Below are 56,135 nucleotides of genomic sequence, written 5' to 3' on the forward strand. Positions count from 1 at the left end.
TCATGAAGATGAAGAAATTATGCTTATTTTAGAGTATCTTGATGAAAACGGGGATCCAAAATACCAATGGATGAATGATGAAAATGCACCAGGAATTGAGCTTTTCTGTGTAAAACATGCTACTATAAAAACTTTTGGAATACTGACAACTGCAGAAGTTGAAGACGATGAAGAGGATGATGAAACAGAATACGCCGAATATGACAGCAGTTTTTCTTTAGAAGATTTTGAAGTTCAATTTGGTGATTATGCTTTACCGGAAGATCTGATAAAATTGTATAAATTTCAACAAGAATATGGCTCAGAAACGTATTCTGAATGTTTTGGATTGCTCATAATAGACAATAAAACCGGAATCAAAACCTGGTCTGAAGAAGAAGAATTTTACAATAGTTTCATCGAATTTGCGGGCGCAAACGGTTCAGGAAGTTCTTATGCTTTCTGGCTTATTGACAATGATTTGAATAATTGCCCAATAGTTGTTTTTGGCGATGAAGGCGGGATTCATGTTGTAGCAGAAAATATTCGAAAATTAATTCATTTACTAACTTTAGATACCGAAATTTCTGTAGATTTTGATTCTTGTTATTTTTACAAAGACGAGGAATATTACGAAGAGAATGAAAATAAAGAAGAGTTTCAAAAATGGGTTAAAACACAATTTAATCTGGATGCTTTAAAATCAAATGAAGAAACAGAAGAAATTTTAAATGAAGCGAAAGTAAAGTACAAAAGAAAACTAAATGAGTTTCTAACCAAGTTTGACATCGAAATAGGAGAGGAAGAGGAATAATCCTAAAAGGATTTTTTATCTTTGACTAAAATTTTAAAAGAATGACAACACATTTAGCTCTTTTACGAGGCATCAACGTTTCTGGTCATAATATGATGAAAATGGATGCTTTGAAAGTAATGCTTGAGAATCTCGGTTTTCAAAATATTCGAACTTATCTACAATCCGGAAATGTATTTGTGGACAGCGAAGAAGATGCAGCTAAAGTTGGATTTATGATCAAACAGGAAATTTTTAAAGTTTTTGGACATGAAGTTCCTGTGGTAATGATTACGAAGGAAAATTTAGAATCTTGTTTTGCTAATAACCCGTTTTTGAAAGAAAAAGATATTGATACTAAGAAATTTTATGTAGCTTTTGTCTCAGCTTCTCTAAAAAAAGATAGTATAAACGATCTTAAAATTAGTCAGTTTAAACCTGATGAAGCCAGTATTGATGAAAACAGGATTTTTATAAAGTATGCTGTAGGCGCCGGAAAAACCCGATTTGATCAAAAATATATCGAGAAAAAATTAAATGTAATTGCAACCATAAGAAATTGGAACACAGTGACTAATTTGCTTAATATGTATTCAGAATAATGAAAAAGTACCTTTTAATATTTTTTGTTTTTACAATGAGTTTGTCTTCTTCGATTTACGCCCAAAAAAACAAAATAGCTTCAGAAGATTTTAATGATTTTTTTAAGAAATTCAATTCAGATTCTAAATTTCAGGTTAGCAGAGTGCTCTTTCCTTTGAAGTATCAGATGAATAACGATGATTTTGAGTTAGCTGATTATACTATATCAAAAGATAAATACAAAGTTCTTAAATTGAATAATAAGGCTGATGAAAAGTATTTAAAGCGTATAATATCTATTAATAAACAGAAAGCCACACTTCAGCAACGCGGTTTAGATAACGGAATTTACATAGATTACATTTTTGAACTGAAAGACAACAAATGGTTTTTAAAAACCTGGATTGATCAATCTACTTAAATTAATCCCGAATCCATTTTTGCATAGCAGGGAAAGGCATTCTATGTTCTTTTTCTGCTCTGTCGTTGCCAAGGCACAATCCCATCCATTCCAATAAAGGTAATCCAATATAATTTCCTGATGTAAAATTTGTAATAAACCATTCAGAACTGCCTTTATATCCATTTGAATGGAATACAAATTCTACAGGAAGCTGTAAATGATGTAATGCAGCATAAGACCATAAAATAGCAGCAATTTCGTCGCCTTGAGTTGGCCAGTCTTTAGAGATTTTAGAAGTACCTACTAGTTTTCTCTCCTCAGGAACTGTAACGGCAAGATGACCGGCTTCATGTAAAAGATCACCAGGATATAATAATTTAGTATAATCAACATAGATGCAGTTTGCGCCTAAATCTAATCCTGGTAAAAAAGTATCTTCAAGTTCTCTTTCAATAACATCAATACCGATTTCTTTTAAAAAGAATATTATTTTTTTTACTTCGTCTTTTTCTTTTAAAGCCATATTAATTTGTTTTTATTTTTTTGATGAAAATAGTGTCCGAATTATGTAAAGCCCCTTTTTTTAGTCCTCCTCCAAAAGGTTGCATAAATTGAATTTGCTGTGATTCATAGCCTTCTTTGTTAATTGGCTCATTAACTATCAAATTTGGGGCTTCAAAGCCTAAAAAAGTCAATTGATGATATCGTTTTTCTTTTAATGAGAAATAACCATTAGACTGACTTACGGTTTCACCAACTTTACAGTTATCAACTGGTTTTTTAGTTTCTGAATCGTAAATATAACCTATAATTTGTGGTCTTTTACATCTACTAACCAAACAACTTTGAAAACTGAAGCCGACAAGGATAAGGAAAATGATTTTATAAAATGTCTTCATTATTTTTTAATTAAATCACAATACCAAAAACCAAAATCAAAAGGACTTTTATCATCAGTATCACAAGCTGTATTTGATAAATCTTGATTTTTGGGTTTTTCATATTTTCGGTAAACAATCTCGGCCATTTCAAAATCTATTGGTTTTGAAAAAATAGGACCATCAAAAGTAAAAGTGTGAAATTCTCCATTTTTGCCGCAGACATCTACGTTTTTGGGTAAATCGTTTATAAAATCCTGATCGATAATTCTTCCAACGAAACTTTTGTCTAAGTATTTCTCGTTTACGCAAACCACAATGGTTTTAAATCCTAACGAAATAAATTCTTGGATCAAATCTCTGGTTTGGGTTTTCCAAATGGGAAAAATTCCTTTAAACCCAATCTTTTCTAATTGTTTTTCTCGGTATAATCGTAAATCTTCTAAAAAAATATCTCCAAAAACAGAATAGTTTATGCCTGCGTTTTTTAATTCTGTTAATGTTTCAAACATTACATTTTCATAAACTTCCATTGTTGGCATTTCTGGAATTTCCATGATTTTTAATGGAATTCCAATGCTTTCTGCCTGAGCTTGTAATAATTCTACACGAACTCCATGCATAGAAATTCGTTGATACTGCTGGTTTACGCTAGTCAGCAAATATTCAACCTTGTAATCGGCATTTTGTAGTATTTTATAAAGAGCCAATGCAGAATCTTTTCCGCTGCTCCAATTAAATAAGGCTTTTTGGGGTGTAGGCACGATTTTGTATTTTATAACGTAAACTTACAAATTTCATTCTATTTGTTTGTGAAAGGTTTGTAACTTTGGGATTTTGGCCTTCAAATTAATCTCCATGAAATACATTTTCCTATTATTTACCGGATTTATTTTTGCACAGCAAGCACAAAACGTTGATTTTAAATCGGTTTCAGGGCAATTGTCTTTGAATTCGAAAGAAAAAACAATTTCTGGTGCTGTAGATTTTCAATTTGAGGTTTTAAAGGATTGTGATACCATTTCGCTTGATGCTAAAAACATGGAATTTTCTAATGTAAAAATCAACGACAAAGAAGTTATCATTCAAAATAATAATAAACAATTAAAATTGATTTCTCATTTTGAGAAAGGACAAAATCGGTTAACTTTCAATTATAAAACAAAACCTAAACAAGCCTTATATTTTGTTGACATTGAAAATGATGAAGTTCAGATCTGGACACAAGGACAAGGAAGATATACCAGCAATTGGTTTCCGAGTTTTGATGATGTGAATGAGAAACTTATTTTCAATTTAGGAATTTCCTTCGATAAAGAATACCAGGTTGTATCTAATGGACTTTTAAAAGAAAAAAAAGAAGAAGGCAACTTAATTCATTGGCAATATAAAATGGAGAGACCAATGAGTTCTTATTTGTTAATGCTTGCAATTGGGAAATTTGATAAAAAAGAATTCAAATCTAAAAGTAAAATACCGTTAGAATACTATTACGAACCGAAAGACTCCAATCGTTTTGAACCGACTTACCGTTATTCAAAGCGTATTTTTGATTTTATGGAGAAAGAAATCGGAGTTAAATATCCATGGCAGATTAACAGACAAATTCCTGTTCGCGACTTTTTATATGCCGGAATGGAAAATACAACGACGACACTTTTTGCAACGCGTTATGTTGTAGATTCAATTGGTTTCTGTGATCGTAATTACACTAATGTTGATGCCCACGAATTGGCACATCATTGGTTTGGCGATTTGATTACAGCTGAAAGTAGTACGCATCACTGGCTTCAGGAAGGATTTGCAACTTATTTTGCTTTATTGGCGGAAAAAGATATTTATGGAGAAGATTATTTTTATTCCAAATTATATGATACAGCACAGCAAATCAAATTTGCTTCCAGAACTGATACAATTCCAGTTTTGAATGCAAAAGCAAGTTCGTTAACATTTTATGAAAAAGGAGCTTGGGCTTTATTTGTTCTGCATGAATCTATTGGAGATAAAGCTTTCAAGAAAGCAATAAAAACTTATCTGAATAAGTATGCCTATAAAACGGTAAATACACAGAATTTCTTCGATGAAATTAGAAAAATATCTGATTTTGATTTAGAGAAGTTTCAAAAGACTTGGCTTGAATCAACAGCTTTTGATACACCAACAGCAAATGCATTACTGAGCAGGAATAAAACAATCGAGAAAAGACTTGAGATAGATAAATTGAAGAAAATGCCTTTAAATGAAAAAGCAGATATTCTAAAAACCGCTTTAGAATCTAATGTTTATCGTTCAGTAAAAGAAGCGGTTGTAGATCAATTAGAAAATGAAAAATACGAAGCAAAGAAAGAACTTCTACTTTTAGCATTAGAAACCAACGGTATTCAGGTTCGACAAAATGTAGCAGAAACTTTAACTAAAATTCCGGAAGACTTCAGAATAAATTATGAAACTTTATTGGATGATAAATCCTATCAAACACAAGAAATAGCGTTGTATTGGCTTTGGAGAAATTTCCCCAATCATAGAAAAGAATATCTGGATAAATCAAAAAAATGGGTTGGTTTTAACGATTATAATCTTCGTACATTGTGGCTTTCACTCGCATTATCAACAACAAATTACACTTCTGATCCTGAGTCTTTAATCAATGAATTAATAGCTTTTTCATCTACTAAATATGAAGCCACAACTAGACAAAATGCTTTAGAAAAGTTGATTGCTTTTAAAATAATTAACGATCAGGTTTTGAGTAATTTAGTCGGAGCAACAACGCATCATATGTGGCAGTTTTCGAAGTTCGGAAGAGACACGATCCGACTTTTATTAAAAAATCCTGAAATGCGTGCTTCATTTAATAGAATTTTGCCTAATTTAAACCCCGATGAACAATTTCAATTAGAGCGTTTGTTGAAAGAGTAGAGCATAGAAAATAGAGTAAAGAAAATAGATATTTGAGAAGTCTATTTTCTATGTTCTAGTATCTATTTTCTTGAATAAAATCCAAAATAAAACCTACAATATATTTTTATGAGAGCATTGGTTATTTCAGGTGGTGGCAGTAAAGGCGCTTTTGCCGGAGGTGTTGCCCAGTATTTAATAGAAGAAAAAAAGCATGAATACGATTTGTTTTTAGGAACTTCAACAGGAAGTTTATTAATTCCGCATTTAGCTCTTGGTCATATTAAAAAAATACATTCTGTTTATACCAATGTTACGATGGCAAGTATCTTTAATATTTGTCCGTTTGTAGTAAAAAATAAAGATGGAGTAGATATTGTTACAATTAATCACTTTAATGTTCTGCGCCAGTTTTTTAAAGGAAAACGAACTTTTGGCGAAAGCAAAGGATTAAGAAAATATATTCAAAATAACTTTTCACTTTCTGATTTCAACAAACTGAAAAAGTTGAAGACAGATGTAATTGTGACAGTAACCAATTTTACCAAAAATGAATCAGAGTATAAATCAGTTAAAGATTGTACTTATGAAGAGTTTTGCGAATGGTCGTGGATTTCGAGCAATTATGTTCCATTCATGAGTTTAGTTGAAAAGAACAATTGCGAGTATGGCGATGGTGGATTTTCCAGTTTGGTTCCTATACGCGAAGCAATCAACAGAGGCGCTACAGAAATTGATGTAATTGTTTTGGAAACAGAAGTAAATACAACAAAAACAGTTATTGGTAAAAATCCATTTTCTTTGATGATTGACTTGTTTCGAATTGCATTGGATCAGGTTGAAAAACACGACATTGCTATAGGAAAACTTATGGCAAGTAATAAAAATGTGAAGCTTAACTTATATTATACTCCAATAAAATTAACCGATAATGCTTTGATTTTTAACAAAGATGTTATGAAAGAATGGTGGGAGCAAGGTTATGAATACGCTCAGAATAAATCGGAAGTTATGAGTGATAATAAGATATTGATTTGAGAAAAGCTACGCTAATTATTTGTTTCTTTTTAAACTTCAGTATATGGAGCCAAAATTTGTGTAGGACTCAAATTCTGGCAAAAGAAGAACTGTATCCTAGGAATGAAATCAATAAGTACTTGAAATACGATTTTTCAAACGTATGGAATAAAACAGATAATAATTTAGTTTACGGAATTATTGGAGACAATTATGAAAGAATACTAATTAAGTTTACTTCAATAAAAAAAAGTAAAGAGAAAACAAATGAATATTTTGTTTCCGGAAAATCGAAAGTTAAATCTAATATTTGCCATTTTAAAGGAAAGATAACAATTGTAGGAATTAACGAATTTAAACAATTAAGTTTCGGTGTTGATGATGAATATAAAGACGCCGGAATAAAAAAGCAGGGATTGTTAACAGCTGTTTACGAGTTTGTTGAAGATGAAAAACAAAAAGGTTCAGGTAAGTTTTCAGGAAAGTTAGAATCGATTTGGTACTTAGATAAGAACAATCTGATACAGTATAATGATATCGAAATTAATTCAGATAAATATTTTAATAACGCGTTTATTGGTGTTTGGAAATCAAATAATTCGGGAAAACAAAAAGTATGCAATTGGGGAGATTACAGAGTTCCAAATGTGAATTGCGATTTTGATATTGGAAGTGGGGAGTTAAGCGTTTCTCAGAAATATCAAAAGAATGGTTGGTGGATAAAACCAAAGTCAGAATGGTGGTTGTGAAAATTAGGCAGGATCTATTAAAAGTTGATTTCAATACATCCTGCCTTGTAATTTAGTACCAAAGCTCTGCAACTTCATTTTTGATAAAGCTTAAAGCAGCATTACTTGGAGATTGCTTTTCTAATAAATCATTCAAAATTACTTCGCGTAATTTATCTGCATTTTCTACTTTATCACTCATGGCCGCTTTACGGATCATTTGGATTGTTGCATTTTTAGCTGTTGTAATGATAGTCCAGCAATCATCTGACATATAAATCTGTTGTGTAAGATTATGTTCAAATTCATGTTCTATTTGTTCAATTACATAATTTTCGTAATCGTGTTTATTTTGCGAAATAGGTGAAACTCTTATTAATAATTTAGTCAAATTAATACGTTCCAAAAATAAAGTCATACGCTCGTAAGCCTGAAGGCGTACCGGAAGTGATTCTTTGTGAGCTTGTTTGTTTAAAAGAAAAGCTCGTTTTCTGTCATTGTTTTTAATATGCAGTTCGAAAAAACGATATGCTACCACTCCTGTAACTAATGCAGGTAAAGTATAACTGGCAAGTTCTATAATTTTATTAAAATCCATTGGTATAATTTTTAAGCAAAAATATACTTTTTGGTTAGAAATCCACTTTAAATTTATGCTAATAAACAAAACGGAAGCTGTACTTTTGCAACTTGTTTTTTACGCACTTGAAATTTTTTTTGATGGATTCATATATAATACTTTTCCTTTGTTTGGCTGCTTTTGCAGCAGGATTTATTGATGCCATTGTTGGTGGGGGTGGATTGATTCAAACACCGATGGGATTAATTCTGTTACCTAATCTTCCAGTTTCGACAGTTATAGGAACTTTAAAAATTCCAGCTTTCAGTGGAACAGCTTTCGCTGCTTTTCAATATTTGAAGAAGGTAGTAATTCAATGGAAATTATTAATCATAATGATGTGTTTGGCGGTTCCGTCTGCTTTTTTAGGATCGACAGTTTTGACGCTTGTCAGTAATGATTTCATGAAACCGCTTTTGCTTGTGGTTTTGTCATTATTGTTTATTTATACATATGCAAAGAAAAATTTCGGACAACATGTGGCCAAAGATCATTCTGAAGTTACACAAATAGTTTATGCCGTTGTGATTAGTATGATTGTTGGTTTTTATGATGGATTCATCGGTCCGGGAACTGGGAGTTTTTTTGTGGTTGCTTTTATAGCGCTATTAGGTTTTGATTTTCTACACGCTTCTGCAAATGCCAAAATGGTCAATTTGGCTACTAATTTTGGTTCCATCTGTCTTTTTATGATTAAAGGGAAAATCATTTGGGCTATTGCAATTCCAATGGCAATAAGCAATGGAATTGGTGGATGGCTTGGCGCTAAACTGGCTATTAATAAAGGAAATGGTTTTATTCGAATTTTCTTCTTAGTTGTTGTAATCGGGACTTTAATTCGATTTGCTTACGATGTGTTTTTAAAATAAAATAAAAAAAAAACGGCAAAGTTTTTTTATAAATCTTTGCAGTTTTGAGTTTTTTAATTAAAAAAGATCAATACTTCACTATCTTAACAATCGCACTTTTTTCGGCGACATAAATTTTTGCAAAATACAAACCTGATTGTAACGTTGTAAAATCAATTTCAACATTATTTTTATCGTATGTATTTCTATATTGAATTTGTCCCAAAATATTGTAAATCTCTATTTTAGTAATATTTTCATTATTAGAAATAGTGTAGAAATCTCTAACAGGATTTGGGTAGCTCACTAAGTTAGGAAGTTCATTTTCTTTTACTCCCAACGAAGCAGAATATACAGTTACAGGGAGTCTGTAGCTACTTTCTATATTGTTGATAGTCTGCGATGCGTAATAAGTAGTACCGTTAACAAGAAATGTTGATAACGGAAGAACTTCTTCACTATTTGCTTTATTAGTTAGCTTACCGTTAATCCCGCAATTACTCTGGGCTGTATACCATTTTATGTTGTCACCGCCTATTTTAAGATCTTGCAGCGTTTGTCCATTATTAAATTCCTGATAAATTTCACCTGAAGGATTTGCGACGCTCTCTGAATTTGAATATTTATAGCGGGTTATGCTATGAATATTTTCATCTTTAATCTTTGTAAAGTAACCATACAGGATGACATCTTCGCAGTTTTGAATCTCATAACTACCTGCTGTATTGTAAGTTATTGTGTTTAAAAGTGTTCCCTCAGAACTTAATATTATTCTTTTTGTGGTATTTGTTTCATAAGAAGAAACTAAAAGATTAATGGTTCCATTTTCATAAAAATCATAATTATCTACTTTACTCGTTCGGAATTTATAAGGTGTAAAAGTAGGGTCAGTGGAGCCATCAGCATTTATTCGGCTTAATGCATCTCCATCAGAGATCAATATTTTACCATTATTTAATGGTTTTACTTTGTTGTAGCCCAAATAATTAACTTTAAAGGATTTATCGGTAATACCATCTTTGTTTATTTTCAAAGCAATATCATATGGATAGTAACTGTTGTCCCTTAAGAAAGTAATAATGAAATTATCATCTGCTAAACTGTGAAACATGTAAGGTTGATGATTAAAAACAACTTTAAAGTTATTGTCTATAGAACCATCAGTATTTAAACGAATTAAGTTGTATGTTTTATAGTTCCCGCTGTTTACAAACATATCTCTAGTACCCATAAGTAAAAATCTGCCATCACTCATAAGTTTAATACCTTTAATGTAGCCTTCATTAACAGTACAATTAAAACTATTATCAATACTTCCGTTTGTGTTTAATCTGATTATACTTTTATTTACACCATTTACTGATATGCTTTTTTCGTGAAGTATAACAATTTTCCCATCTTTCTGCTGTAATATGGTGAAACCATTGTCACTTGTTCCTGATATATTAACGGCCGGATCCAATTTAAAGTTTGTATCAAGGAGACCATTTTGTTCGAGACGGCATAAATTTCTGACAGGAGTATCATTATAAGTACTAAAATCTCCTGCAACAAGTATTTTTTGATCTAATAAAACTTTTGAAACTAAAGCATATTGTCTGTAATATTCCCATTGATCAAATAGTAAATTGAAACCAGCATGTGGATTAAAGGTTAAATCGATGCTTCCGTCGTTATTTATTCTATGAATACCTTTCCTTGTGATACCTTTAGCATCTTTATAATGAGAACTAATAATCATTTTATCGCCCTGTAAAAATAGCTCTCCAGAATTGACTAGACCAACCTTGTTCAAATATTTAAAAGAAATATCTTCTGTTCCATCCGGGTTAAGACGAATAAAACTGTTTCGGTTGATTTCAATGATAATCTTACTGTCTTTTTGTAAATAAACTTGTTCGATAGTTGGAGTTGCACTATCAAATAATTTAAATGCTGTATCTCTGCTTCCATTACTATTTAATCTTGCAATGTTATATGAAATTGCTCGGCCACCTTCTTTAAAATTACATCCCACAGCAATTATTTTGCCGTCAGGTTGTACCACAAGGTTAGAAATTATGCTGTTGTTTTCTGTTTCGAATCCATTTGTTACAAAATTCATTTTAGGATCACGTGTGACATACACTTTAAAAGTTGTGTCAAGTTTTCCATTTGCTAGTAATCTGGCAACTCCGGAAGCAGATCTTATGGCAACAACATATTTTCCGTCACTTTGTAACTTTACATCATTTACAGACGTATATTCGGGTTTAAAAGTAGTGTCGATACTTCCATCTGCATTTAAACGCACAAAACTTCCTGTATAACTGCTATTAAGACCATTAAAAAAACCAGAAATAATGATTTTTCCATCGTCCTGATAAATTATATCTTTAATAACGATAGCATCCTGTGAAGTAGTAGTTAATTGTACAGTTTTAAAATCCGAATTTAAAGTTCCATCTGCATTAAAAGCTTTAAGTTTTTTATAAGAATCCAGAGTTAAAAATTTTCCGTCGGATTTTGCATAGAGATCAAAACTATTTACTGAATACGAATCTATTGTATTAAAATTCTTGTCAACATTTCCGTCTTCATTTAATAATAAAACATTATAATTAGATGAATTTTTATATACGGTTAACAATTTTTTATTTGGAAGTGCTGCTCCGCTAATTCCAATATCCTGTTGAAAAACTCTGGTTTCTTTATTGTTAAATGTGATATCTGGTTCATGCTCTTGGGCCAGTAATTTTAAACTTATTAAAAAGATTACAAAAAAGTAGTTTTTTCTCATAGACAGATTTTGTTTTTGGTAATTCAAATGTAACTTTTTATTCCAATAAATCTTATGAATTTTCTGTATTTTATTGTTTTAAATAATTGTGCTTTAATAGTTATAATTTTAAAAAGAAAAATGTTTTTTGTAGCTATAATAAAAAACGGTTTTCTAATATTCTGATTACTATTTGGAGAAACCCTAATAGACCTGAAAACCGTTTTTCAATAAAATGCCTGTTTTTTGTCTTCAAAAAAAGAAAAAAATTAGCGTCTTAGAACCTTAGAACCTTAGAATCTTAGTAGTTATTTAGAGTATTAATTCTTAATTTTGCATAAAAGGAGATAATTACATGCAGAAATATATTGACCAGCTGAACGAAGCACAGAGAGCGCCTGTTTTAAAAAAAGACGGGCCAATGATTATTATTGCTGGTGCAGGTTCAGGTAAAACCCGAGTTTTAACAATTAGGATCGCGTATTTGATGGCTCAGGGAATTGATGCTTTCAATATTTTGTCGCTGACTTTTACCAATAAAGCAGCCCGCGAGATGAAACACAGGATTTCGGATATTGTTGGAGCGAGTGAGGCGAAAAATCTTTGGATGGGGACTTTTCACTCGATTTTTGCACGTATTCTTCGTGCAGAATCTGATCATTTAGGATATCCTTCCAATTTTACTATTTATGATTCTCAGGATTCAGCGAGATTAATTTCTTCGATTATCAAAGAAATGCAGCTGGATCGTGATATTTATAAACCAAAACAAATTCTGGGTCGTATATCTAATTATAAAAATAGTCTGATTACAGTTAAAGCCTACTTTAATAATCCGGAATTGGTTGAAGCTGATGCAATGGCTAAAAGACCAAGATTGGGAGAAATTTACCAGCAGTATGTAGAGCGATGCTTCAAAGCCGGAGCAATGGATTTTGATGATTTGTTGTTAAAAACGAATGAATTATTAAATCGCTTTCCGGAAGTTTTAGCGAAATATCAGGATCGTTTTCGTTATATCCTGGTTGATGAGTACCAGGATACGAATCACTCTCAGTATTTGATTGTTAGAGCCTTATCAGACAGGTTTCAGAATATTTGTGTGGTTGGAGATGATGCGCAGAGTATTTATGCTTTCCGTGGAGCGAATATCAATAATATTTTGAATTTCCAGAAAGATTATGAAGGTGTAATAATGTTCCGTTTGGAGCAAAATTATCGTTCAACGCGAAATATTGTGGAAGCGGCCAATACTGTTATGGAGCATAATAAAACCAAACTGGATAAAGTAGTTTGGACAGCAAACGAATTTGGACCAAAAATTAAAGTCCACAGAAGTTTGACAGATGCCGAAGAAGGTCGTTTTGTTGCGAGTACAATTTTTGAGCAAAAAATGCAGAATCAGCTTCATAATGGATCTTTTGCAATTTTGTATCGTACCAATGCGCAGTCACGTGCAATGGAGGATGCTTTAAGAAAACGTGATATTCCGTACAGAATTTATGGAGGATTATCATTCTATCAGCGTAAGGAGATTAAAGACGTTTTGTGTTATTTGCGTTTGGTGCTTAATCCGAAAGATGAAGAAGCTTTAATTCGTGTGATTAATTATCCGGCACGTGGAATTGGAGATACAACTGTAGAAAAATTAACTATTGCAGCCAATCATTACAAACGTTCGATTTGGGAAGTAATGGTTAATATTGATAAAATCGACCTAAAATTAAACGCTGGAACAAAAAACAAATTGAAAGATTTTGTGACGATGATTCAGAGTTTTCAAGTCATCGATCAAAATCAAGATGCTTTTTATATTACAGATCACGTTGCCAAGAAAACAGGTTTGGTTCAGGAATTAAAAAAAGATGCGACTCCTGAAGGAATGGCAAAGATTCAGAATATCGAAGAGCTTTTGAACGGTATTAAAGATTTTACGGAAGGGCAAAGAGAAATTGACGGAGCAAGAGGAGCGCTTTCTGAATTTATGGAAGATGTGGCTCTTGCAACAGATTTAGATAAAGATACGAATGATGATGATCGAGTGGCTTTAATGACGATTCACCTGGCAAAAGGGTTAGAGTTTCCTCATGTTTTTGTAGTTGGGATGGAAGAAGATTTATTTCCAAGTGCCATGAGTATGAGTACAAGAAGTGAATTGGAAGAAGAGCGTCGTTTGTTTTATGTAGCTTTAACAAGAGCAGAACATCAGGCTTATTTAACTTATGCGCAATCTCGTTACCGTTGGGGAAAACTTACGGATAGTGAACCTTCAAGATTTATTGAGGAGATTGAAGATCAATATTTGGAATATCTGACTCCTGCAGAAACCAATTACCGTTACAAGTCGCCAATTGATGGTGATATTTTTGGAGATGTAGATAAATCTAAATTGAGATTAAGTAAACCGGTTGCAGGAACTCCTCCCAAAAATATTGCAGATAATAGCCCAAAAACGGATCTTAATATCAGAAAACTAAAACCTGTTGGAGGAACTGATTCAAATGTAAGTGCACCAAACTTGTTTGACAGCAAATTGACCATTGGAAATATTGTAATGCATGAACGTTTTGGAAAAGGTGAAGTTGTTAATATGGAAGGTGTTGGTGCAGATAGAAAAGCAGAAATAAAATTTGAAGTTGGAGGAATTAAGAAATTGCTTTTAAGATTTGCTAAATTAGATGTTGTAGGATAAAGAAAAATTGTTTCAAGTTCCAAGTTTCAGGTTTCTCTAGGTAACTTGAAACCTGAAACAAAATAAACTAAAAAAGATATGGCCGAATTTATAAAAATATACCCAGACAAACCAAGTGAAGCTGCGATTGCAAAAGTGGTAAAAGTGCTTCAGAATGGTGGATTGGTTATTTATCCAACCGACACTGTTTATGGTTTGGGGTGTGATATTACCAATTCAAGAGCTTTAGAAAAAATTGCAAGAATTAAAGGAGTAAAATTGGAAAAAGCTAATTTCTCTTTTATTTGTCATGATTTGAGTAATTTATCAGATTATGTTCGTCAGATCGATACTTCTACTTTTAAAATTTTGAAGAGAGCTTTACCAGGTCCTTATACTTTTATTTTACCGGGAAATAATAATCTTCCTAAAGAATTTAAAAAGAAAACTACCGTTGGTATTCGTGTTCCTGATAATAATATCATTTTAGAAATTGTTCGTCAGTTAGGAAATCCAGTGGTTTCAACTTCTATTCGTGATGAAGATGATGTGATTGAATATACAACAGATCCTGAATTAATTTTTGAAAAATGGCAAAATCTTGTTGATTTGGTTATTGATGGTGGTTATGGGGATAATGTCGGTTCAACAATTATAGATCTTTCTGAACACGAACCGGTTATTGTAAGAGAAGGAAAAGGAGATATTGATATTTTGTAAATAAATACTTTAATTGTGTAAACTTATAAAAATAATGACTAACTTTATTATAGTTAAAATTTAGTTAGTTAATTTAAAATACTTTATTCTTTTTAGAATACAAAAAAGCAGGTCAATTGACCTGCTTTTTCTGTTTTTATAAAATCTAAAACAAGATTATTTAGCTTGTTTTTTCATTTCTTTTTCAATCATATCATAGAATTGATCGATTTTTGGCATAACTACGATACGAGTTCTTCTGTTACGAGCTTTGTTTTCAGCAGAATCGTTCGCAACTAAAGGCACATAAGAACTTCTACCTGCAGCAATTAATTTAGCTGGGTTTACACCAAGGTCGTTTGTTAATACACGAACAATAGAAGTAGAACGTTTAACACTTAAATCCCAGTTGTCTAAGATAATTCCGTTGCTTTTGTAAGGAACGTCATCAGTATGTCCTTCAACCATACACTCAAAATCAGGTTTGTCATTTACAACTTTAGCAACTTTCGCTAAAACAGTTTTAGCTTTGTCACTTACGTCATAGCTTCCACTTTTGAATAATAATTTATCAGCGATAGAAATAAACACAACTCCTTTTTCAACATTGATTTCGATGTCTGGGTCGTTGATTCCAACTGCTCCTTTTAAGCTTGTAACTAATGCTAAAGTAACACTGTCTTTTTTAGTAAGAGCATCCTGAAGTCTAGAGATTTTTAAATCTTTTTCTTTTAAGCTTTCAAGAGATTTTTCTAGATTTTCAGCACCTTTAGTTGTTAAGATAGTTAAATCTTTAGAGCTGTTGATTAAATCTTGATTATGTTGTTTATAGCTGTCAGCTGTTGCAGCTAATCCAGCTTTTTCTTCTAAGCACGTATTTAATTTTACAGTACAAGAGTTTAACAAATCTTGAGTCTCTTTGTTTTTAGCTTCTAATTCCGCATATTTCTTTTTAGAAACACATGATGTTAGAGCCATTAATACTGATAGTGCGATAACTATTTTTCTCATAAATTTAATTTTAATTAGACTTGATTACAAATTTAGTTTTTAATATTTTGAATACTGTTAAAGATTTCTTTAAATAAGGTCATTTTCCTGATATAGTAAAGGAAAACGATGCTTTTTACCATATAGTATTGCTGAATCTGAAATTCTTTTCGTTTTTTGAGATATTTTAAAGATAAGCAATAAAATGAAAAATGGGCCTTTAAAATGGCAAAAGTATGCCCGAATTTCCCCTGTGTAAGAAAACGGGTACCGGCTATACCGTCTAAAACCATACGGAAGAAAATTACCCAGAACAATCCTCTTTTTGGTAGATTTTTGACAAGCATTAATAAGGAATTTCTAAAATTCAAATACGTCTTTTTAGGATTTCCTTGTTGTAAGGTCGCTCCTCCAACATGGTAAACCAAAGACTGATTATTGTACTTAATAATATGACCTTCGTTAGCGGCGCGCCAGCATAAATCTATTTCTTCCTGATGTGCAAAAAAACTTTCATCAAAACCTCCTAATTCGTGATAAACTTTTTTTCTGATAAAGAAACAAGCGCCGGATGCCCAGAATAATTCACTGTTATCATCGTATTGGCCGTTATCTTTTTCTAACGTTTCGAAAATTCTTCCTCTGCAGAATGGAAATCCGTATTTATCAATAAAACCACCTGCGGCTCCAGCATATTCGAAATATTCTTTGTTTTTAAAATCAAGGATTTTAGGCTGGATAATAGCGGTTTGTTTTTCATTATCAAAAGTTTCAAGAATTGGTTTAAGCCAGTTTTCTGTCACTTCGATATCTGAATTTACCAAAGCGTAAATTTCAGCATCAATATATTTTAAGGCATCATTATAACCTTTTGCAAAGCCATGATTGCCAGTGTTTTTTACAATTTTAATTGTAGGGAAATTTTGTTGAACAAATTCAACTGAATTATCAGTAGAATCATTGTCTGCAACGTAAATCGTCGCGCCTTTTGAAAACTGAATAACAGATGGTAAAAACTGCTCCAGCAATTTTACTCCGTTCCAATTTAAAATGACAACTGCTATCTTATCCAAAAGTACTTTAATTATTTATTTTTAATGGTTTTCTTTATAGTCGGGCAGGCTTCTTAAAAACTCATATCTTTCGTTTTCAAAATCCATTTGACAATAAAAATGGTTTAGTCCGTTCGTTACATTCAAAAACCGTGCCTGCATTGTCATATTATAACGGGCAATTTGATCAAAAGTTGCCTGAGAGATTTTAACTTCTGGCGCTTTGCACTCTACTAAGATGTGTATAGTGCCGTCCGGATTGAATACAACAACATCATAGCGTTTCCGTAATCCGTTGACAGTTAAAACTTTCTCTACATTTATTAAAGATTTTGGGTATTTTTTTTCATGCATCAGAAAATGAACAACATGCTGACGGACCCATTCTTCCGGAGTAAGAATTATAAATTTTTTCCTGATTTCATCAAAAATAGACACTTTATTTTCGCTATTTTTGAATCGGAAAGTGTAAGTAGGGAAATTAAGTTTAATAAGCATAGAGCAAAAATAGAAAATAGTTTCAGGTTTCAAATCTAAAGTTTCAAGTTTTGAAACGATAATTGAAACTTTAAACTTGAAACAATAATTAAATGGACGAAGTAATTAAAATTGTCAACGATATTAAAGCTGGAGATATTAAACCAATTTATTTTTTAATGGGTGAAGAACCTTATTATATAGATAAGTTATCGGAGTATATTGAGGGAAATATTTTAGCGGAAGAAGAAAAAGGTTTTAATCAGACAGTTTTATATGGAAGAGATGTTTCTGTAGATGATATTGTTTCAACGGCTAAACGCTATCCAATGATGGCTGATCGTCAGGTGGTTATTGTAAAAGAAGCCCAGGAATTATCCCGAACAATTGATAAAATAGAGTCTTATGTAGATAATCCGATGCAGACTACTGTTTTGGTATTTTGTTATAAATACAAAACACTTGACAAACGTAAAAAAGTGACTAAACTATTAGCACAGAAAGGTGTTGTTTATGAAAGTAAAAAATTATACGAAAATCAGGTTGGAGACTGGATTAAAAGAGTTTTGGCTGGAAAAAAATATACAATTGACCCAAAGGCAAATGCCATGCTCGTTGAGTTTTTAGGAACTGATTTGAGTAAAATAAACAACGAACTGGAAAAACTTCAGATTATTTTACCAAAAGGAAGTATGATCACGCCAGAACATATTGAAGAAAATATTGGTTTCAGTAAAGATTATAATGTTTTTGAACTTCGGAAAGCTATTGGTGAACGCAATCAGTTGAAAGCCTATAAGATAGCAGATAATTTTGCTCATAATCCTAAAGAATATCCATTGGTTATGACTACAGGATTGGTATTCGGTTTCTTTGTTCAGCTTTTAAAATATCATGGATTAAAAGACAAAAATCCTAAAAATGTAGCATCGGTTCTTGGAGTAAATCCGTTCTTTTTAAAGGAGTATGATTTGGCTGTAAAAAATTATCCAATGAGAAAGGTAAGTCAGATTGTAGGTGCTTTGCGGGATATTGATGTTAAAAGTAAAGGTGTGGGGGCGAATGCTTTACCGCAATCTGATCTCTTAAAAGAAATGCTGTATAAAATATTTAATTAAGCCATTAAAATTCACGATATTTGCGTTTCTAAAAATTTTACTACTTTAAAATTATTACACAATTATGGGAATGAATAAAAATACTGTCTTAGGCTGGGCTACTTTTATAATGGTACTGATGGGATTCTTACTTATAGGTCTTGGAGCTTTTAGATATAGTGATGTTTCAGGCTGGGGATTTGGAGCTGTAGGAGTTGGGTTTTTGGCTAATGCATGGGTTTTTAATGCATTAAAAGGTAGAGTTTAAAAATATTGCAATATCAATAAAAAAGTAAATAATTAAAATTAAAAATAAAAAATGTCAGACGATAAGAAAGTAATTTTCTCAATGCAAAAATTGAGTAAAACCTATCAGGGAGCAGACAAACCAGTACTTAAAAATATTTATTTGAGTTTCTTTTACGGAGCAAAAATTGGTATTTTAGGTCTTAATGGTTCTGGAAAATCTTCTCTTTTAAAAATTATAGCAGGAGTTGATAAAAATTACCAGGGCGATGTAGTTTTTCAGCCAGGTTACACTGTAGGTTATTTAGAGCAGGAACCAATTCTTGATGATTCTAAAACCGTTATCGAAATTGTTCGTGAAGGAGCTGCAGAAACTATGGCAGTTTTAGAAGAATACAACCAAATCAATGATTTATTTGGTCTTGAAGAAAATTATTCTGATCCAGATAAAATGGATAAATTAATGGATCGTCAAGCGGCATTGCAAGATAAAATCGATGCTCTGGGTGCTTGGGAAATTGATACCAAACTTGAAATTGCAATGGATGCATTGCGTACTCCAGATGGCGATACGCCAATTAAAAATCTTTCAGGAGGTGAGCGTCGTCGTGTTGCTTTGTGTCGTTTGTTATTGCAACAACCAGATGTATTGCTTTTAGATGAGCCTACCAACCACTTAGATGCTGAGTCAGTTCTTTGGTTGGAGCAACATTTAGCACAATATTCAGGAACTGTAATTGCTGTAACGCACGACCGTTATTTCTTAGATAACGTTGCAGGATGGATTTTGGAGCTAGATAGAGGAGAAGGTATTCCATGGAAAGGGAACTATTCTTCTTGGTTAGATCAAAAATCAAACCGTATGGCTCAGGAAGAAAAAGTAGCTTCAAAGCGTAGAAAAACTTTAGAGCGTGAGTTGGAGTGGGTTCGTCAAGGTGCAAAAGGTCGTCAGACAAAACAAAAAGCACGTTTACAGAATTACGATAAATTATTAAATGAAGATCAAAAACAACTAGATGAAAATTTAGAGATCTATATCCCGAATGGTCCTCGTTTAGGAACAAATGTTATTGAAGCCAAAAATGTTGCCAAAGCATTTGGTGATAAATTACTATATGATAATTTGAACTTTACTTTACCACAAGCGGGTATTGTTGGAATCATCGGGCCAAACGGTGCTGGTAAATCTACTATTTTCAAAATGATTATGGGAGAGCAAGCTACTGACAGTGGTGAATTTACGGTTGGTGAAACAGTAAAAATTGCTTACGTAGATCAGTCTCATGCTAATATTGATCCGAATAAATCTATCTGGGAGAACTTTGCTGATGGTCAGGAATTGATTATGATGGGAGGAAAGCAGGTGAACTCAAGAGCTTATTTGTCACGTTTCAACTTTGGTGGTGGAGAGCAAAATAAAAAAGTATCTATGTTGTCTGGTGGTGAGCGTAACCGTTTGCACTTAGCAATGACATTGAAAGAAGAAGGAAATGTACTTTTACTGGATGAGCCTACGAATGACCTTGACGTAAATACACTTCGTGCATTAGAAGAAGGTTTGGAAAATTTCGCTGGTTGTGCTGTAATTATTTCTCACGACAGATGGTTCTTAGATAGAATTTGTACGCACATTTTAGCTTTTGAAGGAGATTCTGAAGTTTATTTCTTTGAAGGAAGTTTTACAGAATATGAAGAAAATAAAAAGAAACGTCTTGGTGGTGACTTAACTCCAAAACGTATTAAATACAGAAAATTGATTAGATAAGTTTAGTTAATTTCCAATTTTAAAAATCCCAAATTTATCGTAGTTTGGGATTTTTTTTTGTTTTCGTTCAGTTTTGTCATTTCGAGGAACGAGAAATCACACTAGAAATTCCGTAAAGTATGCAGTCAATCTTTGTAGAGTCACGAGTGTGATTTCTCGTTCCTCGAAATGACAAGATTGCACCAAATTGGAATTTTTAAAGAAACTTTGATTTCAATTCCGGAGTTGGAATCATGCAGCTTTCTTTTTTGCCGTACCAGTTGTATCTGTTTTTAGCAACATAATCATAAATTCTGTCGCTGATAAAAATAGGTACAACTCTAAAGATTAAAAATAATTTCCAAAAACCACCAAAATTTTTAGCTATTTCAATAACAGCTGAAGATTTGTAAAAATAGGCAGTTTCAGGATTGTATAAAATAATACTGTCCATTTTTGAAAAACTAATTCCAAGGTGTTTACAAATTTTTATGCCTAATTCTGATTGCAATGCTACAAATCTGAAAATATCTTTCTTGTCATGTTTGATAATAAACTGCACAGCAGAATCACAGAGATTACAAACTCCATCAAAAAGAATTATTTTTTTATCTTTTGGAAGACTTTCCATTAAAAACAGAATTTTAGATTTAATATTTCAAGTTTTAATACGTGTAAAAGGTATTAAAATGGACGACAAAAACAATTTTTAGAAGGTGTATTTTTAAAATCTATTGAATTTTGATTTTTTATAATTTTTACATATCAAAATAGACTTCCATAAATTGATTTTAATGTATTTTTAAAAATCACCGACCTCTTTTATTATTTATTTTTTTATCGTTTATTAAATCGCTTTATTTTAATTTTGACTATTTTTTAGTAGTTTTTAGACTAAAAATTGTATCGGCGACTAAAAACTTTATTTTTTAACTGCTTCAACTAATTCTAATTCATCTAAACTTACTTTCGAAGTGAAGATTCCGTAATTTACTGTTGCTTTATTTTTTTCTATCAAATCAATACTTCCCACAGATCTTCCATCAAGCATTCTTACCCGGTCACCAACTTTTAAAATTGGTTTTGGTTTTTCGACAACAGGTTTTAATTTTTTCTCTTTTTTCTCTTTTCGAATTTCCTCTACTTTTACCTGAACTTCAGCAATAATTTCTTTTTGTTTTTCAACTTTAGCTTTAACTTCTTTTGGAGTGGCTTTTTTTCGTTTAGAATTTTCAATCTCAACAATTTTCAAAAATTCACCAATAAGTTCTTTCTTGTTTTTGTTGTTGAAATATTTTTCAGCAATGTCATCAATTTTTTGCCCAATGTAAATTATTTTTTGATTACTGTCATATAATTCTTGATAGCTTTCTAATTTTTGCTGGATTTTAGTATTGATGTTTTCCATCTTTTTACTTTCTTCACGAGCGCGAGTTTCTTCTTCTTTTAAATTCAAAGAAGTTTTTTCCAGTTTTGAACGTTCTTTCTGAAGAGTTGCAATAGTTTTGTCAAAACGAACTTTTCCAACTTCAATTTTCTTTTTCGCACGATTGATCAATCCAAACGGAATACCATTTTTTTGAGCAACCTCAAAAGTAAACGAACTTCCTGCCTGACCCAATGCTAATTTATACATTGGTTCAAGAGATTTTTCATCAAACATCATATTCGCATTTGTAGCGTATGGCAATTCGTTTGCTAAAATTTTTAAATTAGAATAATGCGTTGTGATGATTCCGAAAGCTTCACGATGATAAAATTCTTCTAAGAAAATTTCAGCCAAAGCTCCTCCCAATTCAGGATCAGAACCTGTACCAAATTCGTCAATTAAAAACATGGTTTTATGATTACATTTCTTTAAAAAGTAATTCATGTTTTTTAATCTGTAGCTGTAAGTACTTAAGTGATTTTCAATAGATTGGTTGTCACCAATATCAGTTAAGATTCTATCAAACAAGAAAGTTTCGCTTCTTTCATGAACTGGAATTAATATTCCGGATTGCAACATTAGCTGTAATAAACCGACAGTTTTTAAGGAAATAGTTTTACCTCCTGCATTTGGTCCCGAAATAACAATAATTCGATTTTCTTGTTTTAACTCAATAGTTTGCGGATGTGTAACTTCCTTTTTCTGTTTGTTGTTGAGATATAATATTGGATGATAAGCTTCTCTAAAGAATAATCTTCTTTCTTCGGTAATTGTTGGTAAGATTCCATTTATGCGATTTGCATATTTTGCTTTTCCAGCAACGACATCTATGTCACTTAAAAAATCCTGATATTCAATTAATAAAGGATTGTACGGACGAATTACATTGGATAGATTTTTTAAAATTCTTGTAATCTCTTCTTTTTCTTCATATTCTAAATTCGCTAATTCACGAGAATATTTTAAAGTAGTTTCCGGCTCGATGTATGCAATACTTCCTGTTTTGGAACTTCCTAAAATAGAGCCTTTTACTTTTCGACGATACATTGCCAGAACTGCTAAAACTCTACGATTTTGAACAAAACTTTCTTTAATATCATCTAAATATCCTAAACTGTTATATTGTGTTAGCGCAGTACCAAAGCTTTGATTCACTTTTCCACGAACCAAGTTCATGTTTTGGCGAATTCCAGCAAGAGCAGGAGAGGCGTTGTCTTTTATTTCTCCGTATTTATCTACAATAGCATCAATCGCAGTAATGATGTCTTTAGTCAATTCTACCCTTGAAGCTCTTGCATTTAGATTAGGATAATAGTCGTCGAATTTTTTTAAGAAATTCAACAATACATTTGTAGTTGCAGAAAGATTGGCAATTTTTCTAAAACTTCCCACTTCAAGAAAACTATCTTCAATGGCTAGAAATTTTATTTCATGAGAAATTGCATCAAATCCATGATTCGGAATTGCGTTATTATTTTGAAAAGAAGATACATATTCTGATGTCTGCATTAAAGATTGCATCAATTCTTCTTTATCTCTAAATGGTTTTATTTGTAAAGCTTTTTCTTTTCCAATATCGGTGTTGCATCCATCTGAAATGGTTTCTAGAACGGTTGGAAATTGTAAGTCTTGTAACGTTTTTTCGGTAATACTGATCATTTAATAACTTTATGAAAGTAAACGCAAAAGTACAAAAACATTATGATTGAAATCGAAATTTATGTTCGTATAAATATGATTTTTAGTATTAATTTCTGAAATTCGCAAAAAAAAAGTTATGGACGTAAAAATGCATTCTTCTTGGAAGCCGGTTTTAAGTGAAGAATTTGAAAAATCCTATTTCAATGCCTTAATAGATTTTGTAAAATCAGAATATGCTACGAAAGTTTGTTATCCAAAAGGGAATCAGATTTTTTCGGCTTTTGACCATTGTCATTTTGATCAGGTGAAAGTTGTAATTATTGGACAAGATCCTTATCATGGTCCAAACCAGGCTAACGGATTGTGTTTTTCTGTTAATGACGGAATTCCGTTTCCACCTTCATTATATAATATTTTTAGAGAAATCGAAACCGATTTAGGTAAGCCATTGCCAAAAACCGGAAATTTAGAACGCTGGGCTGATCAAGGGGTTTTTCTTTTAAATGCGACTTTGACAGTAAGACAATCTGAAGCCGGAAGCCATCAGGGAAAAGGCTGGGAAAAATTTACAGATGCTGTAATCAAACAAATTTCAGCCGAATCTGAAAATGTTGTTTTTTTACTTTGGGGTGGTTTTGCTCAAAAGAAAGCAGCTTTGATTGATGCTTCAAAGCATCATATTTTAAAATCGGGACATCCTTCACCTTTAAGTGCGAATAGAGGATTTTGGTTTGGAAATAAACATTTTAGCCAGACCAATGAATTCTTAAAATCGAAAGGATTAAAAGAAATTGAGTGGTAGATTTTTTCAGGAAGGGACAAAGGTTCAGAGTGGCAAAGTGACAAAGGGAAAAACTTTGCATTTTTGTGACTTTGCGAGAAATATTTACAGCTAAAAAAAAAATCTTTTGAATCTGCAAAATCTGCGAGAAACAAAAGATTTTTATTTTTTTATTTTTTTACAATTTCTTCTAAAACAGCTTTATTTTCATAATTAACCACCTTTAGAATGATCTCTTGATTTTTTACCGTTTTTCCTTCAATGATATAAAGTTTTCCTTTTTTGAAAGGGACATTACTTTGATCAAAATCTACATCTCCGTAAGTTAAAGTATTTTTGACATCAGCAGTATCAACCCATTTTTCGCTTAGGGTTTGAACAGCTTTTTCTGAATATTGAAAAGGTTTTGTTCGAAGATTATTTAAAACTCGGGCATTAGGGAAATAATTGCATCTAGTGTCTTTACCAATAAAAAATCCTGATACAATAAAGCAACCCATAATTAGGCCGATTAAGTAATATGCAAAACGGTGTACGAACTTCATGAAATATTTTTTTTGCAAAGGTACATTAAAGTTCCTTTAGAATACAAGTAAATTAATATCGTTATCTGGTAAATCAAACCAATCGCCAATGGCTTTGTTTGTTAGGATTCCGTGATAAAGATAAATTCCATTTTTTAGTCCTTTGTTACATCGAATTGCACTTTCAATACCACCATCTTCGGCTATCTGATGAAGATAAGGTGTTAAAATGTTACTTATTGATAATGAAGCAGTTTTGGAATAACGAGAAGGTATATTTGGCACACAATAGTGTAAAACGTTATTTTTTATAAAAGTTGGTTTTTCATGAGTAGTCACTTCTGAAGTTTCAAAACACCCTCCAGTGTCGATGCTGACATCCACAATTACAGCACCTTTTTTCATATGCTCAACCATAGTTTCATTCACTACAATTGGACATCTTTCTTTTCCGCGCATTGCTCCAATCGCAACATCACAACGTCTTAAGGCTTTCAAAAGACCTTTTTGTTGTATGGTTGATGTGAAAATTCGTTGATTTAAATTGTTTTGTAAACGGCGTAATTTGGTGATTGAATTATCAAAAACTTTTACGTTTGCACCTAATCCTATAGCAGTTTTAGCAGCAAATTCTCCAACAGTTCCGGCACCAAGAATCACAACTTCAGTAGGAGGGACACCTGTTATGTTTCCAAACAAAAGTCCTTTTCCGAATTCGTTAGTAATCATTAATTCGGCTGCGATTAGCACAGAAGCAGTTCCTGCAATTTCGCTTAACGATTTTACAGCAGGATAAGAACCGTCTTCATCTTTAATATATTCAAAAGCTAAGGCAGTGATTTTCTTTTTAGCTAAAGCTTCAAAGTATTCTTTCTTTTTGGTTTTTAGCTGAATAGCCGAAATTATAACCGTTTCCGGATTTATCATTTCGATTTCTGTCAATGTAGGCGGTTCTACTTTTAGTAAAAACGGACATCCAAAAACTCTTTTAGTATCTTTTGTGATTTCTGCACCGGCATCTGCATATTCCTTGTCTGTATAACTTGAACTTTCTCCGGCTCCAGACTCAATCATTACGCGGTGCCCTTCGTAAGTTAAGGAATTTACTGCATCCGGCGTAAGGCAGATACGGCGTTCCTGGTAACTTGTTTCCTTAGGAATTCCAATAAATAGTTCTCTTTTAAAACGACCAACCTCAAGTTTTTCTTCTTGCGGTATTAATTGTTGTTTTGTAAATGGAGTTAAGGTAATTGACATGGATTGTGCAAAAAATTAAAGGTACAAATTACGTAAAAAGATTTAAAATTAGTGCAAAAATTCTGCTAATAGTGTAGGTAAGAATATTAAGTTATTTTAAGCTTTTTTGTGCTAAATTACTTTAACTTTCTCTTTATGGAGATTCTTAAAGTTTTTACAGAGATTCAAAAAGATTTTAATTTAGGTTTAGTTTCCTTTTTCCGTCAGGCAATAATTCAATATTAATAGTGGAATGTTCTTTTGGAATTAAACCAGCAATTTTTTCAGACCACTCAATAAAACACCAATTTCCTGAATATAAATAATCGTCGACACCCATATCAAGTGCTTCCGTTTCTTTGTTTAATCGATAAAAATCAAAGTGATAAACTACTTGATTGTTAACAGCATAATACTCATTTACTAATGAAAATGTTGGACTGCTGGTTGCATCTTCAACTCCTAAAGCTTTGCATAACTGTTTAATTAAAGTAGTTTTTCCAACACCCATTTCTCCATTAAAGAGAATGATTTTGTTAGGATTTGACTCTATAATTTGTTGTGCGACTTCCTGAATTTGATCTAATAAAAAAACGATATTCATTGTTGTGTTTATTTTTGCCACGAATTTCATGAATTTTTACGAATTAAATTTACTTTTTTGCTTAAAAATATATTTAGTCGAAACTGATGAAATTCGCGGCGATATAATTTTATTTAGGATTAAAAACCAAAAAAGGAATGATCATTTCTTCTAACGAAATTCCACCATGCTGATACGTGTTTTTATAATAACTCACATAATGGTTGTAGTTGTTTACATAAGCTAAGAAAAAATCATTTTTGGCAAAAATAAAAGAACTACTCATATTTATAGCAGGTAGGCCAATTGTTTTAGGTTCTTTTACTACATAAACATCTTTTTGTTCGTATGTGAGACTACGTCCTGTTTTATAACGTAAATTTAGACTTGTATTTTTATCTCCCACAACTTTAGATGGGTTTTTGACATTAATTGTTCCATGGTCAGTTGTCAGAATTAATTTGAACCCTAAAAGCTGTGCCTGTTGAATGATTTCTAATAGCGGAGAATTTTTAAACCAGCTTAATGTTAGGGAACGATACGCTTTGTCGTCTGATGCTAATTCTTTCACGACTTCCATTTCGGTTTTAGCGTGTGAAAGCATATCAACGAAGTTATAAACTACAGTTACTAAGTCATTTCCTTTTAAGGCTTTGAAGTTTTCAGCTAACTTTTTGCCTCCCGAATAATTTGTGATTTTGAAATAGTCTTCCTTAATATTTAATCCCAATCTTTTTAATTGAGCAGATAAGAATTCAGCTTCATAAAGATTTTTCCCTCCGTCTTCAACATCGTTTTTCCAATATTGAGGAAATTGTTTTTCCATTTCAACGGGCATTAAACCTGAAAAAATAGAGTTTCTCGCATATTGCGTAGCAGTTGGAAGGATAGAATAATAAGGAACTTCTTTTTCTAATTTGTAATAGTTCGCAACAACAGATTCAAAAGATTTCCATTGATCATATCTCAGATTATCAATTACAACAAAAAGAACCGGTTTGTCTTTCTTTTTAAGCTCCGGAACAACTAATTCTTTGAATAAAGTATTAGATTGTATAGGTTTATCTGCTTTTGGAGCAAACCAATCCTCATAATTTCGTTCAATGAATTTTCCAAATTGCGAATTGGCTTCTACTTTTTGAGATTCCAGAATTTCGATCATCGCAGTGTCATTGATATCTTCCAGTTTTAATTCCCAAAACAATAACTTTTTATACAATTCGATCCAATCTTCATAAGAATTAACCATTGCCAGTTCCATTGCGATTTTTCTAAATTCCTTCTGATAATCTAAAGTGGTCTTTTCAGTAATTAACCTTGAATCATCGAGATTTTTCTTTAAGCTTAATAGAATTTGATTCGGATTAACCGGTTTAATTAAATAATCGGCGATTTTAGAACCTATGGCTTCTTCCATAATGTATTCTTCTTCGCTTTTAGTAATCATAATCATAGGAATAGCTGATTTTTTTTCTTTCATTTCAGAAAGGGTTTCCAAACCGCTCATTCCGGGCATGTTCTCATCCAGAAAAACAATATCGAAATTATCTTCTTCAAATAAGGCAATCGCATCGAGGCCGTTATTACAAGTAGTAACTTCGTAGTTTTTCTTTTCCAGAAATAATATGTGGGGCTTTAAAAGATCGATTTCATCATCGACCCAAAGTATTTTGATCTTATCCATAAAACAAATTAATTTATTACTGCAATTTAAAAGTAATAGAACTTAAAAACTATTAAAAATAGTATAAAATTACCAAAGCTGAACTATGAATTAATTTTAAATTTTAACATTTTTTAATCTATTTTATTGATAATCATTATAATTTTGACTTTCATTTTTAAATAAAAAACACCAACCTCTTTATACTTATTTACTTATATTTGTTGACCTAAAAAATATCGCACTAGTGACTCACATCAACAAACTTAAAATATTCAACGATCCTATATATGGTTTTATAACAATTCCGAATGAGCTGGTTTACGATTTGATTCAGCATCCTTATTTTCAGCGTTTACGTCGAATCTCTCAAATGGGATTGTCGTATTTGGTGTATCCCGGGGCAAATCATACTCGTTTTCATCATGCTTTAGGATGCATGCATTTGATGAAAAAAGCAATTGACACGCTTCGTTTTAAAGATGTTGTCATTTCTGAAGAAGAAGAAAATGCTTTGTTAATCGCGATTTTACTTCATGATATTGGACATGGGCCATTTTCTCATGCTATGGAAAAAAGTATTGTTGAAGATGTACACCACGAAGCTATTTCATTATTATTTATGAATCAGCTGAACGAGGAGTTTGATGGAAAATTGAGTTTAGCCATTCAGGTTTTTAAAGGAGAATATCATAGGAAATTCATGTTGCAATTGATTTCAAGTCAATTGGATATGGATCGAATGGATTACTTAAAACGTGATAGTTTTTATACAGGAGTTGCAGAAGGAAATGTGAATTCTGAACGTTTGATTCAGATGATGAATGTGGAGAACGATGTTTTGGTTATTGAAGAAAAGGGGATTTATTCTGTAGAAAAATTTCTGCTTTCAAGACGATTAATGTACTGGCAGGCTTATTTGCACAAAACGAGTTTGGTTGCCGAATTAATTTTAATGAAAGTTTTGAAAAGAGCTAAAGAACTGACTTTGAAAGGTGTTAAATTGCCATGCAGTGAACCGCTTATGTATTTCATGCAAAATAAAATTACACTCGAAGATTTTGACGCCGACAAGCTGGATTTATTTTCTCAATTAGATGATTTTGATATTATAAGTGCTTTAAAATCCTGGCAAAAAAATAATGATTTTATACTTTCGACTTTAAGTAAAATGATCATTAACAGAGATTTATTAAAAATTAAGCTAAGTGCAGAAAAAATTCCGATGGAAGAATCTCAATCTTTGAAAGAAGAATTTGCAGAGGCTCATCAAATTTCGGCTGTAGATGCGGGTTATTTTATTTTTAGAGGTAAAATTAAAAATCAGGCTTACAGTAAAGAAGCAGAACCCATTCGAATTTTGAAAAAAGATAAAACAATTGAAGATGTTGTTGAAGCTTCTGATCAGCTGAATTTGAAATCGTTATCTAAATTGGTAACAAAATATTATATCTGTTTCCCAAAACAACTTATCTAAAATTAACATTTAAAACCTATTTTTTATATTTTTGTCGCGATGAAATTTACAGCAGAACAAATAGCAGGAATTTTAGAAGGTGAGGTTGTTGGAAATCCCAATGCAGAAGTTTCTAAACTTTCTAAAATCGAAGAAGGCGAAGAGGGATCGCTAACTTTTTTGGCTAATCCAAAGTATATTAATTATATATATACAACTAAAGCGACAGTAACAATTGTTAATGAAAGCTTTACTCCCGAACAGGAAATTACTACTACTTTAATAAAAGTAGAAGATGCTTATGCAGCGTTTTCTAAACTTTTACACTTTTATAATCAGGTAAAATTAAATAAAACAGGTATCGAACCACAGTCTTTTATTTCTGAAGGAACTAAATATGGAGAAAATTTATATTTAGGAAGTTTTAGTTATATAGGACAAAATGTAGTTTTAGGAGATAATGTTAAGATTTATCCAAACAGTTTTATTGGAGATAACGTTGTTATTGGTGATAATGTATTCATTTTTGCAGGTGCAAAAATTTATTCAGAAACTGTTATAGGGAATAATTGTACTATCCATTCCGGAACTATAATTGGTGCAGATGGTTTTGGATTTGTACCAAATGAAGAAGGAATTTACAGTAAAGTACCTCAAATTGGGAACGTTGTCATTGAGGATAATGTTGATATTGGAGCAAATACGACTATAGACAGAGCAACTCTTGGTTCCACAATTATTAGGAAAGGAGTGAAATTAGACAATCAGATTCAGATTGCTCATAATGTGGAGATAGGAAAAAATACTGTAATTGCTGCTCAAAGTGGTGTTGCAGGTTCTACAAAAATTGGTGAAAGCTGTATGATTGGCGGACAGGTAGGCATTGCAGGTCATTTGATTATCGGAAACAATGTAAGACTTCAGGCGCAGTCTGGTGTAGCCCGAAACATTAAAGATGATGAAGTTTTACAAGGGACTCCGTCTCTTGGATATACAGATTTTAATAAATCGTATGTTCATTTCAAGAATTTATCAAAAATAGTGGCTGAAGTTGAAGAATTAAAAAAACAAATAATAAACCCAAAAAATGGAAATAATGGTTAAACAGAAGACCATCAAAAATGAAATTTCGCTAACAGGAGTTGGTTTACACACTGGAAAAGAAGTTACAATGACTTTTAAGCCTGCACCCGTTAATAATGGTTTCACTTTTGTAAGAGTAGATTTGCAAGGTCAACCAGTCATTGAGGCTGATGCTAATTACGTTGTTAATACTCAAAGAGGAACAAATCTTGAGAAATTAGGAGTAAAAATTCAAACTCCTGAACACGTTTTAGCGGCAGTAGTTGGCTGTGATTTGGATAATATTATTATTGAATTAAATGCCTCTGAACTTCCAATTATGGATGGTTCGTCAAAATATTTTGTTGAAGCTATTGAGAAAGCCGGTATTGAAGAGCAAGATGCACAGCGTAATGTTTATGTAGTAAAAGAAGTTATTTCGTTTACTGATGAAGCAACAGGAAGCGAAATCTTAGTGATGCCAAGCGACGAATATCAGGTAACGACTATGGTAGATTTTGGTACAAAAGTTTTAGGAACTCAAAATGCTACACTTAAAAGCCTGTCTGATTTCAAACAGGAAATTGCAAGCTCAAGAACTTTTAGTTTCTTACACGAATTAGAGTCATTATTAGAACATGGTCTAATTAAGGGTGGAGATTTAAATAACGCAATCGTATATGTAGATAAAGAAATTTCTGAATCTACAATGGAAAATCTAAAGAAAGCATTTGGTAAAGATGAGATTTCTGTAAAGCCAAACGGAGTTTTAGATAATCTTACTTTACACTATCCAAACGAGGCTGCAAGACACAAGTTACTTGATGTTATTGGAGATCTGTCTCTTATTGGAGTTCGTATTCAGGGAAAAATTATTGCCAACAAACCAGGTCACTTTGTAAACACTCAATTTGCAAAGAAATTGGCTAAAATTATCAAAATAGAACAGAGAAATCATGTTCCAACTTATGATTTGCATCAGGAACCATTGATGGATATTCATAAAATTATGGCTATGCTTCCTCATAGGCCTCCATTTTTGTTAATTGACAGAATTATCGAAATGTCAGATCGTCATGTAGTTGGGTTGAAAAATGTTACGATGAACGAAAATTTCTTCGTAGGACATTTTCCTGAGGCTCCAGTTATGCCAGGGGTATTAATTGTAGAAGCAATGGCGCAGACAGGTGGTATTTTAGTATTAAGTACTGTTCCGGATCCGGAAAATTATTTGACTTACTTTATGAAAATTGATAATGTTAAATTCAAGCATAAAGTATTACCTGGAGATACTTTAATTTTCAAATGTGAGTTAATTTCTCCGATCAGAAGAGGAATTTGCCATATGCAGGCAAATGCTTATGCAAATGGTAAATTGGTAACTGAGGCAGAATTAATGGCACAAATAGCAAGAAAACAATAATAAATTATCAAATTTATTGTTTAGGTTTGTTGCTTCAAATTCGAATATTTTAATTAAAAATATAAAACATACAGATGAATCAACCATTAGCATATGTTCATCCTGGCGCGAAAATCGCTAAAAATGTTGTAATAGAACCATTTACAACAATTCACAATAATGTTGTTATTGGTGATGGTACTTGGATTGGTTCGAATGTGACCATTATGGAAGGTGCCCGAATTGGTAAGAATTGTAATATTTTTCCGGGAGCGGTAATTTCTGCTGTGCCACAAGATTTAAAATTTGGTGGTGAAGATTCACTTGCTATTATTGGGGACAATTGTACTATCAGAGAATGTGTTACTATAAACAGAGGAACAATTGCTTCTGGTCAGACCGTTATCGGAAACAATTGTTTAGTAATGGCTTATGCGCATATTGCGCACGATTGCGAAATTGGAAATAATGCTATTATTGTAAACGGAGTTGCTTTGGCCGGTCACGTAGTTGTTGGAAATCATGCTGTTATCGGTGGTTTGGCTGCAATTCACCAATTTATTCATATTGGAGATCATGCAATGATTTCCGGAGGATCTTTAGTAAGAAAAGATGTTCCTCCTTTTACAAAAGCAGCAAAAGAGCCATTATCGTATGTTGGAATTAACTCAGTTGGTTTGCGAAGAAGAGGTTTTAGTACTGAAAAGATTAGAGAAATTCAGGAAATCTATAGAATTTTATACCAAAAGAATTACAATACAACTCAGGCACTAAGTATTATAGAAGCTGAAATGGAAGCTACTCCTGAAAGAGATGAAATACTTGATTTTATCAGAAATTCTTCTAGAGGAATTATGAAAGGTTATTCAGGAAATTATTAAAAATAAAAATTTAACCGTTTATTTGTTTAATAAAAAAAAACAGATAAACGGTTAAAAAATTAAACAGTATATCAAAATAAAACAAAACAAATGGCATCTACATCAGATATTAGAAACGGATTGTGTATTAAATTTAATCACGACATCTATAAAATTATCGAGTTTCTTCACGTAAAACCAGGAAAAGGTCCAGCTTTCGTAAGAACAAAATTAAAGAGTTTAACTTCAGGTAAAGTATTAGACAATACATTTTCTGCAGGTCATAAAATTGACGTTATTCGTGTTGAAACACATACATTTCAATATTTATATCCGGAAGGTGATGAGTTTCATTTTATGAATGCTGAAACATTTGAGCAGATTTCTTTAAATAAAAATATTTTGGATGCTCCGGATTTGTTAAAAGAAGGGACAAATGTAATGGTTCAGATTAATACAGAAACAGATTTACCTTTATCAGTAGATATGCCGGCTTCTGTTATTCTTGAAGTTACTTATGCCGAGCCAGGTGTTAAAGGAAATACAGCTACAAACGCAACAAAAAATGCTACCGTTGAAACAGGAGCAAGTATCAATGTTCCTTTGTTTATTAATGAGGGTGACAAAATTAAAATAGATACAGCTTCAGGTTCTTACATGGAGCGTGTTAAAGAGTAGTCTTTTAATTAAGATAATTTGACAATGAGTCAGTTAGATAATTTGTGAATCGACATAATTTTGTATATTCACATTCTAATTGACTCATTTTCTAATTGACAAATTTTCTAATTATTTTATATGAAATTTCCAAAGAGTCATTCTTTACAAGAAATTGCCAATTTGCTTAATTGCAAATTTATAGGAGACAAAGATTTTCAGGTTTTAGGCATGAATGAAATACATGTCGTAGAGCCTGGTGATATAGTTTTTGTTGACCATCCAAAATATTACGATAAAGCTTTGCAATCAGCAGCTACAATTGTTTTAATTAACAAAGAGATAGAATGTCCTGAAGGTAAGGCACTTTTAATTTCTGATGATCCGTTTAGAGATTTCAATATTCTAACCAAACATTTTAAACCGTTTCAGTTTGCAAATGTTGCTATAGCTGCTTCAGCAGAAATAGGAGAAGGGACTGTAATTCAGCCTAATACATTTGTAGGTAATCATGTTAAAATTGGTAAAAACTGTCTTATTCATTCCAATGTTTCAATTTATGACCATACTATAATTGGTGATAATGTAATTATTCATGCCGGAACTATTTTAGGTGCAGATGCATTCTATTACAAAAAACGTCCTGAAGGTTTTGATCAGTTAATTTCCGGAGGAAGAGTTGTTATTGAAGATAATGTTGGTATTGGTGCACTTTGTACAATAGACAAAGGAGTAACAGGAGATACCACTATCGGGGCAGGTACAAAATTAGATAATCAGGTGCATGTTGGTCATGATACTGTTATCGGTAAAAAATGCTTAATAGCTTCACAAACAGGTATTGCCGGTTGTGTAATTATTGAAGACGAAGTTACCATGTGGGGTCAGGTAGGAACAACCAGCGGTATTACAATTGGCTCAAAGGCTGTTGTAATGGGGCAGACGGGAGTTACTAAATCAGTTGAAGGAGGAAAATCGTACTTTGGTACTCCAATTGAAGAATCCAGAGAAAAATTAAAACAATTAGCCAATATTAAGAAGATTCCTGAAATTTTAAGTAAATTGAAGTAATATGTCTATTAAAGAGTTTGTTCAGAAATTTTATAAGTCAGATGCCTTAATTGATAGCGAAATTTTAAAAACATATCTGCATCCTGACGTTACGCTTGAATGGAACAGCAGTAAAGGTTTTATTCAGATGGATTATGATTCGATAATTGAAATGGCAAATGAACTGAGTCGTGCTTATGTACGTTCAAAAGTTAGAATTAGTCATATTATCAGTGAAGATGATTTAGTATCAGTACGTTATTCTCATTTTGTAAAAACAATTGAGAATCCGAGAGAAGAGATGCTTTTGGCACATTTTTCTACAATTTGGCAGATCAAAGATGATAAACTTTACAGAGGTTATCAAATGAGTCAATTTTCTTAATATTTTTTTGACAATAAAAGAGGCAAAATACATTACAAAACCTTATTTTTGCAACACAAATTTAAAAACTACATAAAATATATATCATGAGTGTTTTAGTTAATAAAGATTCCAAAATAATTGTTCAGGGATTTACAGGAAGCGAAGGAACTTTCCATGCTTCTCAAATGATTGAGTACGGTACTAATGTTGTTGGAGGTGTTACTCCAGGAAAAGGTGGAACAAGCCACTTAGACCGTCCGGTTTTTAATACAGTAAAAGATGCTGTTGATCAGGCCGGAGCAGATACTTCTATCATTTTCGTTCCGCCAGCTTTTGCTGCTGATGCAATTATGGAAGCTGCTGATGCTGGAATTAAAGTAATTATTGCTATTACAGAAGGAATTCCTGTAGCAGATATGATTAAAGCAAATAATTATGTTAAAGAAAGAAATTCAAGATTAATTGGTCCAAACTGTCCAGGTGTAATTACTCCGGGTGAAGCTAAAGTTGGTATTATGCCAGGTTTTGTTTTCAAAAAAGGAACAGTTGGTATCGTTTCTAAATCAGGAACTTTAACTTACGAAGCTGCTGACCAGGTTGTAAAACAAGGTTTAGGAATTACTACAGCTATCGGAATTGGTGGAGATCCAATCATTGGAACTACAACTAAAGAAGCCGTTGAATTATTAATGAACGATCCAGAGACTGAAGCTATCATCATGATTGGTGAAATTGGAGGTCAATTAGAAGCTGATGCTGCTAAATGGGTAAAAGCTGATGGTAACCGTAAACCAGTTATTGGATTTATCGCTGGAGAAACTGCTCCTGCTGGTAGAACAATGGGGCACGCAGGTGCTATTGTTGGTGGTTCTGATGATACAGCTGCTGCTAAAAAACAAATCATGAGAGACAACGGAATTCACGTTGTTGATTCACCAGCTGAAATTGGTAAAAAAGTAAAAGAAGTACTTGGATAATCTCCAAATATTTAAAAATAATAAATTCCAAAAAGTCTCAATATTTTGTTGAGACTTTTTACATTTTTAAGACTGAGGCAAAAAATAGAAAAATCTTAGCATCTTAGTACCTCAGTATCTTAGAAGCTTAAAAAAAGAGTTATGAGTAAAGAATTAAAAAAGTTTAAAGTAAGCAATAGCTTCACTTTTACAGTTGAAGATAGTTTAGAACAAGTTTGTAATGCTCCGGAAGGAAGCGCTGGAATCTTTGTGGTTTATGCTGTTGAAGGTGATTCAAAAGAATTAATTATGGTTGGATCTACAGGAACTGTTCAGAATGATGGAACTTTAAAAAGTAAAAATGGTGGTTTATATGATAAAATCGTAAACGGACATCAATTTGCAAAAACAGGCAGAAAATATTCATGGCCAGCGCAAATGAAATTGGAAAATATTTCTGAACTTGAAGTGGTATGGTATGAAACTTTTACAGCAGATGTTAAAGTGATTCCAACTGCTGTTGAAGGACAGGTTTTACAGAATTTCTTAGACGAGAATGCTAAATTACCAAGATGGAATGTAGCTTTTTAATTGCTATTTAGATTGAAATAACCAAAGCCTCGCTAATTAGTGAGGCTTTTTTTTATGAAAAATATTCAATTGTAAATTTTTTATGGACTAATGTTCTTTTAGTATATCAAATTTGTAGGAATTATTGAAACGTCATTCAGTAGGTTTCGAAGTTGAGTCAACTAGTTCGATTTAGTTAATTAAAATTTAACATATAGTAAATTTAAGATTAAGTAAAAAAAATGCCGCAAATACTGATGAATTTAAAAAAAATCTTATTTTTTTTGTAATAATTGGGTTTATATCATTAGCTTTTCTATATTTATCACACAAAAACTAAAAATAATGTTAAAATTTGGTTCTTTTTTGTATGAATTAAATTGTTCTGATACGTAAAAATCTTGTTTAATTTTTGTTAAATAAAGTTTTATTGGAAAGATATTATTTTTTAAATTAACTGTAGAAAGCCAATTTTAATCAATGTAATTAATTCTTATTGTTTCTAAAAGATTATCTCTTTTATAAGTGATTTGATTTTACGCCTCAAAGTTTTTACGTTATGAGCCACATTTTAAAAAACAAAGTATTAGATGATTTTATTCTTTGGAGTAATTTGAAAAATGGTGACGAAAGATCCTTTTCTTTACTTTTTGAGAAATACTATCGTGATTTAATTAATTATGGAAATTCACTTTGCCCTTTTACAGAAAAAGTTCAGGATTGTATTCAGGATGTTTTTGCTGATATTTGGCTATATCGCAATTCGCTGCAGAATAATGTCATAGTAAAGGCTTATTTGCTTTCTAGTGTTAGAAAGAGAATTGCACGTTTACATGAGAGAGATCATGTATTCAGAAAAACAACCACAACAGATGTTTTAGAGTTTTTATTTGACTTTTCTATAGAAAATGATCTTGTAGAAGATGAAGTCACAGCAGAACGTGTTTTGTACTTAAATAAATTACTAAATGATTTACCGGGACGTCAGAAAGAGGCCTTGTATCTTCGCTATCATCAGGGACTAAGTGTAGATCAAATTGCAGAATTGCTGGATGTAAATTATCAGTCTGCAAATAATTTATTATACCGCGGTTTGTTAAGTCTTCGTAAAGAATGGAAAGGAAGTGTTCCGCTTCTAATCCTTATATCTGCAGGGGTTTTGTAAATTTTTAAGAAAAAATCAAAAAAAAATCTTAAAATGGTGAGTATATAATATAAAAGCTGTCCTCTATGTTTTTGTAACCTTAATAATAAGATGCAAAAACGTAACAATTATATAGAAATAGAAGACTTCTTAGCAGACGAATCTTTTCAACTATGGATTTTATCCAAAGTTGATGAACAAGGCTGGGAAGAGTGGACTTTAGAAAATCTTCAAAGAGCCAAACTGGTTGAAGATGCAAGACTTGTACTCTTAGCTATGAGAGTTCCTGATTCCAAATTGTCTTCAAATGAAGTTCATGAAGCTCTTCAGGAAACCTGGCATAAAATCGAACAAAGAGAAACTCTTTTTCAAAAAGAATCAAAGAATAAAAAACTTAAAATACAACGCTACTGGATTAGTGGCATTGCGGCAGCCGTTTTGGTTGGGATATTTTCTGCATGGCTTTTCAAAAATGATGTTTTGCCAAACGATAATGTAGTTACTTACAACGAATTAGTTGAAGAAAATAATGAAGGTTTAGTTGAACAGACAAATAATACCGAAAAATCTCAAATTGTAACATTGTCTGATGGCAGCTCGGTATTATTGCAACCAAATAGTAAATTAAGTTACCCTAAAATCTTTACCGGAAACGAAAGAAAGGTGTATTTATCCGGCGAAGGTTTCTTTGAAATTAGTAAAAATGCTAAAAAGCCTTTTTTTGTTTACGCTAACGAAATTGTGACTCGTGTTGTAGGTACGAGCTTTAGAATAAAAGCTTATCCGGATCAACAAAATGTTGAAGTTCTTGTTCGCACCGGTAAAGTAAGGGTAAAATCAAATGATTTGGTTCGTTCTGTTGAAAACGAAGAAATTGTTTTACTTCCTAATCAGGCAGTGCGTTTTGCCCGTAAAGATTTTGTTTTTAATAAAATTACAAATATTACAGCAGATCCGGTTTTAGTAAACAGTATTACTAATATAGAGCAGCTAAGTTTTGAATTTACCGATATTCCGATAGCTCAAATTCTTGAAACTATTGAACAGGCTTATTTAGTTGATATTGATTTTCCCCGTGATAAACTAAAAGACTGTCGATTAACCACTTCTCTAAGTGATCAGCCATTAGCAGAAAAACTAAAAATTATTTGCAAAAGCATTGGTAATGACACTAATTATGAAATGAATGGAAATCAAATTGTAATTACAACTTCCGGCTGTAACTAGAAGGCTGTAATTCGATAAAAATTAAAATAAAAAAACCAAAATTAAACTGATTGTCTAAAGCTAAAAAAAGAGTTAACTGCCTATGTAAAAAATAAATGCATAAAAAAGTGCCGAAAATGCTGTAACATAATTCGACACTTAAATTTAGTAAATCACTCTCTGTAAAGAGTAATTTATGATGTTTCTTAAAATACACTCGAATAGTATTAATCAAAACAAACCAAAATTATGAAAAAACCTGTTGTCAAGCAACGATTACTTCACCAAATCATGAAAATAACGCTGTTTCAATTTGTGTTAGCACTTATATTTTCAAGTGTGACTTTCGCAAATAATGTAAATGGGCAGAAAAAATTAGATACTAAAGTTACAATTACAGTCGAAAATTTAACTTTAGACAATGCTTTATCTAAGATTGAAAAATCTGCTCATGTAAAATTCTCGTATAATTCCAGGCTTCCTCAACTTGCGCAGAAAGTAAGTATAGAAGCTAATCAGGAAACTTTGTCTAGTATTCTAAGCAGAATATTGGTGCCATTTAATATTACATTTTCTGAAGTAAGCAATCAAATTGTGCTTCAAAAAAGTGCAGTTAGTTCATTTTCTAATACAAACAATCACGATTCATTGTTTGAGCTTTTGACTTTTGGACCAATTATTAAAGGAAAAGTAACAGATCAGACAGGAAGTCCTCTTCCAGGAGCTACTGTTATGGCTAAAGGGACTAAAAATGCTGTTTTAACAGATTTTGACGGAAATTTCGTTATCGAGGTTCCTGCTAATGTAAATCGCTTAGTTATTTCATACGTAGGTATGGAAACTAAAGAAATTGGTATTGAAAATACTACACCTACAATCGTTTTAACTGAAGCAGGTCAAAACCTTAAAGAGGTTGTAATTACAACTGGATACGAAAAAACTTCTAAAAGAACATTTACTGGAGCAATCAGTAAAATTTCTGGTGCTGAATTAAAAGTAGATGGTGTTGTAGATGTTAGTAGAATGATTGAAGGTAAAGCTGCCGGGGTAACAGTTCAAAACGTTACCGGATCTTTTGGTTCTACGCCTAAAATTACAGTTCGAGGTTCTTCTTCAATCTTTGGAGATACAAAACCTTTATGGGTTATTGATGGTGTTGTTCAGGAAGATATCATCAATGTAACTTTTGCTGATTTAGCTTCTGGAAACTCTGCAACTTTATTAAGTTCTGCTGTGGCAGGATTGAATGCAAATGATATTCAGAGCATTGAAATTCTGAAAGATGCATCGGCTACTTCTATCTATGGTTCCAGATCGTTAAACGGAGTTGTAGTTGTTACAACTAAACAAGGTCGTAGAGATGCTCCTTTAAAAATTACTTACTCTCTTGAAAATACAGTGAGAGCTGTACCAAGTTATACACAGTATGATGTTTTGAACTCTCAGGAATCAATGAGTGTTTTCCAAGAGATGAGAGAAAAAGGATATTTAACCCAAAGCTCATCGCTAACATCTAGATTTAGTGGTGTTTATGGGATTTTAGCAAAACAGGTTAATCTTTACGAATCCTCAAATGGTTTGTATGGCGTAAAAAACGATCAGCCTTATGTAAATGAATTCTTGAAAAAATACGAATTAGCTAATACAGATTGGTTCAAGGTATTATTCAGACCTGCTATCACTCAAAATCACTCATTAAGTTTTTCAGGTGGAGGAAAGAACAATACTTTTTATGGCTCTTTAGGATATTATACAGATCCGGGATGGACTATAGCGGATAATGTAAAACAATTATCATCAAACTTAAAAGGGACATTCTACATCAATGACAGATTGAATATTACTTTGTCAACACTTGCTTCTGCTCGTGATCAGGAAGCTCCTGGTACTTATGAAAGTAAAAATGATGTTGTGTTTGGAAAAGTTACCAGAGATTTTGACATCAATCCTTTCAATTATGTTTTGAGTACAAGCAGAACATTGAGACCTTATGATGAAAATGGAAATTTGGAATACTATCAAAACAACTGGGCGCCAATGAATATTATTAACGAGTTGAATAATAATAAACTTGGAATAAAAGTTAAAGACATTCGTTTTCAGGGTGATTTAGAATATAAAATCAATAAAAATTTAACTTATAATTTTACAGGTTCAGCTCGTTATGCTACTACATCTAGAGAGCATAAAATCTATGAAGGTTCAAATGTTGTAGGAGCTTATAATGCCGGGGTGGGAGACAATCCAAATACACAGATTCAAACTGCCAACGTTTTCTTATATCAGAATCCAAATGACTTAACTGCTCCTAAAATTTCAGTATTACCAAATGGAGGTTTCTTAAGAAAATATACTAACGATATGACTTCATATAATGTTAGAAATAGCGTAACGTATAGAAATACATTTAATGAAAAACATGAATTGGAAGGTTTTTTTGGTACAGAGTTTAGATCTGTAGATAGAAACAATGACAATTTTACAGCAGCAGGTTTACAATACGAAAAAGGTCTTAGTGCTTTTATTGATCCTAAGTTGATTGAAAAAATGGTTAACGAAGGAAATACTTATTATGATTTTGGTGCAGAGAGAGAACGCACTGTTGGTTTCTTCGGAAAAGTTGGTTATACATACGATCGCCGTTATACAGCATCTGTTACAGGACGTTATGATGGTTCTAACAGACAAGGAGATACAGGTTCTTCAAGATGGTTACCAACATACACAGTGAGTGGAAAATGGAACATCAAAGAAGAAAAATTCATGAAAGATGTAGAATCTGTAAACAATTTAGCACTTAGAGCATCTTATGGTTTAACTGCAACTGCAGGTCCGGCAACTAACTCTTTAGCGATTTATAAAAGTTATATTACAGATCGTTTCGCAACAACAGATAGAGAAAATGCAATACGTATTCAGGATTTACAAAACCAGGATCTAACTTGGGAAAAACAATTTGAAACGAACATTGGTGTTGATTTAGGAATGTTTAGAAACAGAGTACAGTTTACAACTGATGTTTATAGACGTAAAGCCTTTGATTTGATTGATTATGTTATTACATCAGGAGTTGGAGGACAGGCTGTAAAAATGGGTAACAATGCTGACATGGAAACAAAAGGTATTGAGGTTGGTTTTACAACTCAAAATATCGTTACACCTGATTTTAAATGGTCTACGACATTAAATTTCTCTATTTACGATCAAAAAATTACAAAACTAGCTAACAGACCTTCGGCATTCGATTTAATAGCCGGGAATGGAGGGAATACCGTTGGACATCCTAGAAACTCATTGTATTCATATCAGTTTACAGGGTTAAATAATCAAGGATTGCCAACGTTTAAATTACAAGATGGTGCTGAAAGTAACATTACAGATGCTGACTTTCAGGATACTAATGATGTTACAAAATATTTAAAATACGAAGGATCGGTTGAGCCAAATAAATCAATTGGTCTTGCTAATACTTTTACTTACAAAAGCTGGTCTCTTTATGTATTTATTGTAGGATCTGGAGGAAATAAAGTACGATTAAACCCAATATACAGTAACAAGTATACTGATCTGACTGTTTTTACAAAAGAATTTGCTAACAGATGGATAAATCCAGGTGATGAAAATTACACTAATGTTCCTGTTATTGCTGATCAATTGATGAATAGAAATATTGGTGATAATAATCTACAGATTGCTTATAACACATACAATTTTTCTGATGTTAGAATTGCCAGTGGTGATTTTGTAAGATTAAAAAACATTTCTCTTGGCTGGGAGTTTCCAAGTGATTTTAAGAGAAAGTTAGGACTAAGTACTTTTAATTTAAAAGGTTCAGCGGTTAATCCATGGTTAATTTATTCAGATAAAAATTTACATGGTCAGGATCCTGAGTTCCGTAATACAGGAGGGGTAGCTTTCCCGATTACAGCACAATATACTTTTGCAATTAACCTTTCATTTTAACAATAAAATTGACTATGAAAAATATAAAAATAACATTATCATTATTATTACTTGTTAGTATTAGTAGTTGCGATGATTTTCTTTCAGAAATACCAGATAACAGAACACAAATAGATACTCCTGAAAAAATTTCAGAATTATTGGTTACAGCTTATCCTATGACCACTTATTTTGAAATTGCTGAAACAATGTCAGATAATATTTTTGATACAGAAGTTAAAACAAATGCTAATATAAGTAATGAACAGAGTTTTAACTGGGAAATGCAGACTCAGATAGATAAAGATACTGAGAATGGATTTTGGACTGGATCTTATGAGGCAATAGCTGCTGCAAATCAAGCCTTACTTTCAATTGAAAAGCTAGGAAACCCTTCTAGTTTAAATCCTCAAAAAGGGGAAGCCTTAATTGCAAGAGCTTATAACCATTTTATGTTGGTTTCTTTTTTTTCAAATCGTTACAATCCTGCAACAGCTGCAACAGACTTAGGAGTGCCTTATGTTACAGAGCCTGAAACTGCTTTATTAGGACAATATAAACGAAATAGTGTTAAAGAAGTTTTTGATTTAGCAGAAAAAGATCTTTTGGAAGGATTGAAATATGTTACGAATAATTATAAGGAACCTAAGTATCATTTTAACGTAAATGCAACTAAAGCTTTTGCTTGTCGTTTTTATTTGATAAAAGGAGATTGGGATAAAGTACTGGAATATTCTGAAGGACTTGGTTCTAAGACAGATAAAATTAGAAATTATGTTGCTTTTAGTAGCGCTGTTTTTGCTCAAATGCCAATAGAGTATTCTAGGGTAGAACAAGAAACTAATTTATTGGTAAGTTATCCTAATTCTACAGCAAGAAGAGCTGCATCTTACAGGTTTGCTTTTCCATCACAAAAAGCTGATGAATTGTTAGGTCCACAAACCAACATGTGGGGTAAGCAAAGTTTAATTAGAGCTGATGGGTATTACTATGGAGGTTCAAACGTTTTTATTCATAAACTTTATGAATATTTTAAAGTAACTAATGCTACGGCAGGTATTGGAGAAGCTTACACTTCAACAGTATTATTTAGTAATGATGAAATGTATCTAAATCGTATTGAAGCACTTGTAATGAAAAATAGATTTGCAGAAGTAAACACTGAATTAGGATACTTTTTAGGTACCAGAACTTCCGGCTATAATCCTGCAACAGACATTTTAGATCAAACAAGAGTGACTACAAAATATCCAGTTGTAGCAAATGAATTCACTCCTTTTTACCCACTAAGTGAGCTTCAGACTTCTTACATCAAAGCAATTTCCGAAGCGAGAAGAAGAGACTTTATGAGAGAAGGACTAAGATGGTTTGATATTAAACGTTTTAATCTGGTAGTAGAACATAACACTCTGGAATTTGGTAAAGTGGTTCGACACAATGTTTTGGAAAAAGATGATAAACGTAGAGCATTGCAAATTCCATTAAGAGCTTCAAGTAATGGTATTGAGAAAAATCCTAGGTAATTTTAATTAGAAAGTATTATGAAAATAGCAAAAATATATAAAGCGGCATTAATTTCAGGAGTATTACTTTTATCTTCTTGTGCCCATGAGGATCAGCCGAAAGAAAGCTGGTTAGATTTTTCAGTACCAAATAAAACGGATCTAGATAAATGGCTGGACTCTAGTTTTTTAGATCCTTATAATATTCATGTTTATTATTTATGGAATCAGAATTTGGTAGATAATAATAAGTATTTATATCCACCACAAGGAAATAAAGTGCAGCCGGCTATGCAAGTGGTTAAGAAAATCTGGATTGATAGTTATACTACTATCGGTGGGGCTGATTTTGTTAAAAAGATTGCTCCCAGAGAGTTTGTACTTGTTGGAGGGGTAAACTTAAATACTAATGGTACAGTAACATTAGGACTTGCTGAAGCAGGTCAGAAAATTACTCTTTTTCAAGTAGATAATCTTAACAAGAAAAACAGAGCAAACGTGACACAGTTTATTCATACTATTCAGCATGAATACGTTCATATTTTAAATCAAACAAAACCTTTTGATGAGCAGGCATGGGCAAAAATAACACCATCAGGCTATACAACTAGCTGGTATACTGCGGCAATTGCTACTTCCAGAAACTTGGGTTTTATTACAAGTTATGCCAGATTAAGTATCTATGAAGATTTTGCTGAAACAGCTGCTACCATTCTAACAAGCTCAAAAGCAGAATATGATGCCATCTTAGCCGGTGTAACAGATGCCACAGCAAAAGCAAACTTAAAAGCAAAAGAAGCACTTGTAGTTAAATATTACAAAGACGCTTACAATATTGATTTTTATGCTTTAAGAGATGAAGCTCAAAAAAATACAGATTTTGTAATAAATAATTAAGAGTAATAATTTTTCTAAAAATAGATATTATGAAAGTAAAAAAAATATACAAGTACTTAATGATTTCTTTTGGGGCTTTGCTTTTAGGATCATGTACAAGCACAGAGGTTGATGTTAAATTTGATGAAAACGCAACCGAAAGATTAAGCGGCCGTAAAAAAGAATTGAATGATCTTTTGCTTTCATCTGCGGATGGATGGAAAGCCGTTTATTATACAGATAGTACACAATTGGGAGGATGGACTCATCTATTTAAATTTCTACCTAAAGGAGAAGTAGATATGGCTTCAGATTTTACAATAGGTACAAATACAGATACGGGTATTTACAGAAGTCAGTACGAAATGCAGATGGGAAGTACAGTAAGTTTAGTTTTTACAACACAAAACAGAATACACCTTTTGTCTGATGCAGGAAATTCACCAACGGCAGCTCTTTTGGCAAAAGGATATTTAGGAGATTTCCAGTTTTACTATTATGGAGAAAAAAATGGAGAAATTATTTTTAGAACTAATAGAAATGGGCATTTTCTGCGTTTTGTAAAAGCTACTGCTCAGGATTGGACAGATCTTACAAAGAACAAAGCAACTATTAGTAGTTTAAATGGTGATATGTTTAGTCCTTTGTTCAGATTAATGGAAACAAATGATGGAACGGCAACACATCAGTTTGAATTTGATTATAATACGAATGCTCGTTTTGGAACAGCATACTCTCTGGAACCAGGTAGTCAGGAAGCTTATGATTTGGCATTTGCATTCACACCTACAGGGATTGTTTCGAAATTGCCAGTTACTGTAAAAGATCAAAAGCTTACTAATTTTATTTTTGATAGTGCAACTAATAGTTTTGTTGCAACTGGAACAAATGGAGTAAAAGCAACTATCAAATATACTAATACACCGCCTGCTATCACAGATGATTACAAGCTTTTATTAAGTGGAAAAGGAAATCCGCAAGTAGTGGTGGGGTATATAGCAGCTAATTTATATACAGCTCCAACGACTTCGGATTATTTTAGATACTTGATTAATAAAGTAAATGCTACGTTGCCTGCAACACAGTCTATTGCCAGAGTTCAGGTTGTATTTAATAACGTGCCAAATGGAACTTACATTCAGTACCAGTTTAATGGAGGAAAAGCCACAATTGTTCATTGGTTAACTACTCAGGAAGATGCAGTGAACAAAACTATAATTTTAAAAGATGATGGATGGAATACAACAGCAGCAAACTATAATTTCTTAAAAGACATAGATAATGAATTAGTTAATTCAAAAGGTTTCTATATTAAAAAAGAAAGCTTTAGAATTACTTACAGTAATCCTATTTACACTCTTACAAGCGCAGCTAGCAGTTTTAGAATGACAGCTTACCAATTATAAGAATTTAGTTCTGTTTTAATTTTGGTTAAAAGCAGTCCGGATTAGCGGACTGCTTTTATAAAAAGAATATAAGAAAATACAAGTCTTAGTTAATCTTTAAAGAATTGATTTAGTATGAAAAAACATATTACGATATTTAATGTTATAATTTTTTTATGGGGAATTGTTCTTATTTTAATTTCTGAATTTTTTAGAGATTATGTAAGGTCTTATCTTTATTTATCAATCGCAGTTATAATTCCTTTTATGATTTGGGATCTGATAAAAAAAAGAAAAAAAGATAAGATTGAGGGAACAAAAGATCTATATAATTCAATAAACAGAATGATGATTATGGCTGTAGTTCTTATACTATTTTTTGTCATCACAAAGCAAAATCATCTATAAGAATTTTAGTTTTATTTTTTTATTTTGGGAAAGACAGCTCATTTATTGAGCTGTTTTTTGTTTTTATAAATAAACAGAAATTCTAAACCATTTTTTATACGACAAATTTTATTAAACGCCCAAATACTCTATATTTGTATTTCAAAAAATAAAAACGAATACCTTAATATGAAATTACTAGAAGGAAAAGTTGCAATTATTACTGGTGCAAGCCGTGGAATCGGAAAGGGAATTGCTGAAGTTTTTGCTAAACATGGAGCTAACGTGGCTTTTACATACAGTTCATCTGCAGCTTCTGCAGAAGCGCTGGAAGCAGAATTAAATGCTTTAGGAGTTAAAGCAAAAGGTTATCAGTCAAACGCAGCAGATTTTAATGAAGCGCAAACTTTTGTTGATGCTGTTTTAGCGGATTTTGGAACTGTAGATATCTTAATCAACAATGCCGGAATTACAAAAGATAATTTGTTAATGCGTATGTCTGAAGCAGATTTCGATCAGGTAATTGATGTAAACTTGAAATCGGTTTTTAATATGACAAAAGCGATTCAGAAAACATTTTTAAAACAAAGAGCGGGTTCAATTATTAACATTAGTTCTGTAGTTGGAGTTTCTGGAAATGCCGGACAAACAAACTACGCAGCGTCTAAAGCAGGTGCAATTGGTTTTACTAAATCTGTAGCATTAGAATTAGGCTCCCGTAACATTCGTTGCAATGCAATTGCTCCGGGATTTATTGAAACTGAAATGACTGCAAAACTATCTGAAGAGGTTGTTAAAGGTTGGAGAGAAGGTATTCCTTTAAAACGTGGAGGAACTACAGAAGATGTTGCAAACGCTTGTCTTTTCTTAGCTTCTGATATGAGTGCTTACATTACTGGCCAAGTCCTTAATGTTTGCGGAGGAATGCTTACCTAATACGTTAATTATTTATGGTTTGTTGTTTATTGTTCTACAACCATAAACTAAAAACTATAAACCCAAATTAAATATGACGACAAACACGATTCTTTTATTATTGCTTTCTTTAGTAATTGCTGGTGGTTTATCGTATTTTCAATATTTTTTCAAAGCCAAAAGTAAATCCAATGTGATTATACTTTTGGCTTTTTTACGTTTCTTAGCCATTTTCGGATTGTTGGTTTTATTGATTAATCCAATAATTTCGAAAAATTCACTTGAAATTACTAAAACACCTTTAGCAATTGTTGTAGATAATTCGAGTTCGATTACGGCTTTAAAATCAGATAAAAAAGCGCTAGAATTATATCAAAAACTGGTTTCAAATCCGGCCTTAAGAGAAAAATTCGAGATTCAGTCCTATCAGTTTGACAACGATTTTAAAACTTCAGACAAATTTGATTTTAAAGGAAATCAAACAAATCTAGATGAAGCTGCAAAGAATTTAAAAAGCATCAACAAAAATCTGATTTTTCCAACTGTAATTATTACAGACGGAAATCAGACTACAGGAAACGACTATGTTTATAGATTCGACCCTGTCAATAAAGTTTATCCTTTGGTTGTGGGAGATACAACTACTTTTTTTGATTTAAAAATCAATCAGCTTAACGTCAATAAATACGCTTTTCATAAAAATAAATTTCCAGTAGAAGTTTTTCTTCAGTATGCAGGCACAAAAGCTGTAAATGCTGAATTTACCATTTTGCAGGGAAATACAATTGTAGCTAAAGAGAAACTCTCTTTTTCAGCCTCAAAAAAAACAGCCTCTCTCAATTTGCTTTTGCCAGCAGATAAAGTAGGTTTACAAATTTACAAAGCAAGTATTCAATCTGCTGCAAAAGAAAAAAACAGCTATAATAATATTAAGAATTTTGCTGTCGAAATAATTGACCAGAAGTCGACTATTGCAATAGTTTCAGCTATAAATCATCCAGATATTGCTGCTTTAAAACGTTCCATTGAAGTTAATGCGCAACGTAAAGTAATTTTGGTTAAACCAAATCAGATTAATGATTTACAAGATGTTTCTGTTCTGGTTTTGTATCAGCCAACGGCTGCTTTTAAAGCAATTTTTGACAATAATAAATTAGCAGGAAGAAATACCTTGATTATAACAGGAAACAATACCGATTTTAATTTTCTGAATCAGCAGCAAAATAATCTGATTTTTAAAATGAGTAATCAGCGTGAAGATTTTCTTTCTGAATTTCAGTCTGATTTTAATCTTTTTGCCATTGATAATATAGGTTTTGAAAATTTTCCGCCTTTGCAGAATCCTTTCGGAAATATCAGCACCAACGGAAATGTATCGGTTTTACTTTCTTCAAAGATTAGAAATGTTTCCACCAATGCGCCATTATTGGCTTTCGCCGAAAATCAAGGAAAAAGAACTGCATTTCTTTTAGGTGAAAACAGCTGGAAATGGCGTCTTCAAAGTCATGTAGACAATCAGTCTTTTGAAAAATATGATGTTTTTATCGATAAAATCATTCAGTATTTAGCTTCATCAGCTTCAAAGAAATCTTTAGTTGTAACACATGAAAGTTTTTACAATTCCGGAGAAGAAATCATTATCAATGCGCAGTATTTCAATAAAAACTATGAGTTTGATGAAAAAGCCAGACTTACAATCAGTGTTGTAAATGCTACGACAAAACAAACTAAGAATTACGATTTGTTAAAAGGAAGTAATTCGTTTTCTGCTAATTTAGAAGGACTTCCAGCGGGAAAATATAATTTTACAGTAAAAGAATTAAATTCAAATACTTCGTACGCAAGTCATTTTGAAATTTTAGATTTTGATATTGAAAAGCAATTTGTAAATCCTGATGTTTTAAAATTGCAACAATTGGCACAACAAACGGGCGGAAAAGCCTTCTTTGAAGATCAGGCCGATAATTTGATAAACACACTTTTAGAAAATAAAGAATACAAATCAATTGAAAAGAATGTTTCCAGTAAAACTCCAATTATTGATTGGGTTTGGCTGTTGATTTTGATAGCTGTTTTGTTGACTACGGAATGGTTTGTTAGAAAGTATAATGGTTTGTTGTGATAAAATATAATCGAATTCCTTCTAGCATGTTGTAATCTTGTGGTTGTAAATTAAAAGTCTAAAATTATGAAAGTTAAATTCTTTTTTATCGTAACAATTTTGATGGTAATTCTTTGTTTTTTTTCATTTTCAAAGACAAATAGTACCAACAATCACAATCTTTTGGGAAATACGATTCAACAACGTTTTGAACCACCTCAGGGGTTTGTTAGAGAAGAGGAATCTAAAACTTCGTTTGATTTTTTTCTACGAAATCTTCCATTAAAACCATCGGGTTCAAATGTTTTGTATTTTGACGGAACTATAAAACCAAATCGAAACGTTTATGATGCGGTTGTGGATTTACCCATTGGAAAACAGGATTTGCATCAATGTGCTGATGCCGTGATGCGTTTACGAGCGGATTATTTTTATAGCCAAAAACAGTACGATAAAATACATTTTAATTTTACAAATGGTTTTCGAGTTGATTTTAGTAAATGGGCTGCAGGTTACAGAATTGCAGTTAAAGGCAACAAAACGAGTTGGGTTAAAACTGCAAAACCATCTGACAGTTATGACACTTATTGGAAATACTTAGAGACGGTTTTTATGTATGCAGGAACGGCTTCGTTAGAAAAAGAACTAAAACCGATTAATGTTTCAGACATAAAAATTGGGGATGTTTTTATAAAAGGAGGCTTTCCAGGTCACGCTGTTATTGTAGTTGATATAGCTGTGAATCCAAAAAACAATCAAAAAATTATGCTTTTAGCACAAAGCTATATGCCAGCACAGGAAATTCAAATACTGAAAAATCCGAATAATAGTTCGTTGAGTCCTTGGTACCCTGTCGATTTTGGAACTTCTCTTAAAACTCCCGAATGGACTTTTAGTACCTCACAATTAAAACGTTTTTAAATGAAACGATTCTTTTTTTTAGTCCTTATATTTCAAAATGCTTTTTCTCAAGAAATCCCATTGAATGTTCAAAAATTGATTAAAGCATATCCAGATCAAATTGTTGGTTATAAAGACAATAAAATTATTTTTAGTGATAAATCAAATTTAATTTATGATGATTTTAAAAATAAAACGAATCAAGAATTATTAGATAATCCTGATATTGAGGATCAATTTAAGTTTGTTTATAAGAGAGCAGATAAGAATTTAATTCCAAAGGAAGACGCAGGAAGGATTCGAAATGAAGCTTTTTTTAAGAAAATTTACGGAAATTCAAAATCAGAAGTTGAATCAAAAATGACTGAAATTATTTGGTGCCCGAAATTAGTCAATCAGAAAATAAAGGTAACAACCGTAAATGGAATTGATAAGATAGTTAAAAAACTCTCGGCAGAATTAGATAATAATCCAGAATTTAAAAAATACATTACTGGTATTGGGGGTACATTTAGTTGGAGAAAAATTTCAGGAACAAACCGATTGAGTATGCATAGTTATGGAATGACTATAGATATTAATGTCAAAAATTCTAATTATTGGCAATGGGATTGTAAATGTAAAAATGAAGAAGCTACTCTTTCGTATAGAAATCAAATTCCCTTCAAACTAGTTTCAATTTTTGAAAAATACGGCTTTATTTGGGGAGGAAATTGGAAACATTATGACACAATGCATTTTGAGTATCGACCTGAGCTTTTGTTATAAATTTTTAAATTATTTATTGCAAAAACGCATTACGGAGGAAAGTGGATTAAGAATTAAAAATTTATGATTATGGATTTCAGGCTTAAAGTTTTCTACACCGTCGCACTCCGCCTTAATTTTACTAAAGCAGCAACAGAATTATATATAACACAGCCGGCAGTTTCGAAACATATTCAGGAACTGGAAGAAACTTATAAAACAAAACTTTTTGAACGTAACGGTTCTAAAATCGCTTTGACTCCAGCTGGCAAAATTCTTTTAAAATATACCAAAAGTATTTTTGATATCTATCGTGAAATAGATTTTGAGATGAGTTCCTTCAATAAAGAACGCCAAGGGTTATTAAGATTAGGAGCCAGTACTACTATTTCGCAATATATTATTTCTCCAGTTTTGGCTAATTTTCATCAAAAGCAAAAAGATATAAAAGTCAATTTGCTGAATGGAAATACAGAACAAATTGAAAATGCTTTAATCAATAAAGAAATTGAAATTGGAATTGTAGAAGGACAGTCTAAAAATCAATCCATAAAATATATTCCGTTTCTAAAAGATGAACTAGTTTTGGTCTGTAACAGCAAAAATCCTCTCGTAAAACAAAATGAGATTTTATTAAACGACTTAAAATCAATGAAATTCATTACTCGTGAACGAGGATCCGGAACACTTGAAGTTATAGAATATGCATTGAAAAAATCGGGTTTAAAATTTACAGATTTACAAATCGAAATGCAGTTAGGAAGTACGGAAAGCATTAAATCTTATTTGCTAAATTCAGATTGTTTTGCGTTTATGTCTATTCATGCTGTTAGTAAAGAGTTGAAAAACAAAGAATTGATTGTTTTAGATCTTGAGAAACTATCTATTGAAAGATTTTTTTATATTATTACGTTAGTCGGAAAATCAGATTCGTTATCAGAATTGTTTATTCAAAATTTAGCTTCTCATTATAACTTGAAGTTATAGTCGATTGTAATTTACGATTGGTGTTTTTCGTTTAATCGACGGAACTTTGCAGGGTAATTATCAATTATCCTATTTTGAAAGCAAAACAACAAACAACAGTACATTTATTTGAAATTAATCATTCGTTACAGCAGGCACTTTTTGTTGTAGTAATCATTTTATGTTTATTTTCGATTGTTTCTCCTCCAATAGCACTTTTATTAGGAGTTTTGCTGGTAAACATTTTCGGGAATCCATTTGTAGAATTCAATCATAAAGCAATAACATTTCTATTACAATTTTCAGTTGTTGGTTTAGGATTTGGAATGAATGCTTACAGTGCTGCTTCGGCAGGAAAAGAAGGTTTTGCAGTTACTATTCTTTCAATTTTTAGTACTTTAATTTTTGGTTTTCTTCTTGGAAAATGGCTGCAAACAGAGAAAAAAACATCCCATTTAATTTCTTGTGGTACTGCTATTTGTGGCGGAAGTGCCATTGCAGCTATTGCACCCGTTATCAAATCAAATGAAAATCAGACTTCAATTGCTTTGGGAGTGATTTTTATACTAAATTCGATTGCCTTATTTGTTTTTCCTATTATCGGACATCAATTAAATTTGTCGCAGAAAGATTTTGGTTTATGGTGTGCCATTGCGATTCACGATACCAGTTCTGTTGTAGGAGCTGCAAATAAATATGGTGCAGAAGCTTTACAAGTAGCCACAACAGTAAAGCTGGCGAGAGCTTTATGGATTATTCCAATATCTCTACTGACAGCTTTTATCTTTAAAAATAAGAATTCGAAAATTAAAGTTCCGTATTTTATTGGTTTGTTTATTGTTGCAATGCTTTTAAATACTTATGTTCCTTCAATTAATGTTTTCGCTTCTCATATTGTCGGAATTGCTAAAATTGGCTTAACAATTACATTATTTCTAATTGGCGCAACCCTAAATTTCACAACTTTAAAAGCGGTAGGAGTAAAGCCTTTGTTACAGGGTGTCTTTTTATGGATATTTATCGCTGCTTTAGCTTTGGTGTCAATTCTTTATTTGAGTTAGAACTATTTTACATTTGAAAATTTCACAACAGGTTTCCCTACCATTTGATAGGATTTGCCTTTAAACGAATAACGTCTTTCAATTTCAAAATCAAATTTAGTTTTAGTTTTAGTCATTTCGGCAATTTCCTGTGGAATTGGTGCTTCAAATTCATCTTCGGCTTTTGCATCTTTATTAAAAGTGCCATTGGTGATAACAATAATGTCTCTAAAATGTTTTTTGGTGCCATCATCAACCACTTTATAAGAACCTGACCAATTTATACTAGCGACATTGGTTAGATGATAGGAGGGTACTTCCATAATAATTTGGTATTTACCATCAAAACCTGCTACAAGATAGAGATAACCCTCATAAGGACCGCCGGCACCACCATTAATGTGTGACAAAGTTAAAGCAAATTGGTCTTCTCCAATTTCTATAATTTTAGGCGTAGGACATTGTGCAAAAGCACCAAAAGCAGCAACAGCAGGCTGAAAAGATCTCATTTCCCAAATCTTTCCATTTTTGGCAAATTTGGCAATACCTAACAAACCTCCCGAAAAACGTCCTGTTTGTAAACCATCTTCATCATGAACAGAATGGTTAAAAGCAATAATTTTAAATTTATTGTCTTTAGAATCAGCATAATCAATATTTGCCAGAAGTCTAGTGGCAACGCCATTAGTATAAGGAAACATTTGATCGCCTTCAACACCATTTACATCGAGAAAAGGAGCAGGTTTACATGTTTTACAAATCCAGCTTACAAACGTATTTTTATTGGCAAGACGATATAATTTTCCAGGAAACAATTTCTGCATTATTCTTTCCTCGTTAAAAGGATCCGAAAAACGAAGCACTCTTTTTGAATTTAGAATGGTATCGCTGACATTTTTTGGTTTGATATCATTCTCCTGAGCAAAACAAATAGCCGACAGAAAGAAGATTACATTTAGAAAAGTAAAACGCATGTTTGTAAGGTTTAGTCCATTAACAAACTTACGAAAGAAAAATCTTTTTTTGTGTGAATTTATGTTACTTAAATGGATGTAAAATTTCTAAAAAAATAATTTACATAATCTTGAAGTGTTATTGTTTGAATTATCCATAAATAAGGTAAATTTGCCCCTCTAATAAAAAAACAAAAATGAAAAACTTCAAATCGAAACCAAAACTAATTGCAATCTGTGCTTTAATTGTTGGTTTTTTTACTTTATCCTGGGGAATTGTTGGTCATGAACGAATTAATAAAGCAGCTGTAATGGCGTTGCCTTATCCACTTCAGACGTTCTTCTACAATCACATCGATTTTATTACTCAGGAAGCTTCAGTACCGGATATTCGTAAATACGCTTTAAGTTATAAAGAGGAGGGACCAAGACATTATTTTGATATGGAAAACTTTGGTTCTGCAGATAGTTATCCGCCAACTTTAGAAGAAGCAAAGAAAAAATATGATGCTAAATTCTTAAGTGATAATGGAATTTTACCTTGGTATATTGAAGATATGATGGCAAAATTAACTAAAGCTTTTAAAGATAAAAACAGAGCAGAGATCTTATTTCTTGCTGCAGATTTAGGTCATTATATTGGTGATGCACATATGCCATTACATACTTCTGCTAATCATGACGGACAATTGACTGATCAAAAAGGAATTCATTCTCTTTGGGAAAGCAGACTTCCTGAGTTATTTGCAAAGAATTACAAATTAAACGTTCCTTATGCGCATCATTATGATGATGTTCACAAAGCAATTTGGGATATGATAAATGATACGCATAGTTTAGCACAGCCTTTATTGGATATCGATAAAAAACTAAGAACGGCGACCCCAGAAAATCAGGTTTTTAAAATGGATGCTGACGGAAAAGTGATGAAAAGCAAATACAATACAGCTGTTTTTTCTGATGAATATGCGAAAAAACTACATGAACAACTAAATGGAATGGTTGAAAGTCAAATGCGAAAAGCAATTACAGCAACAGCTAGTTTCTGGTATACTGCTTGGGTAAATGCCGGAAAACCGGATTTAAGTGATTTAGATTCTCCGGAAGTAACGAAGAGAAATGCTAAAGCTCTAAAAGAAGACTGGGAACTTTATCAAAAAGGAGATTTATTTGGAATGAGAAATCAGAATGACTAAAATTTTGTTTCAAGTTTCAGTTTTACTAAAACTGAGTCGTCCTGAAATAGGTTGACAGGTTTCACAATATTAATTAAAACCAGTAAAGTTCTCTTTGCTGGTTTTTTGATATACAAAATTAGGTGTTTTCATTTTCAAGCTTAAATGCGGCCTTTTTTG

General features: G+C 32.1%; 50 protein-coding genes (1 of these 50 cut by a window edge). 35 read left to right on the plus strand and 15 right to left on the minus strand.

Features of this window, described 5'->3' with window-relative positions:
* The 3 genes in view from ACFS3A_RS10100 to ACFS3A_RS10110 are tightly spaced (at most 41 nt apart) and all read left to right on the plus strand, a layout consistent with a single transcriptional unit that may run on beyond the window.
* Nucleotides 1–793, plus strand: the final stretch of a protein-coding gene (locus ACFS3A_RS10100) for a hypothetical protein (RefSeq protein WP_379825275.1). The gene continues 974 nt to the left of window position 1, outside the view; the window shows 793 of its 1,767 coding nt (coding positions 975–1,767); its start codon lies beyond the left edge, outside the window; the stop codon is at nt 791–793.
* Between the two features lie 41 nt (nt 794–834).
* A complete protein-coding gene (locus ACFS3A_RS10105; protein ID WP_379825277.1) occupies nt 835–1,374 on the plus strand; it encodes a DUF1697 domain-containing protein in 540 nt (179 codons plus the stop codon).
* The gene (locus ACFS3A_RS10110) at nt 1,374–1,775 is read left to right on the plus strand and encodes a DUF4348 domain-containing protein (protein WP_379825278.1); all 402 of its coding nucleotides are present in this window, start codon (nt 1,374–1,376) and stop codon (nt 1,773–1,775) included. Before ACFS3A_RS10105 ends, ACFS3A_RS10110 begins: the two co-directional genes overlap by 1 nt.
* Nucleotide 1,776: 1 nt before the next feature.
* Here the strand turns inward: ACFS3A_RS10110 and ACFS3A_RS10115 are convergent, their stop codons facing one another.
* From ACFS3A_RS10115 to ACFS3A_RS10125, 3 genes are read right to left on the minus strand one after another with little or no spacing between them, the layout of a single operon-like run.
* A complete protein-coding gene (locus ACFS3A_RS10115) occupies nt 1,777–2,280 on the minus strand; it encodes a hypothetical protein (protein ID WP_379825279.1) in 504 nt (167 codons plus the stop codon).
* 1 nt (nt 2,281) lies between these two features.
* Complete coding sequence (locus tag ACFS3A_RS10120; RefSeq protein WP_379825281.1) at nt 2,282–2,656, minus strand: hypothetical protein; 375 nt, start codon at nt 2,654–2,656, stop codon at nt 2,282–2,284.
* Nucleotides 2,656–3,399, minus strand: coding sequence for a Dph6-related ATP pyrophosphatase (locus tag ACFS3A_RS10125; RefSeq protein ID WP_379825283.1), 744 nt, complete (start codon nt 3,397–3,399; stop codon nt 2,656–2,658). The genes ACFS3A_RS10120 and ACFS3A_RS10125 overlap by 1 nt, the downstream gene beginning before the upstream one ends.
* A 94-nt stretch (nt 3,400–3,493) precedes the next feature.
* Between ACFS3A_RS10125 and ACFS3A_RS10130 the strand changes: the two genes are divergently transcribed.
* From ACFS3A_RS10130 to ACFS3A_RS10140, 3 genes are all read left to right on the plus strand, one after another.
* Nucleotides 3,494–5,554 carry a M1 family metallopeptidase gene (locus ACFS3A_RS10130; protein WP_379825284.1) on the plus strand — a complete coding sequence of 687 codons (2,061 nt, stop codon included), beginning with the start codon at nt 3,494–3,496 and terminating at the stop codon, nt 5,552–5,554.
* A 108-nt stretch (nt 5,555–5,662) separates the two neighbouring features.
* Complete coding sequence (locus ACFS3A_RS10135) at nt 5,663–6,571, plus strand: patatin-like phospholipase family protein (protein WP_379825285.1); 909 nt, start codon at nt 5,663–5,665, stop codon at nt 6,569–6,571.
* A 119-nt stretch (nt 6,572–6,690) separates the two neighbouring features.
* Nucleotides 6,691–7,299 carry a hypothetical protein gene (locus tag ACFS3A_RS10140; protein ID WP_379825286.1) on the plus strand — a complete coding sequence of 203 codons (609 nt, stop codon included), beginning with the start codon at nt 6,691–6,693 and terminating at the stop codon, nt 7,297–7,299.
* 52 nt (nt 7,300–7,351) lie between these two features.
* On the opposite strand, the gene ACFS3A_RS10145 is transcribed toward ACFS3A_RS10140, so the two are convergent.
* Nucleotides 7,352–7,876, minus strand: coding sequence for a DUF7935 family protein (locus ACFS3A_RS10145; protein WP_379825288.1), 525 nt, complete (start codon nt 7,874–7,876; stop codon nt 7,352–7,354).
* A 122-nt stretch (nt 7,877–7,998) separates the two neighbouring features.
* Here ACFS3A_RS10145 and ACFS3A_RS10150 point away from each other — a divergent pair, with 122 nt between their 5' ends.
* Nucleotides 7,999–8,766, plus strand: coding sequence for a sulfite exporter TauE/SafE family protein (locus tag ACFS3A_RS10150; RefSeq protein WP_379825289.1), 768 nt, complete (start codon nt 7,999–8,001; stop codon nt 8,764–8,766).
* A 67-nt stretch (nt 8,767–8,833) separates the two neighbouring features.
* Here ACFS3A_RS10150 and ACFS3A_RS10155 read toward each other — a convergent pair whose 3' ends face one another.
* A complete protein-coding gene (locus ACFS3A_RS10155; RefSeq protein WP_379825291.1) occupies nt 8,834–11,524 on the minus strand; it encodes a T9SS type A sorting domain-containing protein in 2,691 nt (896 codons plus the stop codon).
* A gap of 334 nt (nt 11,525–11,858) precedes the next feature.
* Here ACFS3A_RS10155 and ACFS3A_RS10160 point away from each other — a divergent pair, with 334 nt between their 5' ends.
* Nucleotides 11,859–14,195 (plus strand): ATP-dependent helicase, encoded by a 2,337-nt coding sequence (locus ACFS3A_RS10160; protein ID WP_379825293.1) that lies wholly within the window; start codon nt 11,859–11,861, stop codon nt 14,193–14,195.
* Nucleotides 14,196–14,273: 78 nt separating this feature from the next.
* Nucleotides 14,274–14,894: an L-threonylcarbamoyladenylate synthase gene (locus tag ACFS3A_RS10165; protein WP_379825294.1), complete on the plus strand. Its 621-nt coding sequence runs from the start codon at nt 14,274–14,276 to the stop codon at nt 14,892–14,894.
* 156 nt (nt 14,895–15,050) lie between these two features.
* Here ACFS3A_RS10165 and ACFS3A_RS10170 read toward each other — a convergent pair whose 3' ends face one another.
* From ACFS3A_RS10170 to ACFS3A_RS10180, 3 genes are read right to left on the minus strand one after another with little or no spacing between them, the layout of a single operon-like run.
* On the minus strand, nt 15,051–15,884 hold the full coding sequence (locus ACFS3A_RS10170; RefSeq protein WP_379825295.1) for an OmpA/MotB family protein: 834 nt from the start codon (nt 15,882–15,884) through the stop codon (nt 15,051–15,053).
* Between the two features lie 32 nt (nt 15,885–15,916).
* On the minus strand, nt 15,917–16,936 hold the full coding sequence (locus tag ACFS3A_RS10175) for a glycosyltransferase (protein ID WP_379825296.1): 1,020 nt from the start codon (nt 16,934–16,936) through the stop codon (nt 15,917–15,919).
* A 21-nt stretch (nt 16,937–16,957) separates the two neighbouring features.
* A complete protein-coding gene (locus ACFS3A_RS10180; RefSeq protein ID WP_379825297.1) occupies nt 16,958–17,413 on the minus strand; it encodes a type I restriction enzyme HsdR N-terminal domain-containing protein in 456 nt (151 codons plus the stop codon).
* A gap of 92 nt (nt 17,414–17,505) precedes the next feature.
* On the opposite strand from ACFS3A_RS10180, the gene holA reads away from it, so the two are divergent.
* From holA to ettA, 3 genes are all read left to right on the plus strand, one after another.
* Entirely contained in the window at nt 17,506–18,510 is a 1,005-nt protein-coding gene (holA, locus tag ACFS3A_RS10185) for a DNA polymerase III subunit delta (RefSeq protein ID WP_379825298.1), read from the plus strand.
* Between the two features lie 64 nt (nt 18,511–18,574).
* Entirely contained in the window at nt 18,575–18,757 is a 183-nt protein-coding gene (locus tag ACFS3A_RS10190) for a CAL67264 family membrane protein (protein ID WP_091497659.1), read from the plus strand.
* Nucleotides 18,758–18,808: 51 nt separating this feature from the next.
* The gene (gene ettA / locus ACFS3A_RS10195) at nt 18,809–20,500 is read left to right on the plus strand and encodes an energy-dependent translational throttle protein EttA (RefSeq protein ID WP_109193367.1); all 1,692 of its coding nucleotides are present in this window, start codon (nt 18,809–18,811) and stop codon (nt 20,498–20,500) included.
* A 196-nt stretch (nt 20,501–20,696) separates the two neighbouring features.
* On the opposite strand, the gene ACFS3A_RS10200 is transcribed toward ettA, so the two are convergent.
* Nucleotides 20,697–21,110, minus strand: coding sequence for a thiol-disulfide oxidoreductase DCC family protein (locus tag ACFS3A_RS10200; protein ID WP_379825299.1), 414 nt, complete (start codon nt 21,108–21,110; stop codon nt 20,697–20,699).
* A gap of 291 nt (nt 21,111–21,401) precedes the next feature.
* Nucleotides 21,402–23,567 carry an endonuclease MutS2 gene (locus tag ACFS3A_RS10205; RefSeq protein ID WP_379825300.1) on the minus strand — a complete coding sequence of 722 codons (2,166 nt, stop codon included), beginning with the start codon at nt 23,565–23,567 and terminating at the stop codon, nt 21,402–21,404.
* A gap of 118 nt (nt 23,568–23,685) precedes the next feature.
* Between ACFS3A_RS10205 and ACFS3A_RS10210 the strand changes: the two genes are divergently transcribed.
* Nucleotides 23,686–24,351: a uracil-DNA glycosylase gene (locus ACFS3A_RS10210; RefSeq protein WP_379825302.1), complete on the plus strand. Its 666-nt coding sequence runs from the start codon at nt 23,686–23,688 to the stop codon at nt 24,349–24,351.
* A 149-nt stretch (nt 24,352–24,500) separates the two neighbouring features.
* On the opposite strand, the gene ACFS3A_RS10215 is transcribed toward ACFS3A_RS10210, so the two are convergent.
* From ACFS3A_RS10215 to porX, 4 genes are all read right to left on the minus strand, one after another.
* Nucleotides 24,501–24,875, minus strand: a complete 375-nt coding sequence (locus tag ACFS3A_RS10215) for a DUF4258 domain-containing protein (protein WP_379825303.1) — start codon at nt 24,873–24,875, stop codon at nt 24,501–24,503.
* 36 nt (nt 24,876–24,911) lie between these two features.
* A complete protein-coding gene (locus tag ACFS3A_RS10220; RefSeq protein WP_379825304.1) occupies nt 24,912–26,111 on the minus strand; it encodes an alanine dehydrogenase in 1,200 nt (399 codons plus the stop codon).
* A 175-nt stretch (nt 26,112–26,286) separates the two neighbouring features.
* Nucleotides 26,287–26,694 (minus strand): tRNA (adenosine(37)-N6)-threonylcarbamoyltransferase complex ATPase subunit type 1 TsaE, encoded by a 408-nt coding sequence (tsaE, locus tag ACFS3A_RS10225; protein WP_379825306.1) that lies wholly within the window; start codon nt 26,692–26,694, stop codon nt 26,287–26,289.
* Between the two features lie 109 nt (nt 26,695–26,803).
* Nucleotides 26,804–28,357: a T9SS response regulator signal transducer PorX gene (gene porX / locus ACFS3A_RS10230; protein ID WP_379825307.1), complete on the minus strand. Its 1,554-nt coding sequence runs from the start codon at nt 28,355–28,357 to the stop codon at nt 26,804–26,806.
* Nucleotides 28,358–28,583: 226 nt separating this feature from the next.
* Here porX and ACFS3A_RS10235 point away from each other — a divergent pair, with 226 nt between their 5' ends.
* From ACFS3A_RS10235 to ACFS3A_RS10335, 21 genes are all read left to right on the plus strand, one after another.
* A complete protein-coding gene (locus tag ACFS3A_RS10235) occupies nt 28,584–29,813 on the plus strand; it encodes an HD domain-containing protein (protein ID WP_379825310.1) in 1,230 nt (409 codons plus the stop codon).
* Between the two features lie 39 nt (nt 29,814–29,852).
* A complete protein-coding gene (gene lpxD / locus ACFS3A_RS10240) occupies nt 29,853–30,896 on the plus strand; it encodes a UDP-3-O-(3-hydroxymyristoyl)glucosamine N-acyltransferase (RefSeq protein ID WP_379825311.1) in 1,044 nt (347 codons plus the stop codon).
* Entirely contained in the window at nt 30,889–32,277 is a 1,389-nt protein-coding gene (locus ACFS3A_RS10245) for a bifunctional UDP-3-O-[3-hydroxymyristoyl] N-acetylglucosamine deacetylase/3-hydroxyacyl-ACP dehydratase (protein ID WP_276173646.1), read from the plus strand. Before lpxD ends, ACFS3A_RS10245 begins: the two co-directional genes overlap by 8 nt.
* Before the next feature lie 74 nt (nt 32,278–32,351).
* A complete protein-coding gene (lpxA, locus tag ACFS3A_RS10250; protein WP_095951251.1) occupies nt 32,352–33,137 on the plus strand; it encodes an acyl-ACP--UDP-N-acetylglucosamine O-acyltransferase in 786 nt (261 codons plus the stop codon).
* Between the two features lie 90 nt (nt 33,138–33,227).
* Entirely contained in the window at nt 33,228–33,794 is a 567-nt protein-coding gene (gene efp, locus ACFS3A_RS10255; RefSeq protein WP_379825312.1) for an elongation factor P, read from the plus strand.
* A 120-nt stretch (nt 33,795–33,914) separates the two neighbouring features.
* The gene (locus ACFS3A_RS10260) at nt 33,915–34,844 is read left to right on the plus strand and encodes a UDP-3-O-(3-hydroxymyristoyl)glucosamine N-acyltransferase (protein WP_379825313.1); all 930 of its coding nucleotides are present in this window, start codon (nt 33,915–33,917) and stop codon (nt 34,842–34,844) included.
* A gap of 1 nt (nt 34,845) precedes the next feature.
* On the plus strand, nt 34,846–35,208 hold the full coding sequence (locus ACFS3A_RS10265; RefSeq protein WP_289659660.1) for a nuclear transport factor 2 family protein: 363 nt from the start codon (nt 34,846–34,848) through the stop codon (nt 35,206–35,208).
* Between the two features lie 86 nt (nt 35,209–35,294).
* Nucleotides 35,295–36,167 carry a succinate--CoA ligase subunit alpha gene (gene sucD / locus ACFS3A_RS10270; protein WP_144212837.1) on the plus strand — a complete coding sequence of 291 codons (873 nt, stop codon included), beginning with the start codon at nt 35,295–35,297 and terminating at the stop codon, nt 36,165–36,167.
* Nucleotides 36,168–36,308: 141 nt separating this feature from the next.
* Complete coding sequence (locus tag ACFS3A_RS10275; RefSeq protein WP_379825316.1) at nt 36,309–36,737, plus strand: hypothetical protein; 429 nt, start codon at nt 36,309–36,311, stop codon at nt 36,735–36,737.
* Between the two features lie 538 nt (nt 36,738–37,275).
* Nucleotides 37,276–37,881 (plus strand): RNA polymerase sigma factor, encoded by a 606-nt coding sequence (locus ACFS3A_RS10280; protein ID WP_379825317.1) that lies wholly within the window; start codon nt 37,276–37,278, stop codon nt 37,879–37,881.
* A gap of 90 nt (nt 37,882–37,971) precedes the next feature.
* A complete protein-coding gene (locus ACFS3A_RS10285; RefSeq protein ID WP_379825318.1) occupies nt 37,972–39,087 on the plus strand; it encodes a FecR family protein in 1,116 nt (371 codons plus the stop codon).
* Nucleotides 39,088–39,315: 228 nt separating this feature from the next.
* A complete protein-coding gene (locus ACFS3A_RS10290) occupies nt 39,316–43,029 on the plus strand; it encodes a SusC/RagA family TonB-linked outer membrane protein (protein ID WP_379825319.1) in 3,714 nt (1,237 codons plus the stop codon).
* 14 nt (nt 43,030–43,043) lie between these two features.
* Nucleotides 43,044–44,531, plus strand: coding sequence for a RagB/SusD family nutrient uptake outer membrane protein (locus ACFS3A_RS10295; RefSeq protein ID WP_379825320.1), 1,488 nt, complete (start codon nt 43,044–43,046; stop codon nt 44,529–44,531).
* 18 nt (nt 44,532–44,549) lie between these two features.
* A complete protein-coding gene (locus ACFS3A_RS10300; protein ID WP_379825321.1) occupies nt 44,550–45,407 on the plus strand; it encodes a zinc-binding metallopeptidase in 858 nt (285 codons plus the stop codon).
* A 29-nt stretch (nt 45,408–45,436) separates the two neighbouring features.
* On the plus strand, nt 45,437–46,792 hold the full coding sequence (locus ACFS3A_RS10305; RefSeq protein WP_379825322.1) for a DUF4302 domain-containing protein: 1,356 nt from the start codon (nt 45,437–45,439) through the stop codon (nt 46,790–46,792).
* Between the two features lie 555 nt (nt 46,793–47,347).
* Nucleotides 47,348–48,094 (plus strand): 3-oxoacyl-[acyl-carrier-protein] reductase, encoded by a 747-nt coding sequence (gene fabG, locus ACFS3A_RS10310; protein WP_379825323.1) that lies wholly within the window; start codon nt 47,348–47,350, stop codon nt 48,092–48,094.
* A 73-nt stretch (nt 48,095–48,167) separates the two neighbouring features.
* Nucleotides 48,168–50,195 (plus strand): hypothetical protein, encoded by a 2,028-nt coding sequence (locus ACFS3A_RS10315; RefSeq protein ID WP_379825324.1) that lies wholly within the window; start codon nt 48,168–48,170, stop codon nt 50,193–50,195.
* Nucleotides 50,196–50,261: 66 nt separating this feature from the next.
* Nucleotides 50,262–51,095: a DUF4846 domain-containing protein gene (locus tag ACFS3A_RS10320; protein ID WP_379825325.1), complete on the plus strand. Its 834-nt coding sequence runs from the start codon at nt 50,262–50,264 to the stop codon at nt 51,093–51,095.
* Nucleotides 51,096–51,842, plus strand: coding sequence for a M15 family metallopeptidase (locus ACFS3A_RS10325; protein ID WP_379825326.1), 747 nt, complete (start codon nt 51,096–51,098; stop codon nt 51,840–51,842). It begins immediately after the preceding gene.
* Nucleotides 51,843–51,911: 69 nt separating this feature from the next.
* Nucleotides 51,912–52,808 (plus strand): LysR family transcriptional regulator, encoded by an 897-nt coding sequence (locus ACFS3A_RS10330; RefSeq protein WP_379825327.1) that lies wholly within the window; start codon nt 51,912–51,914, stop codon nt 52,806–52,808.
* A 74-nt stretch (nt 52,809–52,882) separates the two neighbouring features.
* The gene (locus tag ACFS3A_RS10335; protein WP_379825328.1) at nt 52,883–53,848 is read left to right on the plus strand and encodes a YeiH family protein; all 966 of its coding nucleotides are present in this window, start codon (nt 52,883–52,885) and stop codon (nt 53,846–53,848) included.
* A 2-nt stretch (nt 53,849–53,850) separates the two neighbouring features.
* Here ACFS3A_RS10335 and ACFS3A_RS10340 read toward each other — a convergent pair whose 3' ends face one another.
* Nucleotides 53,851–54,801, minus strand: coding sequence for a hypothetical protein (locus ACFS3A_RS10340; RefSeq protein WP_379825329.1), 951 nt, complete (start codon nt 54,799–54,801; stop codon nt 53,851–53,853).
* A gap of 176 nt (nt 54,802–54,977) precedes the next feature.
* Here ACFS3A_RS10340 and ACFS3A_RS10345 point away from each other — a divergent pair, with 176 nt between their 5' ends.
* Nucleotides 54,978–55,976, plus strand: coding sequence for a zinc dependent phospholipase C family protein (locus tag ACFS3A_RS10345; RefSeq protein ID WP_379825330.1), 999 nt, complete (start codon nt 54,978–54,980; stop codon nt 55,974–55,976).
* Nucleotides 55,977–56,135: the final 159 nt, after the last annotated feature.

This window comes from Flavobacterium notoginsengisoli, from assembly GCF_042686225.1.
GTDB classification, from domain to species: domain Bacteria; phylum Bacteroidota; class Bacteroidia; order Flavobacteriales; family Flavobacteriaceae; genus Flavobacterium; species Flavobacterium notoginsengisoli.

What these genes read in the sequence shown, in the direction of transcription:
- fabG (WP_379825323.1), top strand. Translation starts at nt 47,348, where the DNA reads ATGAAATTACTAGAAGGAAAAGTTGCAATTATTACTGGTGCAAGCCGT.
- ACFS3A_RS10260 (WP_379825313.1), top strand. Translation starts at nt 33,915, where the DNA reads ATGAAATTTCCAAAGAGTCATTCTTTACAAGAAATTGCCAATTTGCTT.
- sucD (WP_144212837.1), top strand. Translation starts at nt 35,295, where the DNA reads ATGAGTGTTTTAGTTAATAAAGATTCCAAAATAATTGTTCAGGGATTT.
- holA (WP_379825298.1), top strand. Translation starts at nt 17,506, where the DNA reads ATGGACGAAGTAATTAAAATTGTCAACGATATTAAAGCTGGAGATATT.
- ACFS3A_RS10145 (WP_379825288.1), bottom strand. Translation starts at nt 7,876, where the DNA reads ATGGATTTTAATAAAATTATAGAACTTGCCAGTTATACTTTACCTGCA.
- ACFS3A_RS10280 (WP_379825317.1), top strand. Translation starts at nt 37,276, where the DNA reads ATGAGCCACATTTTAAAAAACAAAGTATTAGATGATTTTATTCTTTGG.
- ACFS3A_RS10220 (WP_379825304.1), bottom strand. Translation starts at nt 26,111, where the DNA reads ATGTCAATTACCTTAACTCCATTTACAAAACAACAATTAATACCGCAA.
- ACFS3A_RS10160 (WP_379825293.1), top strand. Translation starts at nt 11,859, where the DNA reads ATGCAGAAATATATTGACCAGCTGAACGAAGCACAGAGAGCGCCTGTT.
- ettA (WP_109193367.1), top strand. Translation starts at nt 18,809, where the DNA reads ATGTCAGACGATAAGAAAGTAATTTTCTCAATGCAAAAATTGAGTAAA.
- ACFS3A_RS10275 (WP_379825316.1), top strand. Translation starts at nt 36,309, where the DNA reads ATGAGTAAAGAATTAAAAAAGTTTAAAGTAAGCAATAGCTTCACTTTT.
- ACFS3A_RS10180 (WP_379825297.1), bottom strand. Translation starts at nt 17,413, where the DNA reads ATGCTTATTAAACTTAATTTCCCTACTTACACTTTCCGATTCAAAAAT.
- ACFS3A_RS10330 (WP_379825327.1), top strand. Translation starts at nt 51,912, where the DNA reads ATGGATTTCAGGCTTAAAGTTTTCTACACCGTCGCACTCCGCCTTAAT.
- porX (WP_379825307.1), bottom strand. Translation starts at nt 28,357, where the DNA reads ATGGATAAGATCAAAATACTTTGGGTCGATGATGAAATCGATCTTTTA.
- ACFS3A_RS10290 (WP_379825319.1), top strand. Translation starts at nt 39,316, where the DNA reads ATGAAAAAACCTGTTGTCAAGCAACGATTACTTCACCAAATCATGAAA.
- ACFS3A_RS10170 (WP_379825295.1), bottom strand. Translation starts at nt 15,884, where the DNA reads ATGAGAAAAATAGTTATCGCACTATCAGTATTAATGGCTCTAACATCA.
- ACFS3A_RS10165 (WP_379825294.1), top strand. Translation starts at nt 14,274, where the DNA reads ATGGCCGAATTTATAAAAATATACCCAGACAAACCAAGTGAAGCTGCG.
- ACFS3A_RS10120 (WP_379825281.1), bottom strand. Translation starts at nt 2,656, where the DNA reads ATGAAGACATTTTATAAAATCATTTTCCTTATCCTTGTCGGCTTCAGT.
- tsaE (WP_379825306.1), bottom strand. Translation starts at nt 26,694, where the DNA reads ATGAATATCGTTTTTTTATTAGATCAAATTCAGGAAGTCGCACAACAA.
- ACFS3A_RS10265 (WP_289659660.1), top strand. Translation starts at nt 34,846, where the DNA reads ATGTCTATTAAAGAGTTTGTTCAGAAATTTTATAAGTCAGATGCCTTA.
- ACFS3A_RS10190 (WP_091497659.1), top strand. Translation starts at nt 18,575, where the DNA reads ATGGGAATGAATAAAAATACTGTCTTAGGCTGGGCTACTTTTATAATG.
- lpxA (WP_095951251.1), top strand. Translation starts at nt 32,352, where the DNA reads ATGAATCAACCATTAGCATATGTTCATCCTGGCGCGAAAATCGCTAAA.
- ACFS3A_RS10155 (WP_379825291.1), bottom strand. Translation starts at nt 11,524, where the DNA reads ATGAGAAAAAACTACTTTTTTGTAATCTTTTTAATAAGTTTAAAATTA.
- ACFS3A_RS10345 (WP_379825330.1), top strand. Translation starts at nt 54,978, where the DNA reads ATGAAAAACTTCAAATCGAAACCAAAACTAATTGCAATCTGTGCTTTA.
- ACFS3A_RS10115 (WP_379825279.1), bottom strand. Translation starts at nt 2,280, where the DNA reads ATGGCTTTAAAAGAAAAAGACGAAGTAAAAAAAATAATATTCTTTTTA.
- ACFS3A_RS10135 (WP_379825285.1), top strand. Translation starts at nt 5,663, where the DNA reads ATGAGAGCATTGGTTATTTCAGGTGGTGGCAGTAAAGGCGCTTTTGCC.
- ACFS3A_RS10285 (WP_379825318.1), top strand. Translation starts at nt 37,972, where the DNA reads ATGCAAAAACGTAACAATTATATAGAAATAGAAGACTTCTTAGCAGAC.
- ACFS3A_RS10295 (WP_379825320.1), top strand. Translation starts at nt 43,044, where the DNA reads ATGAAAAATATAAAAATAACATTATCATTATTATTACTTGTTAGTATT.
- ACFS3A_RS10245 (WP_276173646.1), top strand. Translation starts at nt 30,889, where the DNA reads ATGGTTAAACAGAAGACCATCAAAAATGAAATTTCGCTAACAGGAGTT.
- ACFS3A_RS10305 (WP_379825322.1), top strand. Translation starts at nt 45,437, where the DNA reads ATGAAAGTAAAAAAAATATACAAGTACTTAATGATTTCTTTTGGGGCT.
- lpxD (WP_379825311.1), top strand. Translation starts at nt 29,853, where the DNA reads ATGAAATTTACAGCAGAACAAATAGCAGGAATTTTAGAAGGTGAGGTT.
- efp (WP_379825312.1), top strand. Translation starts at nt 33,228, where the DNA reads ATGGCATCTACATCAGATATTAGAAACGGATTGTGTATTAAATTTAAT.
- ACFS3A_RS10320 (WP_379825325.1), top strand. Translation starts at nt 50,262, where the DNA reads ATGAAAGTTAAATTCTTTTTTATCGTAACAATTTTGATGGTAATTCTT.
- ACFS3A_RS10130 (WP_379825284.1), top strand. Translation starts at nt 3,494, where the DNA reads ATGAAATACATTTTCCTATTATTTACCGGATTTATTTTTGCACAGCAA.
- ACFS3A_RS10340 (WP_379825329.1), bottom strand. Translation starts at nt 54,801, where the DNA reads ATGCGTTTTACTTTTCTAAATGTAATCTTCTTTCTGTCGGCTATTTGT.
- ACFS3A_RS10150 (WP_379825289.1), top strand. Translation starts at nt 7,999, where the DNA reads ATGGATTCATATATAATACTTTTCCTTTGTTTGGCTGCTTTTGCAGCA.
- ACFS3A_RS10110 (WP_379825278.1), top strand. Translation starts at nt 1,374, where the DNA reads ATGAAAAAGTACCTTTTAATATTTTTTGTTTTTACAATGAGTTTGTCT.
- ACFS3A_RS10210 (WP_379825302.1), top strand. Translation starts at nt 23,686, where the DNA reads ATGGACGTAAAAATGCATTCTTCTTGGAAGCCGGTTTTAAGTGAAGAA.
- ACFS3A_RS10205 (WP_379825300.1), bottom strand. Translation starts at nt 23,567, where the DNA reads ATGATCAGTATTACCGAAAAAACGTTACAAGACTTACAATTTCCAACC.
- ACFS3A_RS10300 (WP_379825321.1), top strand. Translation starts at nt 44,550, where the DNA reads ATGAAAATAGCAAAAATATATAAAGCGGCATTAATTTCAGGAGTATTA.
- ACFS3A_RS10315 (WP_379825324.1), top strand. Translation starts at nt 48,168, where the DNA reads ATGACGACAAACACGATTCTTTTATTATTGCTTTCTTTAGTAATTGCT.
- ACFS3A_RS10200 (WP_379825299.1), bottom strand. Translation starts at nt 21,110, where the DNA reads ATGGAAAGTCTTCCAAAAGATAAAAAAATAATTCTTTTTGATGGAGTT.
- ACFS3A_RS10105 (WP_379825277.1), top strand. Translation starts at nt 835, where the DNA reads ATGACAACACATTTAGCTCTTTTACGAGGCATCAACGTTTCTGGTCAT.
- ACFS3A_RS10325 (WP_379825326.1), top strand. Translation starts at nt 51,096, where the DNA reads ATGAAACGATTCTTTTTTTTAGTCCTTATATTTCAAAATGCTTTTTCT.
- ACFS3A_RS10215 (WP_379825303.1), bottom strand. Translation starts at nt 24,875, where the DNA reads ATGAAGTTCGTACACCGTTTTGCATATTACTTAATCGGCCTAATTATG.